Source organism: Brevundimonas sp. Leaf280 (genome assembly GCF_001422455.1).
In the GTDB taxonomy this organism is placed as follows: Bacteria; Pseudomonadota; Alphaproteobacteria; order Caulobacterales; family Caulobacteraceae; genus Brevundimonas.
In genome coordinates, this window is sequence record NZ_LMNC01000007.1 from 57,198 (window position 1) to 112,443 (window position 55,246).

The 55,246-nt window shown below is 66.7% G+C and carries 57 protein-coding genes and 1 pseudogene; 29 read left to right on the forward strand and 29 right to left on the reverse strand.

What is annotated here, in order from left to right:
• Positions 1-261 precede the first annotated feature (261 nt).
• From mmsB to ASF31_RS12660, 4 genes are read right to left on the reverse strand one after another with little or no spacing between them, the layout of a single operon-like run.
• Positions 262-1,164: a 3-hydroxyisobutyrate dehydrogenase gene (gene mmsB, locus ASF31_RS12645; protein WP_055754974.1), complete on the reverse strand. Its 903-nt coding sequence runs from the start codon at positions 1,162-1,164 to the stop codon at positions 262-264.
• 28 nt (positions 1,165-1,192) lie between these two features.
• Complete coding sequence (locus ASF31_RS12650) at positions 1,193-2,242, reverse strand: enoyl-CoA hydratase/isomerase family protein (protein WP_055754975.1); 1,050 nt, start codon at positions 2,240-2,242, stop codon at positions 1,193-1,195.
• Positions 2,239-3,375, reverse strand: a complete 1,137-nt coding sequence (locus tag ASF31_RS12655; protein WP_055754976.1) for an isobutyryl-CoA dehydrogenase — start codon at positions 3,373-3,375, stop codon at positions 2,239-2,241. The genes ASF31_RS12650 and ASF31_RS12655 overlap by 4 nt, the downstream gene beginning before the upstream one ends.
• A 7-nt stretch (positions 3,376-3,382) precedes the next feature.
• The gene (locus ASF31_RS12660) at positions 3,383-4,885 is read right to left on the reverse strand and encodes a CoA-acylating methylmalonate-semialdehyde dehydrogenase (RefSeq protein WP_055754977.1); all 1,503 of its coding nucleotides are present in this window, start codon (positions 4,883-4,885) and stop codon (positions 3,383-3,385) included.
• Positions 4,886-5,002: 117 nt separating this feature from the next.
• On the opposite strand from ASF31_RS12660, the gene ASF31_RS12665 reads away from it, so the two are divergent.
• Both ASF31_RS12665 and ASF31_RS12670 read left to right on the forward strand, forming a co-directional pair.
• The gene (locus ASF31_RS12665) at positions 5,003-5,878 is read left to right on the forward strand and encodes a LysR family transcriptional regulator (protein WP_055754978.1); all 876 of its coding nucleotides are present in this window, start codon (positions 5,003-5,005) and stop codon (positions 5,876-5,878) included.
• A 110-nt stretch (positions 5,879-5,988) separates the two neighbouring features.
• Positions 5,989-6,330, forward strand: coding sequence for a TonB family protein (locus ASF31_RS12670; RefSeq protein ID WP_055754979.1), 342 nt, complete (start codon positions 5,989-5,991; stop codon positions 6,328-6,330).
• Positions 6,331-6,452: 122 nt separating this feature from the next.
• On the opposite strand, the gene ASF31_RS12675 is transcribed toward ASF31_RS12670, so the two are convergent.
• From ASF31_RS12675 to thiE, 5 genes are all read right to left on the reverse strand, one after another.
• A complete protein-coding gene (locus ASF31_RS12675) occupies positions 6,453-7,757 on the reverse strand; it encodes a sorbosone dehydrogenase family protein (protein WP_055754980.1) in 1,305 nt (434 codons plus the stop codon).
• Positions 7,754-8,179: a DUF2231 domain-containing protein gene (locus tag ASF31_RS12680; protein WP_055754981.1), complete on the reverse strand. Its 426-nt coding sequence runs from the start codon at positions 8,177-8,179 to the stop codon at positions 7,754-7,756. Before ASF31_RS12680 ends, ASF31_RS12675 begins: the two co-directional genes overlap by 4 nt.
• A 243-nt stretch (positions 8,180-8,422) precedes the next feature.
• The gene (locus ASF31_RS12685) at positions 8,423-8,962 is read right to left on the reverse strand and encodes a hypothetical protein (protein WP_156356049.1); all 540 of its coding nucleotides are present in this window, start codon (positions 8,960-8,962) and stop codon (positions 8,423-8,425) included.
• A 286-nt stretch (positions 8,963-9,248) separates the two neighbouring features.
• Entirely contained in the window at positions 9,249-10,940 is a 1,692-nt protein-coding gene (locus tag ASF31_RS12690; RefSeq protein ID WP_055754983.1) for a HAMP domain-containing sensor histidine kinase, read from the reverse strand.
• 62 nt (positions 10,941-11,002) lie between these two features.
• Positions 11,003-11,656, reverse strand: a complete 654-nt coding sequence (gene thiE / locus ASF31_RS12695; protein ID WP_055755039.1) for a thiamine phosphate synthase — start codon at positions 11,654-11,656, stop codon at positions 11,003-11,005.
• A gap of 130 nt (positions 11,657-11,786) precedes the next feature.
• Between thiE and ASF31_RS12700 the strand changes: the two genes are divergently transcribed.
• From ASF31_RS12700 to ASF31_RS12725, 6 genes are all read left to right on the forward strand, one after another.
• A complete protein-coding gene (locus ASF31_RS12700) occupies positions 11,787-11,972 on the forward strand; it encodes a bacterioferritin-associated ferredoxin (RefSeq protein WP_017504559.1) in 186 nt (61 codons plus the stop codon).
• Between the two features lie 141 nt (positions 11,973-12,113).
• A complete protein-coding gene (gene bfr / locus ASF31_RS12705; RefSeq protein ID WP_026108332.1) occupies positions 12,114-12,614 on the forward strand; it encodes a bacterioferritin in 501 nt (166 codons plus the stop codon).
• 69 nt (positions 12,615-12,683) lie between these two features.
• A complete protein-coding gene (locus ASF31_RS12710; protein ID WP_055754984.1) occupies positions 12,684-13,244 on the forward strand; it encodes a tryptophan-rich sensory protein in 561 nt (186 codons plus the stop codon).
• 103 nt (positions 13,245-13,347) lie between these two features.
• Complete coding sequence (gene efp, locus ASF31_RS12715; protein ID WP_055754985.1) at positions 13,348-13,914, forward strand: elongation factor P; 567 nt, start codon at positions 13,348-13,350, stop codon at positions 13,912-13,914.
• Positions 13,915-14,015: 101 nt separating this feature from the next.
• Positions 14,016-14,822, forward strand: a complete 807-nt coding sequence (locus ASF31_RS12720) for an inositol monophosphatase family protein (RefSeq protein WP_017504555.1) — start codon at positions 14,016-14,018, stop codon at positions 14,820-14,822.
• Positions 14,823-15,016: 194 nt separating this feature from the next.
• Positions 15,017-16,060, forward strand: a complete 1,044-nt coding sequence (locus ASF31_RS12725; protein WP_055754986.1) for a glycerophosphodiester phosphodiesterase — start codon at positions 15,017-15,019, stop codon at positions 16,058-16,060.
• On the opposite strand, the gene ASF31_RS12730 is transcribed toward ASF31_RS12725, so the two are convergent.
• Positions 16,057-17,925 carry an ABC transporter transmembrane domain-containing protein gene (locus ASF31_RS12730; protein ID WP_055754987.1) on the reverse strand — a complete coding sequence of 623 codons (1,869 nt, stop codon included), beginning with the start codon at positions 17,923-17,925 and terminating at the stop codon, positions 16,057-16,059. The two genes, ASF31_RS12725 and ASF31_RS12730, sit on opposite strands and share 4 nt — an antisense overlap.
• Before the next feature lie 152 nt (positions 17,926-18,077).
• On the opposite strand from ASF31_RS12730, the gene rpmE reads away from it, so the two are divergent.
• Both rpmE and ASF31_RS12740 read left to right on the forward strand, forming a co-directional pair.
• Positions 18,078-18,302 (forward strand): 50S ribosomal protein L31, encoded by a 225-nt coding sequence (rpmE, locus tag ASF31_RS12735; protein WP_017506001.1) that lies wholly within the window; start codon positions 18,078-18,080, stop codon positions 18,300-18,302.
• Between the two features lie 159 nt (positions 18,303-18,461).
• Positions 18,462-20,024 (forward strand): murein L,D-transpeptidase, encoded by a 1,563-nt coding sequence (locus ASF31_RS12740; RefSeq protein WP_055754988.1) that lies wholly within the window; start codon positions 18,462-18,464, stop codon positions 20,022-20,024.
• 9 nt (positions 20,025-20,033) lie between these two features.
• Here ASF31_RS12740 and ASF31_RS12745 read toward each other — a convergent pair whose 3' ends face one another.
• Entirely contained in the window at positions 20,034-20,534 is a 501-nt protein-coding gene (locus ASF31_RS12745; protein WP_055754989.1) for a DUF1465 family protein, read from the reverse strand.
• 109 nt (positions 20,535-20,643) lie between these two features.
• A complete protein-coding gene (locus tag ASF31_RS12750; protein WP_055754990.1) occupies positions 20,644-20,847 on the reverse strand; it encodes a DUF1192 domain-containing protein in 204 nt (67 codons plus the stop codon).
• Positions 20,848-20,935: 88 nt separating this feature from the next.
• On the opposite strand from ASF31_RS12750, the gene ASF31_RS12755 reads away from it, so the two are divergent.
• On the forward strand, positions 20,936-21,907 hold the full coding sequence (locus ASF31_RS12755; RefSeq protein ID WP_055754991.1) for an NAD(P)H-quinone oxidoreductase: 972 nt from the start codon (positions 20,936-20,938) through the stop codon (positions 21,905-21,907).
• Here the strand turns inward: ASF31_RS12755 and ASF31_RS12760 are convergent.
• Positions 21,904-22,731, reverse strand: coding sequence for a beta/gamma crystallin-related protein (locus ASF31_RS12760; RefSeq protein ID WP_055754992.1), 828 nt, complete (start codon positions 22,729-22,731; stop codon positions 21,904-21,906). The two genes, ASF31_RS12755 and ASF31_RS12760, sit on opposite strands and share 4 nt — an antisense overlap.
• 220 nt (positions 22,732-22,951) lie before the next feature.
• On the opposite strand from ASF31_RS12760, the gene ASF31_RS12765 reads away from it, so the two are divergent.
• Complete coding sequence (locus ASF31_RS12765) at positions 22,952-23,617, forward strand: DUF1013 domain-containing protein (RefSeq protein ID WP_039245300.1); 666 nt, start codon at positions 22,952-22,954, stop codon at positions 23,615-23,617.
• 72 nt (positions 23,618-23,689) lie between these two features.
• On the opposite strand, the gene ASF31_RS12770 is transcribed toward ASF31_RS12765, so the two are convergent.
• A complete protein-coding gene (locus ASF31_RS12770) occupies positions 23,690-23,863 on the reverse strand; it encodes a YdcH family protein (RefSeq protein WP_017505994.1) in 174 nt (57 codons plus the stop codon).
• 116 nt (positions 23,864-23,979) lie between these two features.
• Between ASF31_RS12770 and ASF31_RS12775 the strand changes: the two genes are divergently transcribed.
• From ASF31_RS12775 to ASF31_RS12805, 7 genes are all read left to right on the forward strand, one after another.
• Positions 23,980-24,582, forward strand: coding sequence for a UbiX family flavin prenyltransferase (locus ASF31_RS12775; protein WP_055754993.1), 603 nt, complete (start codon positions 23,980-23,982; stop codon positions 24,580-24,582).
• Positions 24,579-25,043, forward strand: a complete 465-nt coding sequence (locus tag ASF31_RS12780) for a TIGR02444 family protein (RefSeq protein ID WP_055754994.1) — start codon at positions 24,579-24,581, stop codon at positions 25,041-25,043. Before ASF31_RS12775 ends, ASF31_RS12780 begins: the two co-directional genes overlap by 4 nt.
• 50 nt (positions 25,044-25,093) lie before the next feature.
• Complete coding sequence (locus ASF31_RS12785) at positions 25,094-25,318, forward strand: YdcH family protein (protein ID WP_055754995.1); 225 nt, start codon at positions 25,094-25,096, stop codon at positions 25,316-25,318.
• 168 nt (positions 25,319-25,486) lie between these two features.
• The gene (locus tag ASF31_RS12790) at positions 25,487-26,128 is read left to right on the forward strand and encodes a M23 family metallopeptidase (protein ID WP_045810279.1); all 642 of its coding nucleotides are present in this window, start codon (positions 25,487-25,489) and stop codon (positions 26,126-26,128) included.
• Between the two features lie 67 nt (positions 26,129-26,195).
• A complete protein-coding gene (locus ASF31_RS12795; protein ID WP_200918640.1) occupies positions 26,196-28,082 on the forward strand; it encodes a CocE/NonD family hydrolase in 1,887 nt (628 codons plus the stop codon).
• A gap of 74 nt (positions 28,083-28,156) precedes the next feature.
• Positions 28,157-29,104, forward strand: coding sequence for an ABC transporter ATP-binding protein (locus ASF31_RS12800; protein ID WP_055754997.1), 948 nt, complete (start codon positions 28,157-28,159; stop codon positions 29,102-29,104).
• On the forward strand, positions 29,101-30,459 hold the full coding sequence (locus tag ASF31_RS12805; protein WP_055754998.1) for an ABC transporter permease: 1,359 nt from the start codon (positions 29,101-29,103) through the stop codon (positions 30,457-30,459). The genes ASF31_RS12800 and ASF31_RS12805 overlap by 4 nt, the downstream gene beginning before the upstream one ends.
• 166 nt (positions 30,460-30,625) lie before the next feature.
• On the opposite strand, the gene rpsU is transcribed toward ASF31_RS12805, so the two are convergent.
• Positions 30,626-30,868, reverse strand: coding sequence for a 30S ribosomal protein S21 (gene rpsU, locus ASF31_RS12810; protein WP_026108547.1), 243 nt, complete (start codon positions 30,866-30,868; stop codon positions 30,626-30,628).
• Between the two features lie 188 nt (positions 30,869-31,056).
• Here rpsU and ASF31_RS12815 point away from each other — a divergent pair, with 188 nt between their 5' ends.
• Positions 31,057-31,704, forward strand: coding sequence for a COQ9 family protein (locus tag ASF31_RS12815; protein ID WP_055755040.1), 648 nt, complete (start codon positions 31,057-31,059; stop codon positions 31,702-31,704).
• Here the strand turns inward: ASF31_RS12815 and ASF31_RS12820 are convergent.
• The 4 genes from ASF31_RS12820 to purE are packed head-to-tail and all read right to left on the reverse strand — an operon-like array spanning position 31,701 to position 33,793.
• Entirely contained in the window at positions 31,701-31,949 is a 249-nt protein-coding gene (locus tag ASF31_RS12820; protein WP_055754999.1) for a hypothetical protein, read from the reverse strand. The two genes, ASF31_RS12815 and ASF31_RS12820, sit on opposite strands and share 4 nt — an antisense overlap.
• Before the next feature lie 2 nt (positions 31,950-31,951).
• Positions 31,952-32,176 carry a hypothetical protein gene (locus tag ASF31_RS12825; RefSeq protein ID WP_055755000.1) on the reverse strand — a complete coding sequence of 75 codons (225 nt, stop codon included), beginning with the start codon at positions 32,174-32,176 and terminating at the stop codon, positions 31,952-31,954.
• A 42-nt stretch (positions 32,177-32,218) separates the two neighbouring features.
• The gene (locus ASF31_RS12830; RefSeq protein ID WP_055755001.1) at positions 32,219-33,301 is read right to left on the reverse strand and encodes a 5-(carboxyamino)imidazole ribonucleotide synthase; all 1,083 of its coding nucleotides are present in this window, start codon (positions 33,299-33,301) and stop codon (positions 32,219-32,221) included.
• Positions 33,302-33,793 carry a 5-(carboxyamino)imidazole ribonucleotide mutase gene (purE, locus tag ASF31_RS12835; RefSeq protein ID WP_055755002.1) on the reverse strand — a complete coding sequence of 164 codons (492 nt, stop codon included), beginning with the start codon at positions 33,791-33,793 and terminating at the stop codon, positions 33,302-33,304.
• A gap of 183 nt (positions 33,794-33,976) precedes the next feature.
• On the opposite strand from purE, the gene ASF31_RS12840 reads away from it, so the two are divergent.
• Positions 33,977-34,540 (forward strand): GGDEF domain-containing protein, encoded by a 564-nt coding sequence (locus ASF31_RS12840; protein ID WP_055755003.1) that lies wholly within the window; start codon positions 33,977-33,979, stop codon positions 34,538-34,540.
• Positions 34,541-34,562: 22 nt separating this feature from the next.
• Here ASF31_RS12840 and ASF31_RS12845 read toward each other — a convergent pair whose 3' ends face one another.
• The 4 genes and pseudogenes from ASF31_RS12845 to ASF31_RS12855 all read right to left on the reverse strand — a co-directional run bounded on the left by ASF31_RS12845 (position 34,563) and on the right by ASF31_RS12855 (position 39,063).
• Positions 34,563-36,365 (reverse strand): autotransporter domain-containing esterase, encoded by a 1,803-nt coding sequence (locus tag ASF31_RS12845; protein WP_055755004.1) that lies wholly within the window; start codon positions 36,363-36,365, stop codon positions 34,563-34,565.
• A gap of 114 nt (positions 36,366-36,479) precedes the next feature.
• Complete coding sequence (gene serA / locus ASF31_RS14865; protein WP_369814643.1) at positions 36,480-37,724, reverse strand: phosphoglycerate dehydrogenase; 1,245 nt, start codon at positions 37,722-37,724, stop codon at positions 36,480-36,482.
• 120 nt (positions 37,725-37,844) lie between these two features.
• Positions 37,845-38,372, reverse strand: a pseudogene (locus ASF31_RS14960) (HAD family hydrolase); the annotation flags it as partial.
• Between the two features lie 121 nt (positions 38,373-38,493).
• Positions 38,494-39,063, reverse strand: coding sequence for a hypothetical protein (locus ASF31_RS12855; protein WP_235551335.1), 570 nt, complete (start codon positions 39,061-39,063; stop codon positions 38,494-38,496).
• A gap of 157 nt (positions 39,064-39,220) precedes the next feature.
• On the opposite strand from ASF31_RS12855, the gene ASF31_RS12860 reads away from it, so the two are divergent.
• Positions 39,221-40,144: an Hsp33 family molecular chaperone gene (locus ASF31_RS12860; protein WP_055755007.1), complete on the forward strand. Its 924-nt coding sequence runs from the start codon at positions 39,221-39,223 to the stop codon at positions 40,142-40,144.
• 37 nt (positions 40,145-40,181) lie between these two features.
• On the opposite strand, the gene phoB is transcribed toward ASF31_RS12860, so the two are convergent.
• From phoB to ASF31_RS12890, 6 genes are all read right to left on the reverse strand, one after another.
• The gene (gene phoB / locus ASF31_RS12865) at positions 40,182-40,874 is read right to left on the reverse strand and encodes a phosphate regulon transcriptional regulator PhoB (protein ID WP_017505977.1); all 693 of its coding nucleotides are present in this window, start codon (positions 40,872-40,874) and stop codon (positions 40,182-40,184) included.
• A gap of 20 nt (positions 40,875-40,894) precedes the next feature.
• Positions 40,895-41,620 carry a phosphate signaling complex protein PhoU gene (gene phoU / locus ASF31_RS12870; protein WP_017505976.1) on the reverse strand — a complete coding sequence of 242 codons (726 nt, stop codon included), beginning with the start codon at positions 41,618-41,620 and terminating at the stop codon, positions 40,895-40,897.
• A 4-nt stretch (positions 41,621-41,624) separates the two neighbouring features.
• Positions 41,625-42,572, reverse strand: coding sequence for a phosphate ABC transporter ATP-binding protein PstB (pstB, locus tag ASF31_RS12875; protein WP_055755008.1), 948 nt, complete (start codon positions 42,570-42,572; stop codon positions 41,625-41,627).
• Between the two features lie 4 nt (positions 42,573-42,576).
• The gene (gene pstA / locus ASF31_RS12880) at positions 42,577-43,881 is read right to left on the reverse strand and encodes a phosphate ABC transporter permease PstA (protein ID WP_055755009.1); all 1,305 of its coding nucleotides are present in this window, start codon (positions 43,879-43,881) and stop codon (positions 42,577-42,579) included.
• Positions 43,874-45,304 (reverse strand): phosphate ABC transporter permease subunit PstC, encoded by a 1,431-nt coding sequence (pstC, locus tag ASF31_RS12885; protein WP_055755010.1) that lies wholly within the window; start codon positions 45,302-45,304, stop codon positions 43,874-43,876. Before pstC ends, pstA begins: the two co-directional genes overlap by 8 nt.
• Positions 45,305-45,444: 140 nt before the next feature.
• Positions 45,445-46,842, reverse strand: coding sequence for an ATP-binding protein (locus ASF31_RS12890; RefSeq protein WP_055755011.1), 1,398 nt, complete (start codon positions 46,840-46,842; stop codon positions 45,445-45,447).
• A 144-nt stretch (positions 46,843-46,986) separates the two neighbouring features.
• Between ASF31_RS12890 and ASF31_RS12895 the strand changes: the two genes are divergently transcribed.
• The 7 genes from ASF31_RS12895 to ASF31_RS12925 all read left to right on the forward strand — a co-directional run bounded on the left by ASF31_RS12895 (position 46,987) and on the right by ASF31_RS12925 (position 55,182).
• Positions 46,987-49,275: an ATP-binding protein gene (locus ASF31_RS12895; RefSeq protein ID WP_082465144.1), complete on the forward strand. Its 2,289-nt coding sequence runs from the start codon at positions 46,987-46,989 to the stop codon at positions 49,273-49,275.
• Between the two features lie 134 nt (positions 49,276-49,409).
• Positions 49,410-50,042, forward strand: a complete 633-nt coding sequence (locus ASF31_RS12900) for a 50S ribosomal protein L25/general stress protein Ctc (protein WP_055755012.1) — start codon at positions 49,410-49,412, stop codon at positions 50,040-50,042.
• Between the two features lie 86 nt (positions 50,043-50,128).
• On the forward strand, positions 50,129-50,737 hold the full coding sequence (gene pth / locus ASF31_RS12905; protein ID WP_055755013.1) for an aminoacyl-tRNA hydrolase: 609 nt from the start codon (positions 50,129-50,131) through the stop codon (positions 50,735-50,737).
• Between the two features lie 49 nt (positions 50,738-50,786).
• Positions 50,787-51,173 carry a hypothetical protein gene (locus ASF31_RS12910; RefSeq protein WP_055755014.1) on the forward strand — a complete coding sequence of 129 codons (387 nt, stop codon included), beginning with the start codon at positions 50,787-50,789 and terminating at the stop codon, positions 51,171-51,173.
• Positions 51,174-51,240: 67 nt separating this feature from the next.
• The gene (locus tag ASF31_RS12915) at positions 51,241-53,322 is read left to right on the forward strand and encodes a TonB-dependent receptor domain-containing protein (RefSeq protein ID WP_055755015.1); all 2,082 of its coding nucleotides are present in this window, start codon (positions 51,241-51,243) and stop codon (positions 53,320-53,322) included.
• Positions 53,322-54,677: a PepSY domain-containing protein gene (locus ASF31_RS12920; protein ID WP_055755016.1), complete on the forward strand. Its 1,356-nt coding sequence runs from the start codon at positions 53,322-53,324 to the stop codon at positions 54,675-54,677. The genes ASF31_RS12915 and ASF31_RS12920 overlap by 1 nt, the downstream gene beginning before the upstream one ends.
• Positions 54,678-54,690: 13 nt before the next feature.
• Positions 54,691-55,182, forward strand: coding sequence for a copper chaperone PCu(A)C (locus ASF31_RS12925; protein ID WP_055755017.1), 492 nt, complete (start codon positions 54,691-54,693; stop codon positions 55,180-55,182).
• The last annotated feature ends 64 nt before the right edge of the window (positions 55,183-55,246 follow it).

Consider the following 55,246-nt stretch of genomic DNA (forward strand, 5'->3'; position numbering starts at 1 on the left):
GTGCGCCGCAAGCGCCGTTCAGCCACATTTCAGGCGATTTTCGATCTCTGCTGGAGCCGCCTCAGCGGTCAAGGAAAGCTAAGTTGCTGCTTTGACTTCAATCTTCGCAGGCTCATTCCGGCGAACGGAATAAGGCGAACACGGCAGGCGCGCGCCTTGGTCGCACCAGCCGTAGCGATCTGCGTCGCGGCCACCGCCTCACACGAAAAGGCCCGCGCCGCCGAAGCTGCACGGGCCGCAATCACAATGCGAAAGACGAATCTATGCCGGGTTAAGCTCATCCAGCTTGCCGCGCAGCATCTGCAGCATGGCGGAGAAATCGCGGCCGCCGTGCCCAATACCGTCGAACAGGGCGTAGAGCGCCTCGGCCTGTGCGCCCAACGGCGTCGAGGCGCCGGATTTCGCCGCTGCGTCCTGAGCCAGCTTCAGGTCCTTCAACATCATGGCCGTGGCGAACCCGCCCTGATAGTCGCGGTTCGACGGCGCGGTCGGCACCGGACCTGGCCAGGGATAGTAACTGGTCACGCTCCAGCACTGACCCGAAGACTTGGACGCGATCTCGAAGAACCTGTCGGGATCCAGACCCAGCTTTTCCGCCAAGGCGATGGCTTCGCAGGTGCCCAGCATGGAGATGCCGAGCAGCATGTTGTTGCAGATCTTGGCCGCCTGCCCCGCCCCATGATCGCCGGCGCGGATGGTGATGCGGCTCATGGGTTCCAGCGCCGCCTCGACGCGGGCGAAGTCGCCCTCGTCACAGCCAACCATGAAGGCCAGCGTGCCCGCATCCGCCGCTGCGGTGCCGCCTGACACGGGCGCGTCGGCAAAGGCGTAGCCGGCCGCCTTGGCTAGACCGGCGACCTTTCGCGCGGTTTCGACGTCGATGGTCGAACAGTCTAGCAGCAGGGCGGTCGACGGAGCCGCGCCGATGATCTGTTCGGAATAGACCTTGAGCACGTGCGGCCCGGCGGGCAGCATGGTGATTACGACCTCGGCGTCCTTGACCGCCTCGGCGACCGATCCGGCCGGGACGCAACCCGCCGCACCTGCCCGTTCCAGCGCCTGCGCCGACAGGTCGAAGGCGGCGACCGCATGGCCCGCTTTGGCCTGGTTCGCGGCCATGCCGCCGCCCATATTACCCAGGCCGATGAAGGCGATCTTGGTCATGGTGTCTCTCCCTTTGTCGGCGCCGTGATCAGGCCAGCGGCGTCCATTTTTCATTGTCCGGCAGCGGCGCGAACAACGCATCCAGCGTCTCGTCGGTAACGCCCGACAGGTCCGCCGGGGACCATTTCGGCGCATTGTCCTTGTCCACGATCACGGCCCGCACGCCTTCCTGGAAATCGTGGGTGCGCACCACGCGGCCGCCCAAGGCGTATTCCATCGCCATATTGTCGGCGAAGCTGTTCAGCGTTGCGCCCGTGCGGATCTGACGCAGCGAGACTTTCAGCGACTGTGGCGATTTGGTCTTCAGGGTTTCCAGCTGCTTCAGCGCCCAGTCCGTGCCGTCCGCCTCAAGCGCCTGGAAAATCTCCTCAACCGTGTCGAAGGCGAACAGCCGGTCGATGAGCTCGCGGTGCTGCATCAGCGACGACGGGCCGGGATCGCTAGCCCAAGCATCGGCCTCCGCCTTTGGATCATGAGGATGGTAGCCAATCGATTCAATCAAATCGATCAGATCGCTGGTCGCTACAAAATGTGTATGGATGCCCAGGGCCACTGTATCGGCCGCCTTCAGCCGCGCGCCTGTCAGCGCCAGCCAGACGCCGGTCTGTCCCGGCAGGCGCGGCAGGAACCAGCCGCCGCCAACGTCGGGGAACAAGCCGATTCCGGTCTCGGGCATGGCGTAGGTGGTGCGCTCGGTCGCCACACGAATGTCGGCCGGCTCGGAAATGCCTACCCCGCCGCCCATGACGATGCCGTCCACAATGGCGATGATCGGCTTGGGATAGTCGAACATCAGGTGGTTCAACCGGTACTCGGCCAGGAAGAAGGCCTTGGCCTCCGACGCATCGCCCGCTCCGCTTTCGGCGATCATGCGAATGTCGCCGCCCGCGCAAAAACCCCGCCCGCCGGCGTGGTCGATAAGTATGGCGGAGACGGAGGAATTCGAGCGCCAAGCCAGCAGCGCCTCCGTCATCGTCTCGCACATCGCCCGGTTCAGCGCATGGATCGCCTTTGGCCGGTTGAGCGTGATGCGACCGATGCCATTTTCGATGCGGGTGACGACCTCGGCCTCGCTCACTTGGTCATCTCCCGCGCAATGATCACCCGCATGATCTCATTGGTGCCTTCCAGAATGCGGTGGACCCGCAGGTCGCGCACGATCCGTTCCAGCGGATAGTCCTTCAGATAGCCATAGCCGCCGTGCAGTTGCAGGGCCTCGTCAGCGATCTGGAAACAGGCGTCGGTGGCCAGACGCTTGGCCATAGCGCACCATTTGGTCTTTTCCGGATGGTCGGTGTCGATGGCCCAGGCGCCACGCAGCACCATCAGACGCGCCGCCTCCAGGTCCGTGGCCATGTCCGCCAGCCGGAACTGCAGCGCCTGGAACTCGCCGATCGGACGGCCGAACTGTTTGCGGGTGGCGACGTACTCCTGCGCCGTCTCCAGCGCCAGCCGCGCCCCGCCCAGCGAACAGGCGGCGATGTTCAGCCGACCGCCGTCCAGACCGGCCATGGCGTAGCGAAAACCCGCTCCCTCCTCGCCCAGCAGGTTGGCGACCGGCACGCGACAGTCGTCGAACTGGACGATGGCGGTCGGCTGGGCGTTCCAGCCCATTTTCTTTTCCTGCGCGCCGAACGACAGGCCGGGCGTGCCGGCCTCGACCACGATCGCGCTAACGCCCTTTGCCCCCTCGCCGCCCGTGCGGACCATGACGACATAGACGTCAGACGTGCCTGCGCCGGAGATGAAGGCCTTGGACCCGTTCAGCACATAGTGGTTGCCGTCGCGCACGGCCGTGGTCCGCAGCGCCGCCGCATCCGACCCCGAGCCCGGCTCGGTCAGGCAATAAGAGGCGATCTTCTCCATCCCCACCAGCGACGGCACGAACCGGCCGCGCAGGTCGTCCGACCCGAAGCGATCGATCATCCACGTCGCCATATTGTGGATCGAGATGAAGGCCGCCGTCGCCACGTCGCCGCGCGACAGCTCCTCGAAGATCACCGCTGCTTCGACCCGGCCCAGGGCCATGCCGCCGTGCTCCTCAGCCGTATAGATGCCGCAGAAGCCCATTTCGGCCGCCTGTTTCATCACTTCGACGGGGAAATGCTTGTCCTCGTCCCAGCGCGCGGAATGGGGCGCCAGTTCGGCCTCGGCGAAGGCGCGGGCGGCGTCCTGAATGGCGCGCTGATCGTCGTTGAGAGCGAAATCCATGACGGCCTCAGCGCATCGTCGGAATGACGAACGAGCTGTCCGAATGCTCCAGCGCCGAGTCCGGCCAGCGGGCCGTCACGGTCTTGGTCTTGGTCCAGAAGCGGACGCCCTCCATGCCGTGCTGGTTGATGTCGCCAAAGGCCGAACGCTTCCAACCGCCGAAGGTATGATAGGCGACCGGCACCGGGATCGGCACATTGATCCCGACCATGCCGACATTGACCCGGGCGGCGAAGTCGCGCGCCGCGCGGCCGTTCTGAGTGAAGATGGCGACGCCGTTGCCGTACTGGTGGTTCGACGGCAGGGCCAGCGCCTCCTCGAACGTCTCGGCCCGCACGATCTGCAGCACCGGACCGAAGATTTCCTCCTGATAGGACGACATCTCCGGCTTCACATGGTCGAACAGCGACGGGCCGATGAAATAGCCCTTCTCGTGACCTTGCAGGCTGAAGTCGCGGCCATCGACGACCAGTTCAGCGCCTTCCTGCACGCCCTTCTCGATCCAGCCCGCGACACGCTCGCGATGCTGAGCCGTGACGACGGGGCCATAGTGGGCGCCCGCGTCGGTCGAGACGCCGACCCGCATCGACGGGATTTCCGCGACCATCCGCTCGCGCAGTTCGTCGGCCGTCTTCTTGCCGACCGGCACCACGACGGGCAGCGCCATGCAGCGTTCGCCCGCCGAGCCATAGGCCGCGCCGGACAGATCCTTGATCACCTGATCCATGTCGGCGTCGGGCAGGACGATGCCGTGGTTCTTGGCGCCACCCATGGCCTGGACCCGCTTATGGTTGGCGGCGCCCGTCTGATAGACATAGTGGGCGATGTCGGACGAACCGACGAAGCTGACAGCGTGAACCAGCGGATGGGTCAGGATGGCGTCGACCGCCGTCTTGTCGCCGTGCACCACGTTCAGCACGCCATTCGGCGCCCCCGCTTCCAGCATCAGTTCGGCCAGACGCACCGGCACTGACGGATCACGCTCGGACGGCTTCAGCACGAAGGTGTTGCCCACCGCGATGGCCACGCCGAACATCCACATCGGGATCATGGCCGGGAAGTTGAACGGGGTGATGCCCGCCACCACGCCCAGCGGCTGACGCATCGAATAGACGTCGATGCCGGGGCCGGCGCCTTGGGTGTATTCGCCCTTCAGCGCGTGCGGGATGCCGCAGGCGAACTCGATCACTTCCAGGCCGCGTTGAATGTCGCCCTTGGAGTCGGCGATGACCTTGCCGTGCTCGCTGGACAGCAGTTCGGCCAGTTCGTCCATCCGCGCCTCGACCAGGCGTTTGAAGTCGAACATGACGCGGGCGCGGCGTTGGGGATTGGTCGAAGCCCAACCGTCAAAGGCGTTCTGCGCCGCCTGGACCGCACGATCGACCTCGCCCGTCGTCGCCAGTTGCACGCGGGCCTGCACATCCCCGGTGTTGGGATTGAACACGTCGCTGAAGTGTCCGGACGCGCCGTCGAAAGCCGCACCGTCGATGAAGTGGCGAATGTCGCGCATGGCCTGGGTGTCCCTGTTGGTTCTTTTGTTGCGGCTATGGCTATCACCCCTGTGCGCGGGTCGATAATGCAAAGTTGCAGGCAACATTCTGCGTTTTTGCAAGATGACTAGACGGCCATGTACGACTGGGACGATCTGCGCATCTTCATCGCTGCGGCGCGCGCAGGCTCTCTGGGCGGCGCGGCGCAGCGGTTGGGCGTCGACGCCGCCACGGTCGGGCGTCGGGTCGCCCGACTGGAAAGCGCGCTGAAATCCACCCTGGTCGTCCGCTCGACCACCGGGCTTCAGCTGACCGCCGCCGGCGCCCAACTGCTCGATATCGGTCTGGAGGCCGAAAGCGCGATGGAGGCCGCCGGCCGCGTGACCCAACCGGATGCGCCTGCCGGCGTCGTGCGCGTCAGCGCGTCCGAGGGTTTTGGCGTCACCCTGATGGCCCCCGCCCTGCCCGCGCTGCGTCTGGCCCATCCGGGTCTAAGGATCGAACTGGCGGCCACCTCCGGCTTCCTGTCGCCGACGCGCCGAGAGGTCGACATGGCGATCACCTTGGCCACGCCACATGCCGCACGCCTGATCGTCGAGCCGCTGACGCCGTATCAGCTGGCCCTCTACGCCTCGCCCGATCACCTTCACCGCAACGGCGTTCCGAAGACCGTCGAAGACCTGAGCCGCTTCGACATCGTCGGCTATATCGACGATCTGATCTATGCACCGGAGTTGCGCTATCTTGACGAGGTCCAGCCAGGCCTCGCGCCCCACGTCGCCTCGTCTTCGATCCGGGCGCAGCGGGAGATCATCGCCGCCGGGGGCGGCGTCGGCGTCCTGCCCTGTTTCCTGGCCGAGGGACTGGTGCGCGTCCTGCCGTCGATCCTGATCGAGCGCCGCTTCTGGCTGGCCACCCACCGCGATGTCCACGACACCGCGCGTCTGCGCACCGTGCGTTCTTGGCTGAAGACCCTGTGCCAAGAACAACAGTCCAGCTTGATGCCATTCTGACTTCAGCAGAGAAATCGAAGTGTGGTGCGCCGCACACACCAGCGCGTTTTTGAAACTTCGGGGAACGGAGGTCTCGTTCAAATCTTAATAGAAGACGAACGAGGCCTGCCATGACACTGACCTTCAGCCTGACATTGATGACGGCCCTGCTGGGCGCCCCGACTGGACCGCTGCTCAAGGACGCGGCCCTTTACAATGCGCCTCAACCCGCCATCGAACGGACCGTCGCGCCGAAGGCAGAGAGCACCGACCGTTTCAGCGTGCGCCTGCGTTGCACCGCCCTGGCGTCGGGCCACGTCACCGATTGCGTCGTGCTGGAAGAAAGCCGTCCGGGCATGGGCTTTGGCGAAGCCGCCTTGGCCTTGATGAACGGCGCCGAAGTCACGCCGTTCATGGATCGCGGCCGCCCGGTCGACGCCCCCTTCGAACGCACCATCGACTTCACGCCGTAGGTCACAGTTCACCCCATATGGAAGGTCCCCGGTTGCTTGCAGCCGGGGATTTTTCTTATTCGGCTATGTGTCGAGGACAATAGCGACTTCCCTCGCCCTTGCCGGGCGAGGGAAAAGCCGGCCTATTGCGCAGGCGCGATGCGCCACACCGTGTTCGACAGGTCGTCGGCGACGAACAGCACACGCTTGTTCCCATCGAACGCGACGCCGACAGGACGCCCGCGCGCCTTGCCGTCTTTCAGGAAGCCTGTGGCGAAGTCCACGGGCTGACCCGCAGGACGACCGGCGTTGAAGGGCACCCAGACGACCTTGTATCCGGACGGGTCCTGACGGTTCCAACTGCCGTGCATGCCGATGAAGGCGCCGTTGGTGAACGGCCCGCCAAAGCCGCCATTCCGGGCGAAGTCCAAGCCCAGGGCGGCGACGTGCGATCCCAGGGCGTAGTCCGGCCGGATGGCCTTGGCGACCATCTCGGGATTCTGCGGCATCACGCGCGGATCGCGGTTCTGGCCCCAATAGCTGTAGGGCCAGCCGTAGAAGGCCCCGTCACGTACCTGGGTCAGATAGTCCGGGACCAGTTGCGGCCCCAGTTCGTCGCGCTCATTGACCACGGACCACAAGAGATTGGTCGTCGGCTCAATGGCCAGAGCCGTTGGATTGCGAATGCCGGTCGCGATGGTGCGCCGCGCGCCGGTCGCCCGGTCGATTTCCCACACCGTAGCGCGCTCTTCCTCGACCGCCATGCCGCGCTCGCCGATATTGGAATTCGAGCCGGTGCCGACATACAGCTTTGACCCGTCCGCGCTGGCGGTCAGGGACTTGGTCCAGTGGTGGTTGATGCGCGAGGGCAGGTCCGTCACCCGCTCGGCGGGCGTGGCGATGCCGGTCTGGCCCGGCTGGAAGGCGAAGCGAACCAGCGCCCCCTGTTCGGCGACATAGAGATAGCCGTCGACATAGGCCAGGCCGTAGGGCGCATCGAGGTTGTCCGCCAGAACCGTCCGCAGTTCGGGCGTGCCGTCGTTGTTCGCGTCGCGCACCAAGGTGATGCGGTTGCCGCCTTTGATCTTGGTGTTGCCCTGCTTCTTGATGACGCCGGCGATCACATCCTTGGGCCGCATGGGGGGTGCGTGGCCGCCCCTTCCCTCGGCGATCAGGACGTCGCCGTTGGGCAGGACCAGCATCTGACGCGGGATTTTGAGATCCGTGGCGAAGGCGCTGATCGTAAAGCCTTGCGGTACCGTCGGCGTCTCGCCGTTCCAGCCTGCCGGTGGGCTGATCTTCATCGGCGGCACCAGCGTCTCGTTGACCTTAGGCAAGTCGGGCGTCGCGCCGGTCTGATTCAGTTTCGGATCGCTGGCGTTGCCGCACGATGCGACCGTCAGGGCCATGGCCAGGGCGGCGCTGGCGGCGAGCAGATTCTTGTTCATCGGACGCTCTCCCGCGCGGCATAGGCGGTCCAGCCGGCGACCAGGACCAGGATTGTGCAGAGGATCGACAGGATCAGACCGAAGGCTCCGACGGAGCTCCAGGCGTCCTGGCTGTGTTTAAAGGCGTTCACCAGCCCCAGAACCCAAGCCAGCGCGAGCGCGACCAGATGCACCGTCGCCTGCCGAGACCGTCCATGGCGCAGACCGACGACGAAATCGAAGATCGAAAACAGGCCAGCGACACCGCCGAACACCAGCGCTCCGGTGATCAGCCAGGCCGAGAAGTTCGTCCACTGGACCTCGGCCGTCTTCAGATAGGCGATGTCGGTGAACAGGGCGAAGGTGAACAGCGCGATCGGAAACGCCAGCAATAGCCAATGCAACGGTCGAACGACCGCATCCTTCAGTCCATGGGTGCTCATGCCAGCCCTCTCCGTAAAGTCTGGCTTGGCTAACCGTCTGAACGGGAAATGGTTCACATCGGCTTGGCGTATCGGCGATGACTAAAGATCGATGCCAGAAAACGAGCGATGGACTGGGCTGCCTGCGCCGAGGAAAGCAGCCCTAATATTTGCCGCCCGCCAGCGGACGGCGATGCTGCGAAACAGCGATAGCCGCCGCCAGATGGTCGGGTAGTGGCGACCCGTTTCAGCGGGCCAAGGCGGCTAGCGAACGTCGATGGACTGGCCGATGCTTTCGGCCAGATCCCGGTCCGCGCCCTCGACGCTGGCGATCCAGACGTGGATTTCCTTGGGGTCCACGGCGCGCTGGAACAGGTGCTCCATCGCCAGACGGCGGCTGCCTTCGGTCACGACGACCGAGGCGCGGCCGCCGGCGCGGACCGTCTCGCCGTCATAGATCGGAAACTGCGACGACGGACCGGCGTAGATCATCAGCAGGGTCTGGTCGCCGCGCTGGACGCGATAGATGTCGGCGTTCGCGCCGGCGCGCGCCGGGGTGATGGTCAGGCCGGTAGGCAGCTGGATGCTGAACGGCAGAGCGGCGATGGCGGCGGCGTTCAAGGCCGCCGGGGCGGGTGCGGCGGCCGGCGGGGTTGCGGCAGGCGCGGTCGTTGTCGGTTGGGGCGCGGTCGCTTGAGGCGCCGTTGTGGTCGGGGCTTGCGTTTGCGGACGTGTCGCGATCGCCGGGCGCGTCGTGGCCGCCGGGCTTTGGCCGATGGGCGGCTGGGTCTGACTCGTGCGCATCGTGGGTGACGCGGCGGGCGCCGGACGCGGCGATGCCGCGGGGGTTTGGCCGATTGGAGGCAAGGCCTGGCTCGTCGCCCGGGCCGGGGCCTGGGTGGGAGCTGCCGTGGAGGCGGAGGGCGGGGTCGCGGAAGGCGGGGCGCTGTTCAAGTCCCGCGTCAGGTTGGAACCGGCGCGCTGCGGCGGAGGCGTCGTCGCCTGTCCGGAAATCACGAGGGCGGCGGCAAGGGCGATCATGGGCATGGCCGGACCATCGCGCGGCCGGAGCGCGACCGCAAGCGCGACCTCACGCCTTCGGCAGCGCGACCCAGAAGGTGGCGCCCTCGCCCGGCGCCGAGATCACGCCGATCGAGCCGCCCTGCAACTCGACCAATCGCTTGGCCAAGGCCAGGCCGACGCCGTGCCCCTCGACCGTCGAACGCTCAAGCCCCAGGCGGTTGAAGGGTTCGAACAACTGCGCCTGCTTCTGTGGCGACAGGCCGGGGCCGAAATCGCTGACCTCAATGCGGACGCAGTCGTCCTGACGAAGCGCACGCAGGACGACACGGCCGCCGGAACCGCCGTATTTCAGCGCATTGCTGGTCAGGTTGGTGATGATCTGGGCCAGACGCTGAGAGTCCGCAACCGCGATCAAGCCATCACCCTCGCACACCACCTCGACGGCGACCCTGTCGGCGTCGGGCCACAGCAGACAGGTGCGGCGCACGTCTTCCAGCAGCCCCGGAATGTCGGTCGGCCGCAGATCGACCCGGACGGCGCCGGATTCGGCGCGCGCCACATCCAGCAGATCGTGGGCCAGGGTTTCGACCTGACGCGCGGTCTTGACCAGCATGTCGGACATCTCGGCCTGCTGGGCCGAGACTGGCCCCAGATGGCCCTGCCGCCACAGGTCGCCAATGCCGATGATGCCGGCGACGGGGCTCTTGATCTCATGGGCGACGTTGGCGAGCAGGCGAGACTTGGCCTCCGAGGCCTTCTCGGCGCGTTCTCGACCAACGCGCGCGCGCTCCGCCAGAAGATCGCGCTCTTCCAGCAACGAGGCCACCAGCAGGACGGGCATATAGCCGATCAGCACCAGCATCTGGGCCATCAGAACCTGATGGGTCAGGTCGCCCTGAGCATAGGGGCCGTTTCCGATCATGGCGCTGCCGACCAGCAGCACGCTCATGACGACGAGGGTGAAGGCGGCGCCCGCGACGCCGAGCCGTACCGCGATGGCCAGCAGAAGCGGCAGCAGGACGAAGCCCATCGGCACGTCGCCCGTGAAGGCGACAAAGTAAAAGACGGGAACAAGGCCGATCAGAACGACGGCCTCGATCAGCTTCTTGGGTTTCAGCAGTCGCGCGAACATCGCAGGCGTCAGCGACATTCCTAGCGAACCCAATACAGCGATGCCCAAGGCGTGACCCAGCCACCAGGTCTGGAACCCCTGCCAAACGATGTCGCCCTGGCCCATCAGCGACAGGATCAGGGTGCTGCACAGGGCGGCGGGGATCGGCGCCAGGACAGCCGCGAAGAACAGGAAGCTGACCGCGCCGTTCAGGCTGGAAAGGTTGAGCGTGGGCGAGAACCGGCGCGCCAGCAGGACAGCCCCGACGATCTCGATCATGTTGGCGATCGTGAAGGCCAGCGCCAGCGGCGGCTTATTGCCGGCGATGATCTCGCCAATCAGGATGCTGACGGTCAGGACGCCGGCGAAGGTGAGGTCGCTGGCGCGGCCCCTGCTCGTGCGCAGCCAGACGGCGACGGCGACGCCGCTGGCGCCCCACAGGCCCGCCACCAGTCCGGCCGAACGGGCATAGGCGATCGCCAGCGCGACCAGGATGGCGACGACGACGCCCGTCAACACCGGGATAAGGGGATTGGGGCCATCCGGGCCGTCGGCGCCGACGGGGCCGGGCCGATGGCCAGCCGCCATCACGCCCTTGACGGGCGCGCTGTGGGGGGCGTCGATGTTGAGCGCGCGGCTCAGGATCATGGACAGGTTCCGACCAATCAGAGGTCGGAATAGGACGACACGGTTCCTAATATCCCCTGAAGTCAGGCCTGCAATTTTTCATTGAAACGCCTGACGGCCTCGGCTGCGCCGTCGGGATGGTTCCAGACCCCGCCGCTGACCGCCACGAAGTCGGCGCCGGCTTGGGCAAGCTCTGCGGCGTTATCGACCGTGATCCCGCCTATGGCGACGCAGGGTGTCTCGACCGTCTCTTGCCACACCGTGAGAATGTCTAGGGGCGGGCGATGCACCGTTTCCTTTGTATCGGTGGGATAGAAGGCGCCGAAGGCGACGTAGTCGGCGCCGCCCTCTGCGGCGTCCCAGGCCAGATCGCGGTCGTCGTGGCAGGTGACGCCGATCATGGCGTCTGGCCCCATGATACGCCGCGCCTCGGCCAGCGAGCCGTCTTCCTGACCGATGTGAACGCCATCGCAGCGGGTGGCCCGCGCCAGATCGGGCCGGTCGTTCAGCAGGACCGCGACATCATGACGCCGCGCAATGGGAGCCAAGACCTCGACCGCAGTACGAAGGGCGGCGTCGTCGGCGGGCTTCAGCCGGATCTGCAAGGCCGCGACATCGCCGGCGGCCAGGGCCTGATCGAGGGTTTGCGCAAAGGCGTTCAGATCGGCGATCACCGGCGGCGTGATCAGATACAGCCGGCAGGGCGGACGCTCGGGGACGATGGGTGTTCGGGCCATGTCCGTCATTGCCTGCCCCCGCGACGATCCGTCAACGGCCCACCGGCAGCTGAGCCATGCGAACGACTTGCAATCGCCTTAAGGACTGCTATAGCGAACCATTCTCAGTCAGTGAAACGTGTAGCGCCTCGTGTACGTCTGCAACTGTAACGGTCTTCGCCAGCGTGATGTCGCCCAGGCCATCGAGGCCGGCGCCTGCCGTCCGCGTGACATCTTCGCGCGCAACCAATGCCAGGCCCAGTGCGCCAAATGTGTCTGCGAGATGCGTCAGATGATTCAGGAAAGCCGCGAAGCGTTCGCACTCGCAGCCGAATAGTTTGCTTCGCCTGCGGCCGACAGTCACTCGCACTCTCAATGCAGTGATAAAAACTCGCAAATAAACAAAGCCCGTTTTACTGTGTTATGGCTGCGCTCGACAGACGGCGATAGCGCCGTGGCGAGACCAAGGACCATGGCCATGAAGGGCGACCCCGCAATCCTGCGCACGCTGAACGCAGTGCTGACCAACGAGCTGACGGCCGTAAATCAGTATTTCCTGCACGCCCGCATGTTCGAAAGCTGGGGCCTCGCGCACCTGGGCAACGTCATCTACGAAGAATCGATCGGCGAGATGAAGCACGCCGACATGTTGATCAAACGCATCCTCTTCCTGGATGGCCTGCCCAATCTGCAAGACCTGCACAAGCTGAAGGTCGGCGAAGATCCGATCGAATGCCTGGGCGCCGACCTGCAACTGGAACTGGACAGCCGAGCCACGACCGCCGCCGCCGTGACCCAGTGCGAGGAAACCCGCGATTACGTCAGCCGTGACCTGCTGATGAAGATCCTGGCCGACACCGAAGAGCACATCGACTTTCTGGAAAACCAGCACAAGCTGATCGAGCTGATGGGCGCCCAGAACTATTTGCAATCGGCGATGAAAGAGATCGTCACCGACGGCGCGGCGACCGGCAACTAAGCTCTGCCTTCTGACGGAACTCCAATCCGCTCCGGCCATTAGCCTGTCAGGGCCAAGCTGGAGCGGACCATGACCGATATCGACGACGCCATCGACGACGTGCGCGACGCCGCCATGGACTTGCTGAACAGCGAGGGCCGCAGCGCCGGCCATGTGGTCGCCGGGATCGCCCTGACCGTAGGCTTCGCCCTGTTGGCCCACACCATCGCCTCGGGCGCGTTGAAGCCCCGTCGCAACCTGAAACAGGTGCGCGACAAGGACCTGCCGATCACCGAAAAGCCCAAGGGAGCCTTCAGCCTGATCCTGCCGGCGGTGTTTTCGGCGACGACTCTGTCTGCCGTGCGCGTCTGGAACGCGCCTCCGCAAAAGGAACGGACCCGCGCCATGGGCCTATGGGTCGCGGCCCAGACGGTGAACGCCGTCTGGCTGGGCCTGCGTCCGTCGTCGATGGCGCGTCAGGTGGTCGCCGCCATGTCGTCGGCGGGTCTGGCCGCCGCCTTCGCCCACGAAGCGCGCAAGCTGGACGAAGGAGCCGGCAAGATGGCGGCGCCGCTAGGATCAGGCGTGCGGTTCGGAAACTTCCTGCACCGCAAGGCCGACGACGCGTCGGGCGGACGCACCCTGCATTAGGTTGCGTCGCCTTGCCCTTTATCGGGGCTTCCTCTAGGGATCGCGCCCTATTCGCCTCGCCCCGAACGGTGCGAGGGCGCAACTCCATTTCCGATGTGACCCCATGAAGATCAACGGCAACACCATCAAGCCCGGCATGGTCCTGCAGCACAATGGCGGCCTGTGGGTCGTCACCAAGGCCAGCCACGTCAAGCCCGGCAAGGGCGGCGCCTTCGCCAACGTCGAGGCCAAGAACCTGGAGACCGGCAACAAGCTGAACGAACGCTTCCGTTCGGAAGACAAGGTCGAGCGCGTGACGCTGGAACAGAAGGACTTCTCCTATCTGTTCGACAACGGCGACAGCCTGGTCTTCATGGACGACACCACCTACGAGCAGATCGAACTGCAAAAGGACTGGGTCGGCGAAGAGCGCATCCCCTATCTGCAAGAAGGCATGAAGGTCGTCATCGAGATGCACGAAGAGCGTCCGATCGGCCTGGAGCTGCCCGATCAGGTCGTGCTGGAAGTCGCCGAGACCGAGCCGACCGTGAAGGGCCAGACCGCCTCGTCGTCCTACAAGCCCGCGCTGGCGTCGAACGGCGTGCGCATCATGATCCCGCCCTATATGTCGGCCGGCGAGCGTATCGTCGTCGACACGACCAGCGGCGAATACGTCCGCCGCGCGGACTAACAGACCACGCTAAAGCGGCCCCTCGCGGGGCCGTTCCTTTCTGAACTTCTCCGACTGTCCGGCTGCGGCTTTGAAGGACTTTCGGACCAGGAGATTCCCCGATGGCCCTCGCCTCCGCCCTGCTCCAAGTCATGACCGATGCGGTGCGCAAGACCGCCCGCCCGATGCTGCGCGACTTCGGCGAAGTCTCCCAGCTTCAGGTGTCGAGGAAGGGCCCCGGCGATTTCGTCACGGCCGCCGACCTGAAGGCCGAAGACACGCTCTACGAACTGCTGATGAAGGCCCGCCCCGGCTATGGCTTCCTGGGCGAGGAACGCGGCATGATCGAGGGGACGGACAAGTCCCACACCTGGATCGTCGATCCGATCGACGGCACCACCAACTTCATGCACGCCATGCCCCACTTCGCCATCACGGTGGGGCTGGAGCGCCGCGCGCCGGACGGGTCGAGCGAGATCGTCGCCGGCGTGACCTACAACCCCGTCATGAACGAGCTGTTCTGGGCCGAAAAAGGCAAGGGCTGCTATCTGAACGACCAGCGCATCCGCGTCGCCGGCCGTCGTGACCTGTCCGAAAGCCTGATCGCCACCGGCCTGCCCTTCATCGGCAAGTCGGGCCACGCCCAGTCGATCAAGGACCTGCACGCCGTGGGCCAACGGGTCGCCGGCATACGCCGCCTGGGTTCGGCCGCGCTGGACTTCGCCTGGGTCGCCGCAGGCCGCTACGACGCCTATTATGAGCGCAATCTGAAGCCCTGGGACGTGGCGGCGGGCATCCTGTTCGTCACCGAGGCCGGCGGCCGGGTCACGACGATCGAGAACGACGGCGATCCCAAGACGGGCAAGTCGATCCTGGCGTCGAACACCGAACTGCATCCGCACCTGCGCAAGGTTCTGCAGGGCTCCTGAGGCTCGCTTCTGTCTCTTCCCCGCTTGCGGGGAAGTGGCGCGGCGCTTCTTCAGCGCCGTGACGAAGGGGCTCTTGCCTGATCGCCAGCGGCCGGTGGGGCGTCAAGAACCCCTCCACCGCTTCGCGGTCCCCTCCCCACATGTGGGGAGGAGACGGTCATCGGCCTGTCGCGCCCCTGCCCTATCCAAGACGGATGATCCGTTTCATCCTGTGCGGCCTCGTCCTTCTGACCGGAACGCCCGCCCTGTCACAGCTTGGCGCCCAGCCCCTGATCATCGCCCATCGCGGCGCCTCCGGCGAACGGCCCGAGCACACGCGCGCGGCCTATGAGTTGGCGATCGAACAGGGCGCGGACGTGATCGAGCCGGATCTGGTGCTGACCAGGGATGGCGTCTTCATCGATCGGCATGAGAACGAGATCGGCGGCACGACGGACGTGCGCGACCGGCCCGAGTTCGCAGGCCGTCGGACGACCAAGACCATCGACGGGGTCGAGACCACCGGCTGGTTCACCGAAGACTTCACCCTGGCCGAGTTGAAGACCCTGAGCGCCAGGGAGCGGTTACCCGCGTTTCGACCGGGCAGCGCCGCCTATGACGGTCAAGAGCCGATCCTGACCTTTGATGAAGTCGTCGCCATCGCGCGCGAGGCCTCGGCGCGGACCGGGCGGACAATCGCCGTGGCGCCGGAGCTGAAACATCCGACCTATTTCGCCGAAATCAGCCTGCCGATGGAGGACGGTTTCGTCGCTGAACTGGAGCGGCTGGGCCTGACGGGCGCCGACGCCCCGATCATCATCCAGTGTTTCGAGGTCGGGCCGCTGGAGCGGTTGGCGACGCGGATCGATGCGCCGCTGGCTCAACTCGTGGCGGCCAAGGGCGGACCGGCGGACCGAGCGGACGTGACCTATGCGCAGATGATCACGCCCGAGGGGCTGAAAGCGATCGCCGCCTACGCCGAATGGGTCGCGCCGGAGATGACATTGGTCCTGCCGCGCGACGCCGAAGGCCGCACGACCGCGCCGAGCACCCTGGTCGCCGACGCCCACGCGGCGGGCCTCAAGGTCGTGGTCTGGACCCTGCGGGCCGAGAACGCCTTCCTGCCGGTCGAGCGACGCAGAGGCGACGACCCGGCCGGGCACGGCGACATGGCCGGCTATGCCGCAGCCTTCGCCGCAACTGGGGTCGATGCGCTATTCAGCGACTTCCCGGATCTGGCGCGGACCACGGCGCCCTAGTTGCGGAACTGAAGCTCGGCGAGGCGGGCGTAGAGGCCGCCCTGGGCGACGAGTTGCTCATGGGTGCCCTCTTCGACCACGCGGCCGTCGTCCATGACGACGATGCGGTCGGCGCGAAGGACGGTGGCGAGGCGGTGGGCGATGACCAGGGTGGTGCGCTCCTCCATCGCCTGATCGAGGGCGACCTGAACCAGGCGTTCGCTTTCGGCATCGAGGGCGCTGGTGGCCTCGTCCAGCAGTAGGATGGGGGCGTCGCGGACCAGGGCGCGGGCGATGGCCAAGCGCTGGCGCTGGCCGCCCGACAGGCTCTTGCCGCGCTCACCGAGCGGGGTGTCGAAGCCCTCAGGCAAAGCGTCGATGAAGCCAAGCGCCTGAGCCTTTTCAGCGACGGCGCGGGCCTCTTCCAGGGTTGTGTTCTCGCGGCCGAAGCGGATGTTTTCCAAGGCCGAGCCCGAGAACAGCGGCGTCTCCTGCGACACCCAGGCGAAGCGATCGCGCACGGCGACGGGATCGGCCTGGCGCACATCGACGCCGTCGACCGAGACCATGCCGGTCTGCGGATCGTAGAAGCGCAGCAGCAGGCGGAAGACCGTGGACTTGCCGGCGCCGGACGGGCCGACCAAAGCGACCGTCTCACCGGGGCGTACGGTCAGGCTGAAGCCCTTCAAGGCCGGAAGGTCGGGGCGGCCGGGATAGGCGAAGCCCACGGCCGACATCGACACCTCGCCGCGCGGGGGCGTCGGCAGGGCGGTGGCCTGGGGCGGCGGGGCGATGCCGGCGACGGCGCGCATCAGCTCCTCGATCCGCTCCATGGCGCCGGCGGCCTTTTGCACGTCGCCCCAGCTTTCGCCGAGCGCGCCAACGGCGCCCGCCGCGAAGACGGACAGCAGAACGAACTGAAGCAGGGCGCCGGGCGTCATGGCGCCCTTCACCACGTCCTGGGCGCCCAGCCACAGCACAAGGGTCACGCCGCCGAACATGACAACGATGATCAGGGCGGTCATCCAGGCGCGGGCCTGCATCCGCGTCAAGGAAGCGTTGAAGGCGTCCTCGACCGCCGCGCCGAAGCGGGTGATGGCGCTCTGTTCGCGGCCGAAGGCCTGGACCGTCTCAATGGCGTCCACGCTTTCGCCGGCGAAGCCGACGGCGTTGGCGAAGCGGTCCTGGGACGCGACAGTCAGTTTGCGCACCTTGCGGCCAAAGATGAAGATCGGCCCCAAGAGGAAGGGCACGATCAGCAAAACGAAGCCGGTCAGCTTGGGGCTGACGAAGAACAACAGGGCGACGCCGCCGATCAGGGTCAGGAAGTTTCTGAGGGCGTAGGAGATCGAGGTCGTCATCAACGTCTCGACCAGGGCGATGTCCGTGGTCAGGCGCGACAGCACCTCGCCGGTGCGCATATGGGCGTAGAAGGACGGGTCCAGCGTCAGGATGCGGCCGAACAAGCCCTTTCGCACATCGGCGATGACGCGCTCGCCCGTGCGGGTGACGAAATAGTAGCGGGCGGCGGTCGCCAGCCCCAGGAACAGGGCGTTGGCCCCCAGCAGCAGGAACCAGATGTTCAGATTGGCGCCGCCCGCCTCGAACCCATGGTCGATGGCCCCGCGCGCCAAGGCGGTCAGGCCCAGCGAGGCGGCGGTGGACAGCAGCAGCCAGAACACCGCCATCAGGGCATGACCCTTGTGGCGCATGGCAAAGGGAATCAGTCGCGCCAGCGGGCGGATGTCGCGGCGCTTGGCGCGCTTGGCGCCCGCTTCGGACATCTGGTCGGCCAGAAGGGCGCCGGCGCTGGGCCTCCCCTCCAGCGACGCCATGCCCGAGGCGCGGTTGGCGGAAGGGGCGGAGGCGGCGGCTTGATCGGTCATTTCGCCCGCCTCTTGCCCCGGAACGCCCCCCGGTGTAAACGCCGCCCCTCATTCCCGCCGGGCCTTTCCCTAAAAAAGGATTGGTGGCGGGTTTCTCATTTCACGCGCACGGACGGTCGGCATCGTCACCGCGCAGAGACCGGACGACGACCATGAAGGCGGATACCCATCCCGACTACCACTTCATCACCGTGGTGATGACCGACGGCAGCACTTACCAGACCCGTTCGACCTACGGGAAGGAAGGCGACAAGCTGGCCCTCGACATCGATCCGTCGACGCACCCGGCCTGGACGGGCGGCAACGCCCAGCTGATGGACCGCGGCGGTCGCGTCTCGCGCTTCAACAACAAGTTCGCCGGCTTCATCAAGAAGTAAGCGCGTCCTGGCTGCGACATCTCGCAGCAATCGGAACACCAAGAGCGTCGGTCGCAAGGCCGGCGCTTTTTGTTTGGTCGGAACACCGATAATGTGGGGGCGTTCGGGTACCAGGGGCGTCGGCCACGCTGGCCGAAGCGATCGAAGAAGCGGAAGACTATGAATAGACGGCAACTGGGTCTGGGCGTCGCGACGGCGGCCATGACCCTTGGCTCGGCGGCGCGCGCGCAGCAGGTCTTCGTGCAGCGCGGACCGGAGGCGACCGCCTTCTACAACAGCTTCAACGACCAGATTTCTCGTCTGCCCGAGACTCAGCAGGCGGATGTGCGCGCCTTCTATGAAATGAACGGCTGGCGGCCGGTGTGGAACGCCGACCGGGTGCGGGCCTTGAACACCGTCGCGGCCGGCGCCAATCGCCATGGTCTGGCGGGCTCTGACTATTTCGACTTCGTGGGACTGGCGGCCGATCCGGCGAGCGCGGACCTGCGGACCACGGCGGCGGCGCTGGCCTATGCCCGCGTCCTGGCCGAGGGCAAGGTGCGGCCGGAGACGGTTGAAGATCTTTGGGAAATGCAGAAGAACCGTGTGGACCTGCCGCGCGGTCTCAGCGATGCCCTAAGCCGCAACGTGCTGGGCCAATGGTACGACGGCCTGGCGCCCACCGACATCGGCTATCAGAACCTGTCGGCCGGCTATGTCCGCTATCGCCGTCTGGCGGCGCAGGGCGGCTGGCCCCGCTTCACCCAGGGCGCAACCATCGAGCCGGGCAACAGCGATCGCCGCATCCCCGCCCTGATCGACCGCCTGACGGCCGAAGGCGACCTGTCGGCCGCCGACGGCGCGCGGCTGAAGTCGCAGGGCCTGGTTTACAACGCCGAACTGCAACGTGCGGTGCAAAGCTTCCAGAACCGCCATGGCCTTGGCGCAGACGGGCGGATCGGCGCAGGCACCCAGCGCTCGCTGGGCGCCTCGGCCGAAGATCGTGCGCGTCAGATCGCGCTGAACCTGGAGCGCCGTCGCTGGCTGAAGCGCGAGGTCGCGCCCGAGCGGATCGAGGTCAACACCGCCGCCGCCATCATGGTCTATTGGAAGGACGGCAAGCCGGTTCACTCCAACCGCGTCGTCGTCGGCTCGGCCGAGAACCAGACGCCCAGCCTGGAGAAGCCGTTCGCCTCGGTCGTGGCCAATCCGCCCTGGTACGTGCCGGCCGGCATCGCGCGCCGCGAAATCCTGCCCAAGGGGCCGGGGTATCTGGCCGCCAACGACATGTATGTGAAGGACGGCACGGTCATCCAGCGCGCCGGTCCGCGCTCGGCGCTGGGCTATGTGAAGTTCGAGCTGCGCGACAGCTACGCCATCTTCCTGCACGACACGCCGTCGAAGGCCGCCTTCAACCTGTCCACGCGTCAGCGCAGCCACGGCTGCGTGCGGGTGCAGAATGCGGTGGAGTTCGCGCGCCTGCTGCTGTCGCCCGATCCGACCAAGCTGGCCCAGTTCGACACGGCCCAGGACACGCGCGAGACGACGCGCGTGACCACCGGCCGGGAAATCTCGGTGCGTCTGCTGTACTGGACCGCCTTCGTGGACGGTCAGGGTCGGGTGGCGTTCCGCGAGGACGTCTATGGCCGCGACGACAAGCTGGCGCAGGCGCTGGGCATCGGCGTCAACCTGCCCAAGCCCATCGACGATGGCCGGGCGGACGCCAACGACGTCGGGCCGTAAAGGGGGCGATCAGCCCCTGAAGGCCGCCTCGAGCATGCCCATCTGGCTGAGAACCGGGTTCTCCGGGGCCTGATCCTGATCGTCGGCGTACATACGGCGATCCAGATACAGGGTGCGGTCGAACAGCTTTTCCGATCGCACGAGGTATTCGATCAGGGCGATCGGCAACTCGGCGTGGCTGGGCTCGGCGTCGATGCGGCGCTCGTTCAGGCGATAGCGCGGTTCGCAGGCGGTTTCCGGCGACATGTCGTCTTCGCGCACGGCGCGCTGGACCAGGAGCCAGGAGGCGATCTGCATCAGGCGGGTGGTCAGCTTCATGCTCTCGGCCGCATAGGCCAGGGCGGCGGCGCGCGACAGCATCTTGGAATCGCGACGGCCCTCGCCGTCCAAATAGGCGGCGGTTTCTTCGACCAGTTCCATGCCTTCGCGGAAGGTGCGATCGAACAGCTCGGACCGGGCGAAATCGCGAACGGTGCGGCTGCGGTCAGCGGGGGACGGAGCGGAGGTCATTTGAGCATTGATCATCAGAGAAGGTCGGGTCCGTCCTGCAATCGGCCCCTGGCGGCGCCGTTCGCACGAAAGATGCAACGCTCATGCCATGCCAGCGGATCATTCGCGATCACGAACCGAAGTTGAACAGGGCGTCAGCGGCGTTTTTCTTGGAGCGTTTCGTCTCGATCGCGGCGCGCGAGCGCGCGATCTCGGCCTCAAGCGCGGCGATCCGCTCCTGCAAATCCTCGACGGCGTAAACATCCAGATCTTCGCGTGACAGAGCCCGCAGCGGTTCACCGCGTTGCGGGCGGGGTTCAAGATCTTCGAACATCGTCGCCTTCCTTTCGCGCTGTCATGGCCAAGGCGGTCCACGGTCCCTATCTGAACGCCCGGATACGGACGAATGCAAGGCGAGTGCGATGCGCGTGATCGAAATCGAAGGCGGTTCCGGACCGGTCGAGGCCCTGAAGATCGCCGAACGGCCCGATCCCGTGGCGGGGCCGGGTCAGGTGCTGATCCGGGTGCGGGCGGCGGGTGTGAACCGGCCGGACCTGCTGCAACGTACCGGCGCCTACCCCCCTCCTCCAGGCGCATCGGACGTTCTGGGGCTTGAGATCGCCGGCGAGATCGACGCCGTCGGAGAGGGTGTGACGCGCTGGACGGTCGGCGACCGGGTCTGCGCCCTGCTGGGCGGCGGCGGCTATGCGGAGTTGGCCGTGGTCGATGCGCGTCATGTCCTGCCGATCCCCGAGGGTCTGGATTACGTGCAGGCGGCCGTGCTGCCGGAAACCGTCTTCACCGTCTTCGCCAATGTGTTCGAGGGCGGCGCGTTGAAGGCCGGCGAGACGTTGCTGATCCACGGGGCGACCAGCGGCATCGGCGTCACGGCCATCCAGATGGCCAAGGCGGCCGGCGCCCGAGTGATCGCGACCTCACGCGGGGCGGACAAGGCCGCAGCCGCCAAGGCGCTGGGCGCGGACATCAGCCTGGACGCCAAGAGCGATGATCTGGAGGCGCAGATCCGCGAGGCGGGCGGCGCGGACGTGGTTCTGGACATGGTGGGGCGCGACTACGCCGCCCTGAACCTGAACAGTCTGAATGCGGGCGGGCGTTGGGTGGTCATCGCCTCCCTGACCGGCCCCAGGGTCGAGATGGATCTGCAGCGGATCATGCTGAAGCGATTGACCCTGACGGGATCGACCTTACGCAGCCGCCCGGCGGACGAAAAGGCGCGTCTGACCGCGGCTGTCGAGGCGACCGCCTGGCCGTGGGTCGCCTCCGGCAAGGTGAAGCCGCCGGTTCAGGCGGTGTTCGCGTTGGAGCAGGCGGCCGATGCGCACGCCGAACTGGAAGCCGGCGGGCACATCGGCAAGATCGTGCTGAGCGTCTAGTAGCGCCCGCCACGCACGGGGCGCAGCGACGAGATGTTGTCGTTGAAGCCGCCGTTCAGGAAGCGGACATCGCCTTCGACGATGCGGCAGCGTCCCCGGAACTCGGCGTCGGTGCAGACTTCCCAGCGGCCTTCGACGCGCATCGAACTGATGCGGTCATTGAATGGGGTGCGGCCCAGGTTGCGGTCCTCGCTGGTGAACTCACGCGAGGCGCCCCGGAAGTTGGCGTCGTCATAGACGGTGATCGAGGACCGACCCCAGCCGCCGCCATTGCCGCCGCCCCATCCCCCTTCGCCTTCCCACTGACCTCGCACCGGGCCACAGACCAACAGACCATTTTCGTTCGCGATGTCGAAGCGGCCGCAGCGACTGTAGTCCAACGAGCTGGCGCGACGATCCCGACCGCCGCCCTCGCAACGGGCGAACAGGCGACCGCCGCGCACCGAGGCGTCCGTGCAGCTTTGGCGATAACTGCCTTGGGGCGCGCGGCCGGCGCCAGCGCCCCAGTCTGGACCGCCGTTGCCGGGCCCCCAGCCGTCGCCGGGACGGCCGGGCTGGCTGTCTTCATAGTCGCCACGGAACCGCCCGCAGACCAGCAGGCCGTTGTCATTGTTGATCTCCTCGCCGCCGCAGCGGTTCAGCTCGATCGACGTGCCGCGCATCCGACCGCGCGTATCGCGGCAATCGGCATAGAGACGACCGCGATTCACATAGGCTTCCGAACACGACTGGGTATAGCCGCCGCGCGGGGCGACGCGTTGCTGCGCATAGTCCTGGCCCGAAGCCATCGCTGCGGCCAGAGCCGCGCCAAGCAGAATGGACATGGTGGTTCTCCTCTCCCGAAGCTGAAAAGCTTCATTACCGCGAAGGTTGCGTCAGGGCGGATGAACCGTTGCTGTATGGGATTGTCGCTCAGCGTTTTCTTTTGTGTCGAATAGGCCTATATCGGCATCATACGCGCCCGGTCGAAAGGCCGGGCGCCGTCGTATCCAACGCCAGCCGAAGCCTCATTCGGCGGCTCAACAACACCGGGACGAACGCCCCATGAGCGACATTCTGATGCCCAAGGCCACTGCGGTCTGGCTGGTCGACAACACCTCTCTCAGCTTCGAGCAGATCGCCGACTTCTGCGGCCTGCACCCGCTGGAAGTTCGCGGCATCGCCGACGGCGACGTGGCGCGCGACATCCGTGGCGTGGATCCCGTCACCGGCGGCCAGCTGACGCGCGAAGAACTGGACAAGGCCCAGGGCGACGAAAACTATCGCATGAAGGCCATCGTCAGCCGCCACGCTGAACTGCTGAAGTCGGCTAAGCCGGCCCCGAAATACACGCCCGTGTCGCGTCGGCAGGACCGCCCCGACGCGATCGCCTGGTTCGTGCGCAACCACCCCGAGGTGACGGACGCCCAGATCGCCAAGATGCTTGGCACGACCAAGTCCACCATCGAGAGCGTGCGCAACCGCACCCACTGGAACAGCGCCAACATCAAGCCGGTCGATCCGGTGACCCTTGGCCTGGTCGGCCAGCTGGCGCTGGACGAGATCGTCAAGAAGGCCGCCGACAAGAAGGCCAAGGACGACCTGAAGAACGGCGGCGGCACGATCCAGCCCGTCGAACAGGTCGAGGCCGAGCCCGAGTTCGTGCCGGAAGCCCGCCAACGTCCCGGCGCCGAGCCGACGGCGGAATCGGTGTTCGGCACCAAGGACTGATCCGCCTTCGCGCAATGAAAACGGCCCCGGAGAGCGATCTCCGGGGCCGTCGTCGTTTTCGGGAGGTCGGCGCTAGGTCGCGCGCGCCTCCAGACTGGTGATTTCTTCCTTCAGCCGAAGCTTCTTCTGCTTCAGCGCCCTGACCTGCAACGGATCCGTGGACGGGCGGGTAAGCTCCTTCTGGATGGTCTCATCCAGGGTGCGATGACGATTACCCAGTTCGCGAATACGAGCCTCGATGGTCATGGCTTGCGCCTCCTTTGGTTAGGGACCAGTAGAGTGAGCGCCCGGTTTGGCGCGCTGTGTAATCACTTTCCAGTGACAGCCCGTCGCCCCGGACCCCAAGGAGGCTGACCCCCAAAATGGACGATGATGTGAACGGAGCCATACGGAACCCGCCTGCCAGACTGGTGGTCGGAATTTCAGGGGCTTCCGGCGCCGTCTATGGCGCCCGCGTGCTGGATGCGCTGAACGATCTGGGCGTCGAAAGCCATCTGGTCGTGACCAAGGCCGCCCTGCTCACATTGTCGCAGGAGACCGATCTGTCGCCCGACGAACTGACGGCCAAGGCGTCGGTGGTTCACAAGCTGGGCGACGTGGGGGCGACGATCGCCTCCGGCTCTTTCCGCACCCTGGGCATGATCGTGGCCCCCTGCTCGATCAAGACGATGAGCGAGATCGCGACGGGCGTGACCTCGACCCTGCTGACGCGCGCAGCGGACGTGACGCTGAAGGAGCGGCGACCGCTGGTGCTGATGGTGCGCGAGACGCCGTTCCACCTGGGCCACCTTCGCACCATGACCGCCCTGGCCGAAATGGGCGCGACCATCGCCCCGCCCCTGCCCGCGCTTTACGCCCGGCCGAGCTCGATCATGGAGATGGTCGATCAGTCGGTGGGGCGGACGCTGGACCTGTTCGGCCTGGATTGGGGCGCGGTGCGGCGCTGGGAAGGCCTGAAGTCATGAGGCTGTGGGACTGGGCGGTCGCCGCCTATGGCGCGCCGGGGGTCGGCGAGGCATGTCTGGCGCTGCAGGACAGCCACGACCAGAACGTGCCCGTGCTCCTGTGGTCCGCCTGGGTCGCGGCGACAGGCCGAAAGCCCGACGAAGAGACGATCGAGGCGGCCTGCGACACGGCCCGCGCCTGGGACAGCGTCGTGGTCGCCCGGCTGCGTTCGGTGCGGCGGATACTGAAAGCGCCGGTGCCCGATATCGACGACGGCCCGCGCGAGAGCGTGCGCAACCGCATCAAGGCGCTGGAGCTGGAGGCGGAACGGCATTTGCTGGACGCGCTGGAGGCGCTGGCCCCCGAACCCAGCGGACCGGCCCGCCCGATCATCGACAGCCTGGCAGCCACCGCCCGGATGTGGGCGGACGTCACCCCGCGCCCGGCCCTGATCCGTCTCGCAGACGCCCTTCCGGCCTGAGATCAGCGTGGCTATAAGCGGCCTGAGACGAGCGGCGTGGAGATGACACGATGAATGACGACACGCCTGCGATCACCGAGGAAATGGTCGAGCTTCACGCGCGGGTGAAGCATCTGCGCCAGGAACACGCCGACCTTGACGCCTCGATCGAAGCTCTGGGTCAGGCCGCCATTCCCGATCAGCTGATGATCGCCCGGCTGAAGCGCAAGAAGCTGGCGCTGAAGGACGAGATCGTGAAGCTGGAAGACCGCATCCTGCCCGACATCATCGCCTGATCTGGCCGGGCGAGCGGCAGGTTCCGCCCTGCGACCATCCGCCGCCCTGCCCTAGCCCCAAAGTCGCCAAAGCCAGCGGGCATAAGCCGTCCTCCCACGGAACGCCGTGCGCTGTCGGGGCGCCGCTTCCTTCATTCCAGAGCGTAGAGACGCTGGAGAGGCCGCCGAATGCGACGCCTGCTGTCCAACGCGCCGATGGCGCGGTGCAAGACCCTGTTGATCCACTCCGGCCAGACGGCCGCCTTCGCCGCCGTGGCCGTCTTCGCCGCCGCCGCCGCGCCAAATGCCGCGCGCGAGGCCGCCTTGCCGCCGCCGACCCAGATCGCCGCGCCGGTGTCGCCGCCCTTGAAGGCCGAGGTCGAGAAGGCGGGTCCTATAACGCGCCAGATCGCCTTCACCGCCCCGGTGCGCGGCTATGCGATCAACTCGCCATTCGGCCTGCGCAAACTGGCCATCGAAGCCAAGGCGCGCGCGCACAAGGGCGTCGACATCGCCGCGCCGAAAGGCACGACCGTCTTCACCGCCGCCGAGGGCGAGGTCATCCGCACGGGCTATGACCCTGAGGGCTATGGCAACTTCATCGAGGTGCGCCACCCCAACGGCATGAGCACCCTGTACGGCCACCTCAGCCGGATCGATGTCGCGAACGGCGATGCGGTCGCGCCCGGTCAGCGCATCGGTCTGGTCGGCTCCACCGGCTATTCCACCGGCCCGCATCTGCATTTCGAGGTCCGTCGCGGCGGCGCGCAGGTCAATCCGACCAAGGTGGTTGATCGCCATTTCGAAGTGACGGTGAAGGCCAAGGCCTGACGCGCATTGCGTTGCGACGGGCGTAGCAAACATCCTAGTGTCCCCTCTCGTTCTGGGAGGGATGGATATGAACAGGATCGTCGCCGCCGTCGTCGCGGGCCTTTTGGCCGCCACGCCCATCGCCGCCTCGGCGCAGGACTATGGGCGCTACAGCGACGCCGCCGCACAGACCGAGCTGTCGCGCCTGGCGGATGTGCAGATGGCGGTCATGGTGCCAATGCGCGACGGCGTGGGGCTGGCCACCAATTTCTATCGCCCCAAGAACGCGTCCGGCCCCTTGCCGACCGTGTTCGTCCGCACGCCCTATAACGAGCTGGCCTACAACGCCCGCACCACGCGCTCGGCCCTGAGTTGGGTCAGCAAGGGCTATGCCTTCGTCATCCAGAACGAGCGGGGACGGTATTTCTCGGGTGGCGACTATCAGATCCTGGGCTATCCACAGACCGACGGCTATGACGCTCTGACGTGGATTGCGGCCCAGCCCTGGTCGAATGGAAAGGTCGGCACCCTGGGCTGTTCGTCCTCCGCCGAATGGCAGCTGGCCCTGGCGGCCCAAAACCACCCCGCCCACGCCGCCATGGTGCCCCAGGCCTCGGGCGCCGGCATCGGCAAGGTCGGCCGGTTCCAGGAACAGGGCAACTGGTACACCGGGGGCGTGCCGCGCAACCTGTTCTTTGTGTGGTTGTACGGTGTGGACAATCCGCAGCGCGCCCAGATCCCGATGGACATCGACCAGGAAACCCGCGCTCGGATCGTCCGCTACAACGATCTGGACGCCAAGAAGCCGGATGTGAACTGGCCCAGCCAGATCCGGCATCTGCCGGTCAATGACATGCTGAAGGACCTGGGGGAGCCGGCCGGCACGTTCGAGGAGCTGATCGCGCGCACCCCGTCCGATCCGGCCTGGCGTCAGGGCGGCCTGTATCACGACGACATGGGCTGGGGCGTGCCGTCCCTGTGGTTCAACAGCTGGTATGACGTCTCCATCGGGCCGAACATGGAGCTGTTCAACCACGCCCGGTCCACGACCCAGGATCGCGAGGCGGCCGAGAACCAGTACGTCGTGGTCGGCCCCAACAATCACTGCGCTTTTGGCGGCTTGGGGCCGAACTACAAGTCGGGCGACCGCCCGCTGGGCGACGCCACCTTCGACAGCGACGCCCTGGTGCACGCCTGGTTCGATCGCTGGCTGAAAGGCGAACGGCGCGCCTTCCCCGAGAGCACGCCGCACGTGCAGTATTTCAACATGGGCGAAAACGCCTGGCGCACGGCCGCGCAGTGGCCGCCGGCCGGGGTCAAGACGGTGCGGATGTATCTGCGCTCGGGCGGCGGGGCCAACAGCTTGAATGGCGACGGCCTGCTGAGCCTTCAGGCGCCGCCCGCCGGCGAGCCGGCCGACCGCTATCGCTATGATCCGATGAACCCGGTCCAGACCATCGGCGGCGGCGATTGCTGCAACGGCGGGCTGGTCACGGCCGGAGCCTTCGATCAGCGACCGATCGAAGCGCGCAACGACGTGCTGGTCTATACGTCGGAGGCGCTGACCGAGCCAATGCAGGTCACCGGCTTCATCGACGCGGTGCTGAAGGTGTCGTCCTCTGCACCCGACACCGATTTCGCGGTCAAGCTGGTGGACGTGGCGCCGGACGGCACAGCCTATATTCTGGGCGACACCATCATGCGGGCGCGTTATCGCAACGGCTATGACCGCCCCGCGCCCCTGACGCCGGGCCAAGTGTCGACCGTGCAGCCCACGCCGCTGACCATCAGCAACACCTTCCAGCCCGGTCACCGTATCCGGGTCGAAGTCACCAGCTCCAACTTCCCCAAGTTCGTGCGCAACCTGAACACGGGCGGACTGAACGAGACCGAGAGCCAGGGTGTGGTCGCCGACAACGCCGTCCATCACGCGGGCGACGACGCGTCCTACATCGATCTGCCTGTGGTCAAATAGGCGCCCCTGCGCCGAAGTCGCTGGCGTCCCCTGTCGTCGGATTCTAGGCTGACGACAGGGATTTGGGAGGCGACATGGCGGCGTTGACGCTGGATGGGGTAAACAAGCGATACGGCGATTTCCACGCCGTGCGCGATCTGAGTTTTCAGGTCGAGAAGGGGGCGATCTGCGGCTTTCTGGGGCCGAACGGGGCGGGCAAGACCTCGACCCTGCGGATGATCCTGGGGTTGCAGCCAGCGACCTCGGGGCGGATCGAGATCCTGGGCGCCGACGACGGGCGCAAGGTGCGCGACCGGATCGGTTTCCTGCCCGAGGAGCGCGGTCTCTATAAGAAGATGACGCCGGTCGAGGCCATCGCCTTCTTCGGCGCGCTGAAAGGCCTGCCGGTCGCGGAGGGCCGCAAGCGCGCCAAGACCCTGCTGGAGCAGCAGGGACTGGGCGAGGCGCAGAAAAAGAAGATGAAGGAGCTGTCCAAGGGGATGGCGCAGAAGGTGCAGCTGATCGCCTCGGTCGTGCATCAGCCCGAGTTCGTCATCCTGGACGAGCCCTTCTCCGGTCTGGACCCGATGAACCAGCAGGGCCTGGAGGCGATGATTCGCGGGCTGGCCGCGAACGGCGCCACGGTGCTGTTCTCCACCCATGTGATGCAGCATGCCGAGCGGCTGTGCGACAAGGTCGTGCTGCTGGCGCGTGGCAAGAAGGCGTTCGAGGGGACGGTGGATCAGGCCAAGGCCACCTCGCCGCGCTTCCTGGATCTGGACGGCGCGATCAGCGCGGACGCCGCTGCCGCCCTACCCGGCGTGGCGGGCGTCGAGACCCTGTCCGACGAGGACGGCGTGCGTCGTCTGAAGATCGCCTTGGCGCCCGGCGCCGGGGGTCAGGATACGTTGAAGACGGCCTTCCTGAACGGCCTGGACGTGCGCGGCTTCGCGCTGAAGGAGCCGACGCTGCACGACGCCTTCATCGGCCTGACCGGTGACCATCCCGACCAACCCGTCGCATCCGTGGAGGCTGTCCAATGAACCGCACCCTGCTGATCGCGCGACGCGAATATGTCGCCTACGCCAAGACCGTCGGCTTCTGGCTGTCGCTTTTGGCCTTCCCGCTGTTCGCCGTGCTGGGCGGCGGCATTCCAGCGCTGATCAAGGCCTCCGAGCCGATCAAGTCGGTGGCGGTGATCGAGGAAGGCCCCAATGCGACGGGTCTGGCCGCCGCCGTGCGCGCCTCTCTGCAAGCGGATGTGGATCGTCAGAACGAGCGCCTGCGCGAAGCCGCCGAAAAGGGACAGGCGGGCGCCGGGCGCGCCGTCGCCTCCATCACCGGCCCCAAGATCCGTCTGGTTGACGCGCCGCCCGCCATCGCCGACGCCGTCGGCCCGGCGCGTGACGAGGCGATCCGCAAGGCGTTGGACAAGCAGACCTCGAAGGCCAAGCGCCTCGACGCCGTGGTCTTCTTGAGCCGCATGGATGGGAAGCCCGCCGCCCAGGTCTGGACCGCGCGCGCCACCGACAACGACGTCTCCGGCTTCGTCCGCAATGCGCTCCGGGATGCGCGGCGCACCGAGCTTTTGACCGCCGCCGGGGTCGCCCCCGCCGTGGCGCAGGAGGTTCAGACCTTCCGGCCCGAGGTGAAGTCCTTCTCGCCCAGCGCGGCTAGCGGGGGAGAGGTGTCGATGCGTGACCGAATCCCGTCCTTCATCGGCCTGGGCGTCGGCTTCCTCTTGTGGTCGCTGGTCATCACCGGCGCCTCCATCCTGCTGAACAGCGTGATGGAGGAGAAGTCGAACAAGATCCTGGAGGTGCTGCTGTCCTCGGCCTCGGCGACCGAAATCCTGACGGGCAAGGTGCTGGGCGTGGCGCTGCTGACCCTGACGGTCATGGGGGTCTGGGGCGGGATCGGGGCCTTCACCCTGATTTCGGCCTCGCCCGAGACAGCGGCGACGGTCGGACAGGTGCTTCTGCACGACGGCCTGATCTTCTATTTCATCGCCTATATGGTCGGCGGCTACCTGATGTATGCGGTGCTGTTTGCGGCCATCGGCGCCTTCTGCGAGACGCCGCGCGACGCCCAGACCCTGATGGGGCCGATCATGATGATCCTGGTCGTGCCGATCCTGGTGATGCAGATGGCCCTGACCAGCCCGGATGCGCCGGTGGTCAAGGTTCTGTCCTGGATCCCCTTCTTCACCCCTTTCCTGATGAGCGCCCGCGCGCCCAGCGACCCGCCGCTGGTGGAGGTGATTCTGACGCTGATCGGCATGTTCGCGACCGCCGCCTTCATGGTGTGGATCGCCGGGCGGGCCTTCCGCGCTGGCGCGCTGTCGGACGTAAAGCTGAGCTGGAAGAGCTTCGGCCGGGCGATTACCGGACGGGCGTAGGCGGCACGGTTGTCTCCTCCCTGTCGCGTTGCGATGGGGAGGTGGCGCGGCGCTTCTTCTGTGGGACTTCGAGAGTCCTCCACCACGCTCCGCAGAAACGAAACGCAAAGAAAAAGGCCGCTTCCCAGAGGAAGCGGCCTTTAATCTTTCGGCTTTCGCCGGGGTCTTAACGACCGCCGGGAACGCGCGGCTTCGGCGCGGGCAGCAGGCCCTCGCGCTGCATGCGCTTGCGCGCCAGCTTGCGGGCGCGACGGATGGCTTCGGCCTTTTGACGGGCGCGCTTTTCCGAGGGCTTCTCGAAGTGCACGTGGCGCTTCATTTCACGGAAGCTGCCCTCGCGCTGCATCTTCTTCTTCAGGGCTTTGAGCGCTTGGTCGACGTTGTTGTCGCGAACGAAAATCTGAACCAGGTTAAACTCTCCTTTGGCCGCCCGCCGCGTCCTGTGAGGGAGACGGGCGAACAAAATAAAATCGTCTTCCGACAGCCGGGCTCTCGGATGAAGGCGCGCTGATACACGAGCCGCCTCCTTCTGTCCAGATCGTCGCGACCATTCTTCAAGGCTCGAAACGCCATGACGACCGGCGTATGATCGCCCTTATGACCGAGACGACAGACTGGGCCGACCGGACCGAACAGACCGTGCTGGACGCCGCCATCGCCCGCGCGCCCGCGCTGGGTTGGAATGCGCGTCTGGTGCGCGAAGCCTGCGAGGCGTGCGGCCTGTCACGGGGCGACGAGGAACTGCTGCTGCCCAACGGCGCGCGCGATCTGGCGGCCCTGCTGTCGCGCCGCCATGATGCGCGAGCGCTGGCGGCTCTGGATGAGATCGACGCCAAGTCGCTGAAGATTCGCGAGCGAATCGCTCGCGCCGTGTCCGAGCGGATGGAGGCGGGCGCCGCCGATCTGGAGGCCACGCGTCGCTGCGCCGCCTTCCTGGCCCTGCCCGTCAATGCCGATCTGGGGCTGAAGCTGGCCTGGGAGAGTGCGGATCATCTGTGGCGCTGGGCCGGGGACGAGGCGACCGACTGGAATCACTATTCAAAGCGGACGATCCTGTCGGGCATCCTGATTCCCGCCCTGACGATGCGCTGGTTCGACGGACGCGAAGCGGCGGAGGCCTTCGTCGCCCGCCGGATCGAAAACGTCATGGCCTTCGAGAAGTGGAAGGCGGGCAAGGACTTCGACGCGCCGTTCCGAAAGGTCAGCGATGCGCTGAGCCGCATACGGTATGGGGCGAAAGCCTAGACCTTGGCGGAACGAAGCTCGGCGCGATTGTCACGCAGCGCCTGATCGCGACCGGATTGGTGTCCAAGTTGGTAGACCCCGACGCCCAGGATCAGAACCGCGACGCCAAGTATCGCGCCTGCCAGCACGCGTGAGCGACCCCCGTTTGAGGCCCTTGGGTCTGCGGGCGTGCTGTAGGCAGCCGCCGACGCACTGATCAGGGCCAATGCCATCGCCATGAGAAACAGAACGATCGGGGTGTTCATGTTCAGACGCTCTTGGTGATTTCAGATCGATTATCATGCTCGGCGGCGTCTTTTCCCAAGCGCCCACCAAGATCCACACCGGCGACAATTAAGGCCAGAGCGGCCGCGGCCAAAGACGCGCCGAGCGCGCCGAAACGCGGCGATCGACGGAGACTGAGTGCGCTGATCACTCCAGCAGCGGAGGTGACCAGCAGGAGCAGGAGTGACACGGTGAGCGACAGCGACATGGATCAACCATGACGCAAGTTGCGTTCAGCGCAACTCAAATATCAGCTGGCACCCAGCACCCGGTTCACATGCGCCATCTTGCGGCCGGGGCGCGCCTCGGCCTTGCCGTAGAGGTGCAGGCGTTCGTCGGACTTGGCCGACAGCTTGCGCCAGTCCTCGACTTCGTCGCCCAGCAGATTGGTCATTTCGATGCGGGCGTGGGCCGTCGTGGGGCCGAGCGGCCAGCCGGCGACGGCGCGGATATGCTGTTCGAACTGGTCGCAAACGCAGCCGTCCTGGGTCCAGTGGCCGGTGTTGTGAACGCGCGGGGCGATCTCGTTGACCAGAAGCACGTCGTCTCCGAGGTCGAACAGTTCGACGCCCAGAACGCCGACGTAGTCCAGCCCGTCCAGGATCGCCTCGGCGATGGCGCGGGCGCGAACCTGCGTCTTCTCGTCCACGGCGGCGGGGGCCAGGGTGGTGCGCAGAACGCCGCCTTCGTGCCGGTTCTCACCCAGCGGATAGACCGCCATATGACCGTCCCAGTCGCGGGCGGCGATGACCGACAGTTCGCGCACGAAGGTCGCCTTGGCCTCCAGAATCGCGGGGCGACCGCCCAGGCTTTCCAGGGCGGCGGGCGCGTCCTCGATGGCGTGGATCCAGACCTGGCCCTTGCCGTCATAGCCTTCGCGGCGGGTCTTCAGCAGGGCGGGCAGGCCCAGTTCGGTCAGGCCGACGACCAGGTCGTCCAGCGTGTCGATGACGGCGAAGGCGACCGTCGGGGCGCCCACGGCGTTCAGGAAGGCCTTTTCGTCCACCCGGTCCTGCGACACGCGCAGCGCGGTCGGCCCCGGCGCGACCAGGGCGCCGGCCTCGGCCAGACGCTCGATGGATTCGGCCGGCACGTTCTCGAACTCGAAGGTGACGACATCGGCGGCGCGGCCCAGCGCCGACAGGGCCTTGGGGTCGTCATAGGCGGCGACGATCTGGCGCGCCGAAACCCGGCCGGCCGGGCTGTCGGCCTCGGGGTCCAGGATCACGACGTCGAAGCCCAGGCGCGATGCGGCCTGGCTCAGCATCCGGCCCAGCTGGCCTCCGCCGATGATGCCGAGGGTCGAACCGGGGGGAAGCGGAAGATCAGGCACTCAGTCCTCGACGGTTTCTGCGACGGATTCGGTCTGGGCGGCGCGGAAGGCGGCCAGGCGTCCGGCCAACCCCTCGTCCGACAGGGCCAGTATCTGGGCGGCCAGGATGCCGGCGTTGGCGGCCCCCGCCTCGCCGATGGCCAGGGTGGCGACCGGAACGCCGGCCGGCATCTGAACGATCGACAGCAGGCTATCCATGCCCTTCAGCGCCTTGGACTGGACCGGCACGCCCAGCACCGGCAATTCGGTCATGGAGGCGGCCATGCCCGGCAGATGGGCGGCGCCCCCTGCCCCGGCGATGATGACCTTGTATCCGGCGGCCTTGGCGCCCGTGGCGAAATCGACCAGACGCTGGGGCGTGCGGTGGGCGCTGACGACCTTGGCGTCCCAGGCGACGCCCAGTTGATCCAGGCGATCGGCGGCCAGCTTCATGGTCGGCCAGTCGGACCGGCTGCCCATGATGATCGCCACCGGGGTTTCGGAAGTCGCCATGTCTGCAAGGCCCCTCGCGGAAAGGCGCCGGTTACAGCACGCGGGTGACGCCCGCAACCGCAACACCGTGATTTCAGCCGTGTCGGCCCGTAATGTCGGCCTTCAATGTCGGCGGATCACGCTCTACCATCGTTCGACCGCGCGACGCAGACTGAGTCGCGCCTTCGGAGCCAACCCTGCGCCGTGACCGACGTGGCCGAACACGACCTGACCGCCGAGATCGCGCGCCTGCGCGTCGAGCTGGAAGCGTGGAAGACGCGCGCCGCGGCCGCAGAGGCCGCCGCCGACCACGATGTGCTGACCCCCGCCCTGAACCGGCGCGGCTTCATCACGGCGATGCAGCGGACCATGGCCTATTGCCAGCGGCACGGGGTGCCGGCGGTGCTGCTGTATCTGGACATGGACGGCTTCAAGAGCGTCAACGACAGCCTGGGCCATGCGGCCGGCGATGCGGCCCTGGTCGCGGTGGCGGAGCTGTTCCTGGCCAATCTGCGCGAGTCGGACGCAGTCGGCCGGCTGGGCGGAGACGAGTTCGCCCTGCTGATGTTGCACGCGGGCTATGAAGAGGGCCGGGCCAAGGCGCGTCAGCTGGCCGACGCGCTGAAGACCGAAGGCTTCGTCTGGGACGGCCAGAAGACCGAACTGGGCGGCTCGTTCGGGGTGCGCGCCTGGGACGGCCATACCGACGCCGAGGTCTGGCTGACCGAGGCCGACGCCGCAATGTGGGTGAGGAAGAAGGGGCGCTGAGGCCCCTTCCCGCCCCTGCCGCTTAAAGCGGCAGTTTCAGCTGAATGCCGCCCATGTGGCTGTCGGCGTGGTCGCCGAAGCGGCCGCGATAGCCGACCGTCACCTTGACCGGGCCGACCGACCCCTCGACGCCGGCGGAGGCCAGGAACTGACCGCCGAACGGATCGTCGATCTCGCGCGACAGCACCTGGGCCGGGTTGTTGTAGAGACCGACGCGCACCGGATCGGAGCTGTCGTCCAGGGCGTCGCGGTAGCCCCCTTCGGCGAACAGGCCGAACCCACCCATTTCCGCTTCGGCGCGCAGGGCGACCTCGCCGGTCAGGGCCTTCACGGTGCGATCGCCGTACTGATACTGGGCGCCGACGCCCTGTTCGTAATAGCCGTCCACGTCGCTGGACACGTAGGCGAGGGCCGCACGGGGCGACAGGGCGACGCCGCCCATGTCGAACCACATGCCGCCCTGCAGACGCGCGCCGCTGCTGAGGGCGCGGGTTTCGGCGGTGTGGACGATCGGCGCCAGGCTGGTGGTGCGTTCGATGTCGTCGATGTTGTCGCGCGCCACGCCGACGGCGGCGTTGACGAAGACATCGCCCGAGCGCCAGCCGCCATAGACGTCCAGGCCGAAGCTTTCGACGTTGAACTGCAGCGCCTGGCTTTCGACGTCGGTGTTGCGCGCCGTGCCGGCCAGACCGAAGCGCCAGTTGGCCGAGGGGCCGGCCTCAAGCGCGATACGGGCGCCCCAGCCGTCGCTGGACGAGCTGGTGACCGAGCCGCGCGCGTCGGTGTCGACGCTGTCGATCAGGGCCGAAGTTGTGACGGACACGCCGGCCTCCCACGGCTGGCGACCCGACAGGGCCTCGCCGGCGGCGTCCAAAGCATCCTCGCGGTGACGATAGGCCGTCTCGCCCTGCAAGGTCGATTGAGCGCCGATGTCGCCATAGTAGAGGTAGTCGGTCGCCAGTTGGGCGATGATCCGATGGCCCGCTGCGGTCGGGTGGACGCCGTCGAAGTAGAAGTAGCTGTCCGGGTTCGTGCAGACCGTCACGCCGTTGAAGCAGGGCTGGGTGATGTTGGTGATGCCGAACAGGCCCGGATTGCCGGCCAGGGTGTCACCGATCTTGAACAGGTCCATCATGATGATGTTGCTGCCTGGGCGGGCGGCGGCCGTGGCGGTCAGATTGGTCTGAAGCGCCGTGTTGAAGGTGGTGACGGCGAAGTCGGCCAGAGGCGCGGCGGTCGTGCCGCGGAACTGAGGCGTCAGGCTGAGCTTGGGCAGGTTGGTGACCAGGATGGTCCCGGCCCCCGCGCCCGCCACGGTGTTGACCAGGCTGTTGATGTTGGCGGCGGCCGTGGTTGCGACCGGAGTGATGGCGGCGACCGGGCTGGCGGAAGCGCCGGCGGCGGGCAGACCCTGGAAGATGTCGTTGGCGCCGCCCAGGACGCTGACCAGATCAGTCGAGCTGAAGCGGCCGCCCGCGGCGGTGTAGCGCGACAGCTGGTTCAGCATGCCGAACGGCACGCCCGCCGAGGCGTCGGTGCGCGAGCCGCCAAAGGCGTAGTTGATGCTGCCCGTGACCGAACCGTTGAAGTTGGCGGCGTTGAAGCCCAGCAGTTCGACGAAGGTCGGCCCGTTCGAGAAACGGCGCGCATAGGGCGGCGACGGAGGCTGGGTCCCGCCCGAGATCAGAAACAGGTTGCCGTTGTCGCTGAGGCTGTCGCCGAAGACGACGAGACGGTTGTAGGTCTGGGCCGAGGCCGAGCCGGCAAAGGCGCAGGCGGCGAGCGCCAGAGCGGCGACGGCGCCGCCGGTGATGAAGCGTGACATGAAATTCCTCCCGCAGCCGTCGTTGCGCGGCCGTTCGACGTGAGGATGCGCCAGTTCGCGCAGAGCGCAAGATGCCGCGAGGTCAGCTTTGAGAAGATATTTGCGAGCGACGTATCACTGCAACGTGCGGAACTTCAGCGTGCCCGGCACCGTCTTGAGTTCGCGCAGCGCCTCTGGATCGTAGTCGCGATCCACGTCGGTGATGACATAGCCCGTGCGCTCGTCCGTTTTCAGGTGCTGGCCTAGTATGTTCAGGCCCGCCGAGGCCAGGGCGCGGTTCAGTTCGGCCAGCACGCCCGGCTGGTTCCTGTGGATGTGCAGGATGCGGTGCGCACCCGAAACGTCGGAGAGCTGGACGTTGGGCAGGTTGACGCTGAAGGTCGTGTCGCCCCGATTCAAATAGCCCAGCAGGCGCTCGGCCGCGAACTCGGCGATGGCCTCCTGCGCCTCTTCGGTCGAGCCGCCGATATGCGGCGTCAGGATCATATTGGGCAGGCCCTGAAGCGGGCTCTCGAAGGGGTCGGCGTTGGTGCGCGGCTCTTCGGGGAAGACATCAACGGCGGCGCCGGCGACCCGGCCAGAGCCGATCGCCTGGGACAGGGCGCCGACATCGACCACATGGCCGCGCGCCAGGTTCAGGAACAACGCGCCTTCCTTCATCCGGCCGAACTGGGCCGCGCCGAAGATGTTGGCGTTCTCTTTGCGGCCATCGACATGCAGGGTGACTACGTCGCTTTCGGCCAGAAGCGCGTCCAGCGAGCGCATGCGGCGCGCATTGCCCAGGGCCAGGCGCTCGGACAGGTCATAGAACAGCACCCGCATACCCAGGTTTTCGGCCAGGACCGACAGCTGGCTGCCGATCGCGCCGTAGCCGACGATGCCCAGGGTCTTGCCGCGCAGTTCCTTTGAGCCGGTGGCGGACTTGTTCCACTTGCCGACGTGCATGGCCGAGGACTTGTCCGCCACGTCGCGCATCAGGACGATCATCAGGCCGATGGCCAGCTCGACCACCGAGCGGGTGTTCGAATAGGGGGCGTTGAACACCGCCACCCCGTGATCCGAGGCCGCGTCCAGGTCGATCTGGTTGGTGCCGATGCAGAAGGCCGCGACGGCCATCAGGCGGTCGGCCTGTTCCAGCACGCGGCGGCTGACCGTGGTCTTGGAACGGATGCCCAGGACATGGACGCCCTTGATGGCCGCGATCAGATCGTCCTCGTCCAGCGCGCCCTTCTGGGTTTCGACCGAATAGCCCGCCTCTTCCAGCCGCTCGACGGCGGCGGGGTGGATGTTTTCCAAGAGCAACATCTTCATTCGGCTGCGCGGGAAGGACCAGCGGCCGACAAGGCCTTCGGCATGCAGCACCTCGTCGAGCGACGCGGCCTCAGCGTCGGCGACCTGGACCACCGGCGCGCGGCGCACGACCTCGGTGAAGGCGTAGAAAGCGTCGGCGGCGCCCGCGATCTTGACCTCGGCGTCGTTCCAGCCGTCGCCTACCATGACGACGCGACCCGACAGGTTCAGGCCGTGAATGGCGGTCGGCTTGCCATTGGCGTGCGACAAAGGGTTGGCGTCGTCCACGCCGATCACGCGGTCGTCCGCGTCATAGACCAGATCGTTGCACAGCACGCGATCGGGAGAGACGCCGAGTTCTTCGGCGACGGGCGCAATCACCTCGCGGAAGCCGCCGGAGAGGATGACGACCTTGCCCTTGTTCTGCTGGAAGAAATTCAGATTGCGCCGCACCGAGGCCGTCAGGTGGTCCGACGCGCTCTGGGCCAGGGCGGCGACATGGGCGCGGGTCAGCGGCAACAGCGCCAGACGGCGGCGCAAAGCCTCGCCGAATTCGATCTCTCCAGCCATGGCCTGATCTGTCAAGGCGGCGATCTGGGCGCGCGTATCGGATGCGCCCAGCGCGTCCGCCAGGGCGATGTCGGCCAAGGCCTCAAGGGTCTCGAAATCGACCAGGGTCGAATCGAAGTCGAAGATCAGGGTGGGGCGCGCGCTCATGGGCGGCGTCTTAGCGGCCTTCGCGCCTGCGGCAAAGCCGAGCGATGCTGCTCACTGTGGGCAGATGCGCTAAAAGTTTGCCGCCCGCCGCGATTTTCACCGGGCGGGCGACACGAAAATGTCAGAAGCGGGCGATGCGACGCACGTGGCTGTCGGGACGACGGCTTTCGAGAACCGCTGCGCCGACGGCTGCGGCGATGGTCGCCACCGCCAGAAGGGCGCCGCCTTCGCGGGCGTGGTCACGCGCATATTGACCGGCGTCGTCAGCATAGCGGCGCGCCGTCTTGCCATGCTTCTTCAGCGCCTTCTTGCCATCCTTGCGGGCCGAACGGAACCAGTCGTCGGCGCGATCGCGCACGTCATAGGCGGTGTCTGCGGCGCGGTGGCGGGCGTCGCGCGAAAGCGCGCCGGCGCGTTCACCGACATCCTCGGCCCGGTGGCGGAAGGCGTCGACGGCGTCGTGGAAACGGTCGCGCAGTTCGGACGTATCGACCCAGCCGCGCGGGTCGATACGCGACTTGATGCGCTGGTAACGGGTGGGGCCGCTGCGTTGCGTCAGATAGACAACGGCGACAGCGCCGAGCGCGACTGCGAGGAGGCTGCCGGCGGTGATGCCGGGGTGTTTGCGAATCTCTTCGATCGGATCGATGTCGCGGATCATCGGCGGAACCTCTTCAGTTATTGGCGTCATGAACGGAGCGACGGCTCCGCTTGAGCCAAAAGAGCGATCCGCGCCGAAATCGGTTCCGTCGCCCTCCCCCAGACCGGGCGGATTAGCCCCCTTATCAAGCCGCCTGCGGGCGCCTACATAGCCGCGATCCCGAAATGACGCCCCAAAGGACCTCGCCGTGACCGATCACGCGCCCAACATTCCCGTTTCCGACGATCTGGCCGCCGCCTTCCAGATCGAAGGCTGGCCCGTGCGCGGTCGCCTGGTTCGCCTGGGCGCGACCATCGACAAGATCCTGGCCGCCCACGCCTATCCCGAGCCGGTCGCCGCCCTGTTGGGCGAGGCCTGCGCACTGGCCGCCCTGATCGGTTCCAGCCTGAAGTTCGAGGGTCGCCTGCTAGTCCAGGCCCAGGGCGACGGCCCCGTGCGCTACGTCGTCGCCGACTACGGCACCGACGGCTCACTGCGCGGCTATTGCCGCTACGACGAGGCCGAGGTGGCCGAGGCGTCGCAGGGCTTCGCCCGTCCCGGCGCCCGATCGCTGCTGGGCCAGGGCGTCTTCATCATGACGCTGGATCGGGGCCCCGACTTCGAGCGCACCCAGGGGATCACGCCGATCGAGGGCGAGAGCCTGTCGCTGGCGGCCGAACACTATTTCCAGCAGTCGGAACAGGTGCCGACCAAGGTGCGCCTGGCCGTCGGCCAGGTTCAGACCGAGGCCGGATCGCAGTGGCGCGCCGGCGGGGCGATGATCCAGATCATCGCCGGCGACGAGGCGCGCGGTTCAACCGAAGAGGTCTGGGACCGCACGCGGGCCCTGTTCGGCACGCTGGGCGATGACGAACTGGTCGATCCGACGATCTCGCCCGAGACGCTGCTGTTCCGCCTGTTCCACGAAGACGGCGTGCGGCTGGAGGGCGCGCGAGAACTGACGGCCGTTTGCCGTTGCTCGCGCGAACGGATCGCCTCGGTCCTGGCCTCGTTCGATCCCGCCGAACGCGCCGACATGTTGGAGGACGACGGCAAGATCCGCGTCACCTGCGAATACTGCGCCACGGTCTATGCGCTGGACCCCGACGAGGTCGTCGCAGAGCAGATTTGAATTGCAAAGGGCGGCTCCGAGAGCCGCCCTTCTTCTTTTAGCCTTCCAGATCCAGCGAATAGCCAGCCGAGCGGACCGTGCGGATAGGATTGGCGCTTTCGTCGGCGATGGCGAGGGCCTTGCGCAGGCGCCCGACGTGGACGTCGACGGTGCGGGCCTCGACATAGACGTCCGAGCCCCAGACCGCGTCCAGCAGCTGCTCGCGGCTGAACACCCGTCCGGGATGCTGCATGAAGTGATCCAGCAAACGGAACTCGGTCGGGCCCAGATGTACCTCCTTGCCGTTGCGCTTCACCCGGTGCGAGACGCGATCGACAACGATGTCGCCGTGGTTCAGGCGGTCGTCGGCCAGACCCGGACGGATGCGGCGCAGGACGGCGCGGATGCGGGCGATCAGCTCGACCATCGAAAAGGGCTTGGTCAGATAGTCGTCGGCGCCGGTGTCCAGACCGCGAACCCGGTCGCTCTCCTCGCCGCGCGCTGTCAGCATGATGATCGGCAGGTTGCGGGTCTCGGCCTTGCCGCGAATGCGACGGCAGACCTCGATGCCCGACAGCTTGGGCAGCATCCAGTCCAGCAGCACCAGATCGGGCAGACGCTCGTCGATCTGGAGCATGCCCTCCTCGCCGTCGGCGGCGACGGCGACGTCGTAGCCTTCCTTTTCGAGATTGTACTGAAGAAGGGTCGCCAGCGCGTCCTCGTCTTCCATCACAAGGATATAGGGCTGCACGTCGGGTCTCCGGTCTCGGGTCAGTGCGTCGAAAGGTTTGGCGTCGGATCGGAATCCTCAGCCGTGGGCTGGGCGCGCGGGCGTTCGCCCACGATGTCCTCGCCCGTGATCTCGTAATGGACGGTCTCGGCGATATTGGTCGCGTGGTCGCCGATCCGCTCCAGGTTCTTGGCCATGAAGAGCAGATGGGTGCAGGCGCCGATCGTGCGCGGATCGCCCATCATGTAGGTCAGCAGTTCGCGGAACAGGGCGTTGTAGTGCTCGTCGACCTCGTCGTCGGTCTGCCAGACGGCGACGGCGCGATCGAGCTCAGAGGCCGTATAGGCGTCCAGCACATCGCGCAGGCGGGTCGAGACCAGCCGTCCCATTCGCTCGATCGAACGGGTCAGGGGCTGCATCGGCTGGGCTTCGGCCAGGATCAGCGCGCGCTTGGCGATGTTCTTGGCGAGGTCGCCTGTGCGCTCCAGATCGGTGGCGATCTTCATGGCGCCCAAGGTGCGGCGCAGGTCGCTGGCGACCGGCTGACGCAAGGCGATCAGGCGGATCGCCTTCTTCTCGATATCGCGGTGCAGGGCGTCCAGCTTCAGATCGCGTTCGACCACGGCGCGGGCCAGGGCGATGTCGCGCCGGGCGACGGAGTCGATGGCGTCCGCGACCTGGGCCTCGGCCAGGCCGCCCATGCGAGCGATCTCGGCCGTGATCTGGTTCAGTTCGTCGCCATAGGCTTTGACGGTGTGCTGGTTCATCGGATTAGCCGAAGCGTCCCGTGATGTAGTCGAGCGTGCGCCGTTCGCGCGGATTCTGGAAGATGTCTTCCGTATCCCCGGTCTCGACCAGACGACCCATGTGGAAGAAGGCGGTGCGTTGCGACACGCGCGCGGCCTGGGCCATCGAGTGGGTGACAATGACGATGCAGAACCGCTCGCGCAGTTCGTCGATCAGCTCCTCGATCCGCGCCGTGGCGATGGGGTCCAGCGCCGAACAGGGCTCGTCCATCAGGATGACTTCGGGGTTTACGGCGATGGCGCGGGCGATGACCAGACGCTGCTGCTGGCCGCCTGACAGACCCATGGCCGACGATTGCAGGCGGTCAGCGACCTCTTCCCACAGGCCAGCGCGCTTCAGCGCCTTTTCAACGACCTCGTCCATCTCGGCCTTGGACGACACCAGGCCGTGGATTTTGGGTCCGTAGGCGACGTTTTCGTAGATCGATTTCGGGAAGGGATTCGGACGCTGGAACACCATACCGACGCGGGCGCGCAGCAGCACCGGGTCGATGGAACGGTCGTTGATGTCCTCGCCGTCCATGGCGATGCGGCCCGTGACCTTGGCCCCGGCGATAGTGTCGTTCATGCGGTTCATGGTCCGCAGGAAGGTGGACTTGCCGCAGCCCGACGGGCCGATCAGGGCCGTGACGGTCTTGTCAGGGATGTCCAACGAGACGTCGTAGAGCGCCTGTTTGCCCTCATAGAAGACCGAGACGTCGCGCGCGGCGATCTTGATCGGACCGACGGGCGGGCTATCGACCACGGCGGGGCCAGACCGGGGCGTGGCGTCCTCGACGCGCGGTTCGGCGGCTGCGCCCTTGGACAGGACGATTTCGGGCAGGACCTGACCGCCCATGCGCGGCGCTTCGGTCGGATCGACCGAGCCGGCGCCGGCCTGGTCCTCGGCGGAGCGGAAAATACGGAATTTCATTCTCTTACCACCGACGCTCGAAGCGCCGCCTCAGGATAATGGCCGCCGCGTTCATGATGATCATGAAGACCAGCAGGACGATGATCGCCGCAGCGGTGCGTTCGTGGAAGGCCCGCTCCGAGGCGTTCTCCCAGATGTAGATCAGCGAGGGCAGCGCGCCGACCGGCTGGTCGATGGCGTGCGGCACGCCCGGCACGAAGCTGACCATGCCGATCAGCAGTAGCGGCGCGGTCTCGCCCAGGGCGTGGGCCATCGAGATGATGGCGCCGGTCATGACGCCGGGCATGGCCAGCGGCAGGACGTGGCTGAACACCGTCTGGGTCTTGGATGCGCCCATGGCCAGGGCGGCCTCGCGGATCGACGGGGGCACGGCCTTCAGCGCCGAACGGGTGGCGATGACCAGGGTCGGCAGGGCCATCAGCGCCAGGACCAGGCCGCCGACGATGGGGCTGGCGCGCGGCAGATGCATCCAGTTGATGAACAGGGCCAGACCCAACAGGCCGTAAACGATCGACGGCACGGCCGCGAGGTTGTTGATGTTGACCTCGATGATGTCGGTCAGCTTATTCTTCGGCGCGAACTCTTCCAGCCAGATGGCCGCGCCGACGCCCAGCGGAATGGCGATCAGGGCCGTGACCATCAGCATCAGGGCCGAACCGACCACGGCGCCCAGGACGCCCGCCAGTTCCGGCTGCGTCGAATCGCCGTTGTTGAACAGAGCCGTGTTGAAGTGCGAGCCGATCACGCCTTCGGTCTGCATCCGGTCCAGCCAGGCGATCTGCTGGTCGGTCAGGCGGCGCTGATCTTCGGGCGTCTCCCTGGAGATTTCGCCCTTCAGATACAGATCGGCGTCATCGGACAGCGGCACGGCTAGGGGTACGGTCTCGCCGATGACTTCGCTGCGCTTGGCGACCAGATCGGCGGCGACGAACTTCAGCTCCGACGAGAACAACCGCTTCATCTGCGCGGCCTTCGTCCCGGCCGCGTCGTCCTGAATGCCCATGCGGGCCAGCTGCTGCTCGGCGGCCAGTTGCTCGAAATTGGAGCCCTGCGGATAGGCGCGGTCCACGCGCGCCGGGTCCATGAAGACCGGCACGGTGACGGTGTGGGTGTAGAAGGCGGTGTGGCCCTGCTCGACGATGCGGACCAGCAGCACGGCCAGGAACAGCATGGCGGCCGCGATGGCCAGGCGGCCATACCATTTGAAACGCGTTTCCTTGGCATGGCGACGCTTCAGACCGGCCCGCAGGCGGTCTAGACGTCCCTTGGCGGCCGCGCCGTCGATCTGATCGGGGGTCGCGTCAGTCATATTGTTCCCGATAGGTCTGCACGATCCGGTGGGCGATGATGTTCAGCATCAGGGTGACCAGAAACAGGGTCAGGCCCAGGCCGAAGGCGGACAGGGTCTTGGCGCTGTTGAACTCCTGGTCGCCGGTCAACAGGGTCACGATCTGCACGGTGACCGTGGTGACGGTGTCCAGCGGATTGAAGGTCAGGTTGGCGGCCAGGCCCGCGGCCATGGTCACGATCATGGTCTCGCCGATGGCGCGCGACACCGCCAGCAGCAAGGCGCCGGCGATGCCCGGCAGCGCGGCGGGCAGCAGAACCCGTTTCACCGTCTCGGACTTGGTCGCGCCCATGGCGAACGAGCCGTCACGCAGCGACTGGGGCACGGCGTTCAGGATGTCGTCGGACAAGGACGACACGAACGGGATCAGCATGATGCCCATCACCGCGCCGGCCGTCAGGGCCATCTGGTTCTGAACCAGGGCCAGGTATTGGCCCAGCCCGTCCAGCGGTCCGCCGATCAGGAAGAGGCCGATCTCGTTGAAGAAGACCCTCAGCAACGGCCCGACGGTCAGGGCGGCGAAGAAGCCGTAAACGACGGTCGGCACGCCGGCGAGAATCTCCAGCAGCGGCTTGATCACCGCGCGGGTCGTGCGGCCGGCGTATTCCGACAGATAGATAGCCGATAGCAGGCCGATGGGCGCAGCGACGCACATGGCGATGACCATGATCAGCAGGGTGCCGGCGAACAGCGGCACGGCCCCGAAGGCGCCCGACGACCCGACCTGATCGGCGCGGATGGCGATCTGCGGGCTCCATTGGGTGCCGAACAGGAAGTCGAGAACCGGCACCTTCTGGAAGAAGCGGAAGCTGTCGAAGGCCAGGGAGGCGATGATGCCGAGGGTCGTCAGGACGGCGATGGCCGAGCAGACGAACAGGGCGCCGTAGATCCAGCCCTCGACCCGGTTGCGGGCGCGCGTCTGAGGCTTGATCTGCGTCAGGGCGAACAGGCCGCCCAGGATGGCGGCCAGAATGGCGGCGACGCCGCCGCCCCACGACAGGGTGCGTTCGATGCGAACCATGCGGCGCGCCTCGACCGGCAGCTGTTCGGCCAGCGGGCGTTCCCAGATCTGCAGCGCGGCCTCTCCGCGACCCACGCGGTGGGCGTCGGCGAAGAAGGCGTCGCGGCGGAACGGCTCCAGCGCCGCGACCGCATCAGGCGTGCCGACGGCGGTCAGCTGACGCTGAAGCGGGGCGGCGAAGACCGAGGCCAGGATCAGAACCAGAAGAGCCGGTGCGGCGACCCAGATCAGGGCATAGGCGCCGTGCTGGCCGGGGCGGGAATGGGGCTTTGCGCCGATCGCACGACGACGCGCCAACGTGCGTCCGCCCAAGAAGGCGGCCGCACTCAAGGCGACGAGGATCAGCAGATAAATCCAGATCATTCAGAAGTCCGAAGCGCCGTGCGCGAATCGACGACGGTCCTGAACATCGGGACCAACGCGGCGCGACTACTGCCTGCGAATGGTCAGCGGATTACGACGGGTCGATGACAGTTGGGTGACAGCGACCGTCCGTCGCGCCCTCAGCGTCGCTCGACCGGCTGGGGGAACCAGGCGGTGAAGGCCGCGCCCATGCCGGGCGCGCTTTCGACCACCAGACCGCCTTGGTGACGGTTGATGATGTGTTTGACGATCGCCAGACCCAGCCCCGTCCCCTGCCGCTCGCCGCTCTTTTGACCCTCGACCCGATAGAAGCGCTCGGTCAGGCGGGGCAGGTGTTCGCGCGCCATGCCGGGCCCATGATCGCGCACCGTGACGGCGGCATAGGAGACGCCCGCCGTGCGATCGGGCGTGACCAGCGGCAGTCGTGTCGCACCAGGCATGCGCGAGGCCCAGGCCTCGTCGAACGACAGGTCCGAACGCACCGAAATTTCGACCGTGCCGTTGCGTAACGAATATTTGACGGCGTTGTCGAGCAGGTTCTGCACCACCTGCAATATCTCGTCCCGATCGCCGCTGATCGACGCCCTCGCCTCCCCCTGATCCAACGCGATGGCGATCTCCTTTTCGCGCGTCAGAACGCTGATGGCGTCGACCACGTCGGAGGCGGCGCGGTCCAGATCGACGCGGCCGGACGGCGGAATATGCTCGTTCAGTTCGATCCGGCTGAGCGACAGCAGATCCGCGACCAGCCGCCCCATCCGGTCCGCCTGGGCCGACATAATGTCCAGGAAGCGGTCCCGCGCGACCACATCCTCACGTGCGTGGCCTTTCAACGTCTCGATGAAACCGCTGAGCGAGGCCAAGGGCGTGCGCAGTTCGTGGCTGGCGTTGGCCAGGAAGTCCACGCGCATCATCTCGATGCGGCGCGAGTCCGTTTCGTCGCGCAGGATCAGCAGGGCCAGTTCCGACCCGGCCTTCCCGGACGTTTCGAGTGAGAGCGGACGGGTCCAGGCGCGCCAGCGTCGGTCGCGCTGACCGCCCGTCGCATAATCCGTTGTGCGCGCCGTCCCGCCGAACAGGGCCTCGTCCACAGCCTCTAGCACGCCCGGTTCGCGGATCACTTGGACCAACAAGGCGCCCTGACGCTGGATGCGAAGAAGTTCGCGTGCGGCCGCGTTCGCCATGACGATGCGTCGCCCGGCGATGTCATCCGGCTCGCCGCCGCTGACCACCAGCACCGGATCGTCCAGCGCCTCGAACACCCGGTCGAGAAGATCGCCCGTCACCATGTCGATGGCGGGCTCGGTCGCAGTGCCTTGATTGGCCGCCGGCTCAGCCCTGCTCGCCTCGCTCATGTTCAACAGCCAGGCCGAGGCCGCCACGATCACCGCCCCGCCGACCAGCCAGTTCGCGAGTTCGGGATGCAGGATCGCCAGCACGAGCAGGGTCACGATGGCGATGCCAATGCTGGCGCCGACCGTCCACAGCCGCGAGGTGGATACCGGAGCGACAGGCGATGGCGAGACTTCGTAAGGCATGGGTCCGGGCGACCTCGAACTGAAGAACGATTCCGATCCTTGCACGGATTCTGTGACGGCGTGCCGACAGCCTGAGGCGCCCATAAGCTTCGCCGCACGGTTTCTTTAGGATTGTCGCCTATCGTACACCCAAGGGGAGGCCTCGTGGACCGCATCATCCATTGCATTGCGCACGATCACGACTGGCGGATTACGGTGTTCGCTGCGTTGATCTGCATGGCCGGTCTGGGCGTCTCCACCCACGTCATGCAGCAGATGGGCCGACGCGACCCCAATCGACGCCGCCGCTCGGTCCTGCTGGCCGTCATGATCGGGGCCTTGTCGATCTGGGCGACCCATTTCGTGGCCATGCAGGGGTTCGTGGCTGGCGTGCCGGTGCGTTACAATCCTTTCCTGACGGTCGCCTCCCTGGGGATCGCACTGGCCATGATCGGCCTGACGATTGGCTCGACGTTGATGGGCAAGGGCCGCATGTGGCGCGTGCTTGCCGCGGTGATCGCCGTCGCCGGCGTCGGAGCCATGCATTACCTCGGTATGGCCGCTATCAAGGCGCCCGCGCACATCAGCTGGGATCCCGGCCTAGTCGCCCTGTCCATCATCGCGGCCCTGGCGATCGGCGGTGCGACGGCCTTCTTCTATCGTCGAGGCGGCCTGCTGCGCCTGCTGGCGACGACGACGGGACTCTCCGCGACCGTCATCGTTCTTCATTTCATCGGCATGGCGGCCATCACGGTGACGCCGGACCCAACCGTCGCCGCCGACCAGGGGCTGTCCAGCGAGGCGATGCGATTGCTGCTGGCCGCCATTCTGCTGATGATCTGCACGGCCGCCGGCGTGCTCGGCATGATGGCCTATATTTCGCGCGCCACCGCGCTGCGCCGTATCCGCGAGGCGGTGGACGCCATGCCTGACGGCCTGGGCTTCTATGATTCCAAGGATCGGCTGGTGCTTTGGAATGCCCGCTATGCCGAGGTGAACCCCGAGCTCGAGCCGCATCTGGTCGTCGGCCTGACCTTCCGAGAGGCCTTGCGCATCGGCATCGACGAAGGTCGCTATCAGGAGGCGGCGGGTCGCGAAGAGGAATGGCTGAACGAGCGCATGCAGGCGCGTCGTCAGCTGTCCTCGAACAGCGAGCAGCAGGTCGCCGGCGGGCGTTGGCTGCGTATTCAGGATCGCCGCACATCCGAGGGCGGAACCGTCACGGTCTGCAACGACATCACCGATCTGAAGCGCGACGCCGAGGCCCTGTCCGAAGCGCGTGACGCGGCCGAGGCCGCCAATGTCGCCAAGAGCCAGTTTCTGGCCAACATGAGCCATGAGATCCGCACGCCGTTGAATGGTGTGATCGGCCTGTCCCAGGCCCTGGCCAAGACCGATCTGACGGCTGAACAGCGTGAGATGCTGGATCTGATGCAGGCGTCGGGAAAGACGCTGCAGACCCTGCTGAGCGACATCCTGGATCTGGCTCGCGTCGAATCGGGCAAGCTGGAGCTGACCGAAGACGCCTTCGAACTGGCGACGGTCGTGCGCGAGGCGGCTCAGCTCTACGCCGAGAACGCGCGTGAGAAGCATCTCGACTTCCACGTCGATATCGATCTGGAGGACGACGTCTGGATCCTGGGCGATGCGGTGCGCCTGAAGCAGGTGCTGACCAATCTGATCTCGAACGCCGTCAAGTTCACCAGCAAGGGATTCGTCGGCCTGATCGTGCAGCGTGGCGCGGACCGCGAGGGCTCGCCCGTGCTGCGCTTCACCGTCGAGGACAGCGGCATCGGCTTCGACGCCGCGACGCGGGCGCGCCTGTTCAGCCGGTTCGAACAGGCCGACGGCGGCATCACCCGCAAGTTCGGCGGCTCGGGTCTTGGCCTGTCCATCTGTCGTCAGCTGGCCGAGATGATGGGCGGCGACCTGGGCTGCGAGAGCGAACCCGGCGGCGGCGCGGCCTTCATCCTGACTTTGCCGCTGAGACAGACCCAGGCCCCGTCGCGCAAAGAACCAGCGCCGGCCCAACCCGCCGTCGTGGAGCAGGCGCGGACGATCCGCGTGCTGGTCGCCGACGACCATCCGACCAACCGCCGTGTCATCGAACTGATTCTGGCGCAGACGCCCACGCAGATCGTGATCGCCGAGAACGGCGCCCAAGCGCTGGAAAGTTTCCGGGCCGACACCTTCGACCTGGTGCTGATGGACATGCAGATGCCTATCATGGACGGGCTGACGGCGACTCAGGAGATTCGCCTGCACGAGGCGACGATGGGCCTAGATCGCACGCCGATCGTCATGCTGACCGCCAACGCCATGCCAGAGCACGTCGCCGCCGGACGCGCGGCCGGGGCCGACCACCACCTGGCCAAGCCGTTCAACGCCGCCGAACTGCTGGGCATCGTCGCGGCGCCGACGTCGCTGCTGAAGGATCGCGCGCGGGCGGCGTGAAGCGGAACCTTTGACGGTTGCGCCTTGGACCTGATGCGTGTAATAGCCCGCGCTCTTGAATTCGAGGGTTCATCACCCCCGCCGCGAGAGCCCCGGGTTGGCGCGGCGTTTCCGTTGTTGTTGAGGCGAGCCACATGGCCGAGATCATTCTGAACGTGGACGTCCGCGATGGCGTCGGCACCGGCGGCGCTCGCGCTGCGCGTCGCGCCGGTTTCGTGCCGGGCGTCCTTTACGGCGGCGAGCAAGCCCCCGTCGCCATTTCGGTGAACGAGAAGGACTTCCGCAAGTCGCTCTACACCGGCAAGCTGCTGGGCCATCTGGTGACCCTGAAGTACGGCGACGAGACCCAGCCGGTCATCGCCAAGGACGTGCAGTTCGACCCCGTTTCGGACCGCCCCCTGCACTTCGACCTGATGCGCGTCGATGAGAAGGCTCCGGTCAAGATCGAAGTGCCGGTGCACTTCCTGAACGCCGATGAAGCGCCCTACTCGCGTCAGGGCGGCTCGCTGGAGATCGTCCGTCACGCCGTCGAGATCCTGGTCCGCGCCGACCAGATCCCGGAAGAGCTGGTTGTCGATCTGGCCAAGGCCGAAATCGGCGACACCATCCGCATCTCGGACATCAAGCTGCCCAAGGGCGCGGAAGCCACCATCACCGACCGCGACTTCGTGATCGCCACGGTCAAGATCTCGTCGGCCGCCCTGTCAGAAGCTGCTGACGAAGCCGCCGAGGCCGAGGCCGCCCCGGCCGAGAAGACCGAAGACTGATCCTTCGTCGCTTCGACAAGATCACGCCCCGCCCGGTTCGCCGTGCGGGGCTTTTCTTTGCCTGACGCAAACGGCAAGAGGACGCCATGATCATCATCGCGGGGCTCGGCAATCCGGGCGGGAAATACGAAAAGAACCGGCACAACATCGGCTTCATGGCCGCCGACGAGATCGCGCGCCGGTGGCAGTTCGGTCCCGAGCGCGCAAAGTTCCAGTCGATCGTCAGCGAGGGTCTGGTCGACGGGACCAAGGTCCTTCTGATGAAGCCCCAGACCTATATGAATGAAAGCGGTCGGGCGGTCGGCGAGGCGGCGCGATTCTACAAGATCAAGCCGAGCGAAATCATCGTCTTCCACGACGAGATCGACCTGGCCCCCGGGCGGTTCCGCATGAAGACCGGCGGCGGCGCGGCCGGCCAGAACGGCATCCGCTCCCTGATCAGTCATCTGGGCGCCGACTTCCGACGTGCGCGCATGGGCATCGGCCATCCCGGCGAAAAGGAACTGGTCATGCCCCATGTTCTGGGCGACTTCCACAAGGCGGAACAGCCTTGGTTGGACGCCATGCTTCAGGCCTGCGCCGACGCCCTGCCGTTCGCGATCGCCGGCGACGACGAACGCTATCAGGGCGAGGTCATGCGCCTAGCCCCCGCGCCCAAGTTCAGCCCCCGCCAGGCCGCGCGCGGCGAGCTTTAGGACAAACCGCCGCCTATCGCGCCGTCGCAAAACGCCGTAGAGGCCAGACGTGACCCGCGCCCAGGCCGACAATTGGTCGATCTCGCAATCGCTCGCCTTCCTGGCGGCGGTGTTCGCGCTCGTGCTCGGAACCCTGCTGCCGTTCGCGGCTCTCGCGGCGGTCCAGCCGGGTCATCCGCTGGTCATCTGTTCGGCGGAAGGCCCCCAGACGATCCAGTCCGGCGGCATGGACGGCCCGGTCAACAAGCACGTCGGGGCCAAATGCGCCGCCTGCGTCATGCCGTTGGCCGCCGCCCTGCCCTGCCCGCCTGCGCCCCAGCCGGCGCCGGTGGTCCGCACTGTCGAGCGCGTCGTCTATATCGCCGCCAGCGTCAGCCCGCCGCCGCCGGCGCGCGCGCCGCCGCGTCCGCCGTCCACCGCCCCACCCCAAGCCTGAACCAGACCCAAGCCCGCGCCGGCCCCAGCGCCCGCGCGCCGTCTCGTTCTGATTTCAGGTTCAATCCATGTCCTTCAAGACTACCGCAGCGCCCTGCGCGCTGCTGCTCGCCGCCCTCTCCAACGCCGGTTGGACGAGCCCCGTCCTGGCCCAGCAGACGCCCGAACCGGCTTTGCTGGACAGCGTCATCGTCACCGGCCGCCGCAACGCCGAGGATCCGCCCATCGTCGCAGACGCGCGACAGCGGCTGTCACGCACGCCGGGCGCCGTTGCTGTCATTTCAGCCGAATCCTATGCCGACCGGTATGCGACCAATCTCGCCGACGTGCTGCGCGATGCGCCTGGCGTCTATGCCCAAAAGAAGTGGGGCGGCGACATTCGCCTGTCGATTCGCGGATCGGGCATAGGCAATGCCGTCCACAACCGAGGCGTTCTGCTGGCTCAGGACGGCGTGCCGTTCAACGAGGCCGATGGGTTCGGTGACTTCCAGCTTATCGACCCGCTGATCGCCCGCTACACCGAGGTCTACAAGGGCGGGAATGCGCTGCGGTTCGGCGGAGCCCTGCTGGGCGGAGCGGTCAATCTGGTTACGCCGACGGGGCGCATGGCCTCGTCCAACCTGAACCTGCGCCTGGACGGCGGCTCTTACGGAACCGTGCGCGCCCATGCCGAGGTCGCGGGCGTTCGCGGCGACTGGGACGGTTTCGCCGCCGTCACGGGTCAGAGCGTCGATGGCTGGCGCCAACAGAGCGAAGGCAAGGCGCTGAACCTGTCGGGCAACATCGGGCGCAGCTTTGGGCAGGATCGCGAAGTTCGCCTGTTGGCCTCGTGGGGCGACATCCATCAGGAAATTCCGGGCAGCGTCAGTCTGTCCGACGCCCTGACAAATCCCGAGGCGGCCAATCCTGCCAATATCGCCCTCAACTATCAGCGCAATATGCGCTCGCTTCGCACCACTTTGCAGACCCGCTGGAGGCTGGACGACGCAACGGTGTTCGAGGGCGCTCTCTATGGAACCTGGAAGGATCTGGACCATCCTATCTTCCAGGTCATCGACCAACAGAGCCGCAACTACGGCGCCTTCGGCCGGTTCGATTGGCAGGGCCGGATCGGCGGGCTGCGCGCCGACGCCTTCTATGGCGCCTGGTATCGACAGGGTGATCTGGACGCCAAACAGTGGGTCAATGTCGGCGGACAGCAGAACGGTTTACGCGCCCGCAGCTTCCAGAACGGCAAGGGGCTGGATGTCTTCGGCGAGGGGCGGCTGTTCGTGACCGATCGCCTGGCGCTGGTGGCCGGTGGAACCTGGGGGCGCGCCGAGCGGGACTATCAGAGCTATCTCGTCCCCAACGTCGTCGGCACGATCGATCTGACCACCGACAAGATCTTCGACTGGTTCGCGCCTCGCGCCGGCCTGTTGTGGGAGAGCGAGGACGGCGCCCAGGTCTTCGCCAACGTCACCCGCTCGATCGAGCCGCCCAACTTCTCGGCCTTGTCGCCAACCGCCGGCGGCTATCAGCCCCTCGTTCCGCAAGAGGCCGTGACCTGGGAAGTCGGCACGCGGGGTCGGCGGGGACCGCTGACGTGGGACGTGACCGCCTATCGCGCCGATCTGAAACACGAACTGCTGAACTTTGCTGTAAATGCCGCCCTTGGCATACCGGCCGCGAACTTCAACGCGGGACCGACCATCCACCAGGGGATCGAGGCAGGGCTGGATTGGCGGATCGCGCCGGAGTGGCGGCTGCGCCAGACCTACGCCTTCTCCGACTTCTATTTCGACGGGGACAAGGTCTATGGCGACAGCCATCTGCCGGTCGTGCCGCCGCATCTGTATCGCGCAGAGCTTCGCTACGACGATCCGGCTGGCTGGTTCATCGCGCCCAGCGTGGAATGGTCGATCAAAAACGCCTGGGTCGACTACGCCAACACTCTGAAGTCGCCGTCCTACGCCGTCGCGAACCTGAATATGGGCTGGACCGTCAATCGCCGACTGACGGTGTTCGCCGATGTACGCAACCTGTTCGACGAAGCCTATGTGTCGAATTTCGGCGCGGTCACGGACGCCCGGGTGGCTACCGTGTCCAAGGCCGTCTTCTTCCCCGGCGACGGACGTTCGGCCTATGTCGGCGTCAGGATGAGCTACTGATGGCGCGCAATCTCGACAAGACGACGCCGGACGATCTGTCCGGCGCCTATCGCTCGGTCTGGCGCTGGCACTTCTATGCCGGCGTCTTCGTCATGCCGGTGCTGATGCTGCTGGCCCTGACGGGGGGACTCTATCTGTTTAAGGACGAAATCGACGGCTTTCTGTATCGCGACATGATCCGTGTGCCGGCCGTTAAGACCCAAGCGGCGCCGGATGCGTGGGTGGCTTCGGCCGCCCAAGCCGCAGGCGGGGGGCGCGTCGCCAATCTGGTCATGCCCGCGCGTGACGATCAGGCGATCCGGATCAGGGTCGATCGGCCCGATGGGGTGCAGAAGACGGTCTTCGTCGATCCGCACACCGGCCGGGCTACCGGCGTCATTCCGGCCGGCGGGTTCATGGAGCTGGTCAAGAAGACGCACAGCTTGACCCTGCTGGGGCGGCCGTTCAACATCATGGTCGAGATCGTCGCCGGCTGGACGATCATCCTGTTCGCCACAGGGCTTTATCTGTGGTGGCCGCGCGCGCGGGGCGTCGCGACCTTTGCACCGCAGACGACAGACAGCCGCCGACGACCGTTCTGGCGCGACTTGCATGGGCTAACGGGCTTCTATGTCGGCGGAGTGGTGCTGTTTCTGGCCGTGACCGGCATGCCGTGGTCCGCGGTTTGGGGCGACAAGGTCATGGGCGCGGTCAAGGAGACGGGGCTGGGGCGGCCGCCCGCACCCGTCGCCGGCGCCTGGCAGAAGGCGCAGCACCACGATGCGCCGGTCGGGGCCGGCTGGACCATGGAGGGCATGGTGATGACCCACGACCACGCCGGCCATGGCGGCCTGGCGCAGGTTCTGCGGGTCGCGGATCAGGCCAGCCTGGCGCGCCCCTACACGGTGAACATCCCCAAGGCCGATGACACCGCCTATACGCTGACGACCCAGGCGACACGGGTTCAGGACAGCCGGTCGCTCTACGTCGATGCGGCCTCCGGGCGGCTGCTGGGCGACATTGGCTATGACCAGTTCGGCGTCGGCGCCAAGGCCATCGAGTTCGGCATCTATACGCACCAGGGCACGCAGTTCGGACAGGCGAACCGCATCGTCATGCTGCTGGGCTGCATCGGCGTGTGGCTGTTGGCGATCAGCGGCCTGGTCATGTGGTGGAAGCGCCGCCCGCCCAATCTGTCGCGCCGACGCCTGGGCGCCCCGCCCGCCCCGCCGGGACCGCGAGCGCGCGCCGCTGTGCTCGGCATCGTCCTGCCCCTCGCCATCCTCTATCCCCTGACGGGACTGAGCCTGATCGCGGCCGTATTGCTCGACCGAGCCCTGCGTCCGATGATCCGGCGCCGTCCCGCCGCCTCGTGAAAGACCCGACGCCATGAAGACCAAACTCGCCCTTGCCGCCGCCGCCCTGTCGCTGGCGGCCTGCAATCCGTCCGAGCCGGCCAAGGCGCCCGCCGCTCAGACGCCGACCGCGACCGACGCCGTGACCGCAACCGACGCCTGGTGCCGCCCGTCGCCGAATGGGGCCAAGGCCGGCGGCTGCTACGTCACCCTGACCGCCGCGAGCGACGACCGGCTGATGGGCGGATCGACGCCGCGCGCCGCATCGCTTCAGGTCCACGAGATGAAGACCGAGAACGGCATGATGAAGATGGCCGAGCTGACGGCGGGCCTGCCCCTGCCCGCCGGTCAGGCCGTGGCCTTGGCGCCGGGCGGCAACCATCTGATGCTGATCGGGCTGACCGCGCCTATGGTTGCCGGCGAGACTGTGCCGCTGACTTTCCAGTTCGCGTCGGCGCCGGCGATCACGGTTCAGGCGCAGGTTCGCCAACCGGCCATGGAAGGCATGGATCACGCCGCCCACTGACCTCAGTTGAAGCGCGAGCCTGACAAACGGCTCTGAACCCGCTAAAGGCTCGCGCCTCACGAGG

What these genes read in the sequence shown, in the direction of transcription:
- mmsB (WP_055754974.1), bottom strand. Translation starts at nt 1,164, where the DNA reads ATGACCAAGATCGCCTTCATCGGCCTGGGTAATATGGGCGGCGGCATG.
- ASF31_RS12655 (WP_055754976.1), bottom strand. Translation starts at nt 3,375, where the DNA reads ATGGATTTCGCTCTCAACGACGATCAGCGCGCCATTCAGGACGCCGCC.
- ASF31_RS12660 (WP_055754977.1), bottom strand. Translation starts at nt 4,885, where the DNA reads ATGCGCGACATTCGCCACTTCATCGACGGTGCGGCTTTCGACGGCGCG.
- ASF31_RS12665 (WP_055754978.1), top strand. Translation starts at nt 5,003, where the DNA reads ATGTACGACTGGGACGATCTGCGCATCTTCATCGCTGCGGCGCGCGCA.
- ASF31_RS12670 (WP_055754979.1), top strand. Translation starts at nt 5,989, where the DNA reads ATGACACTGACCTTCAGCCTGACATTGATGACGGCCCTGCTGGGCGCC.
- ASF31_RS12675 (WP_055754980.1), bottom strand. Translation starts at nt 7,757, where the DNA reads ATGAACAAGAATCTGCTCGCCGCCAGCGCCGCCCTGGCCATGGCCCTG.
- ASF31_RS12680 (WP_055754981.1), bottom strand. Translation starts at nt 8,179, where the DNA reads ATGAGCACCCATGGACTGAAGGATGCGGTCGTTCGACCGTTGCATTGG.
- ASF31_RS12685 (WP_156356049.1), bottom strand. Translation starts at nt 8,962, where the DNA reads ATGCGCACGAGTCAGACCCAGCCGCCCATCGGCCAAAGCCCGGCGGCC.
- ASF31_RS12690 (WP_055754983.1), bottom strand. Translation starts at nt 10,940, where the DNA reads ATGATCCTGAGCCGCGCGCTCAACATCGACGCCCCCCACAGCGCGCCC.
- thiE (WP_055755039.1), bottom strand. Translation starts at nt 11,656, where the DNA reads ATGGCCCGAACACCCATCGTCCCCGAGCGTCCGCCCTGCCGGCTGTAT.
- bfr (WP_026108332.1), top strand. Translation starts at nt 12,114, where the DNA reads ATGAAGGGCGACCCCGCAATCCTGCGCACGCTGAACGCAGTGCTGACC.
- ASF31_RS12710 (WP_055754984.1), top strand. Translation starts at nt 12,684, where the DNA reads ATGACCGATATCGACGACGCCATCGACGACGTGCGCGACGCCGCCATG.
- efp (WP_055754985.1), top strand. Translation starts at nt 13,348, where the DNA reads ATGAAGATCAACGGCAACACCATCAAGCCCGGCATGGTCCTGCAGCAC.
- ASF31_RS12720 (WP_017504555.1), top strand. Translation starts at nt 14,016, where the DNA reads ATGGCCCTCGCCTCCGCCCTGCTCCAAGTCATGACCGATGCGGTGCGC.
- ASF31_RS12725 (WP_055754986.1), top strand. Translation starts at nt 15,017, where the DNA reads ATGATCCGTTTCATCCTGTGCGGCCTCGTCCTTCTGACCGGAACGCCC.
- ASF31_RS12730 (WP_055754987.1), bottom strand. Translation starts at nt 17,925, where the DNA reads ATGACCGATCAAGCCGCCGCCTCCGCCCCTTCCGCCAACCGCGCCTCG.
- rpmE (WP_017506001.1), top strand. Translation starts at nt 18,078, where the DNA reads ATGAAGGCGGATACCCATCCCGACTACCACTTCATCACCGTGGTGATG.
- ASF31_RS12740 (WP_055754988.1), top strand. Translation starts at nt 18,462, where the DNA reads ATGAATAGACGGCAACTGGGTCTGGGCGTCGCGACGGCGGCCATGACC.
- ASF31_RS12745 (WP_055754989.1), bottom strand. Translation starts at nt 20,534, where the DNA reads ATGACCTCCGCTCCGTCCCCCGCTGACCGCAGCCGCACCGTTCGCGAT.
- ASF31_RS12750 (WP_055754990.1), bottom strand. Translation starts at nt 20,847, where the DNA reads ATGTTCGAAGATCTTGAACCCCGCCCGCAACGCGGTGAACCGCTGCGG.
- ASF31_RS12755 (WP_055754991.1), top strand. Translation starts at nt 20,936, where the DNA reads ATGCGCGTGATCGAAATCGAAGGCGGTTCCGGACCGGTCGAGGCCCTG.
- ASF31_RS12760 (WP_055754992.1), bottom strand. Translation starts at nt 22,731, where the DNA reads ATGTCCATTCTGCTTGGCGCGGCTCTGGCCGCAGCGATGGCTTCGGGC.
- ASF31_RS12765 (WP_039245300.1), top strand. Translation starts at nt 22,952, where the DNA reads ATGAGCGACATTCTGATGCCCAAGGCCACTGCGGTCTGGCTGGTCGAC.
- ASF31_RS12770 (WP_017505994.1), bottom strand. Translation starts at nt 23,863, where the DNA reads ATGACCATCGAGGCTCGTATTCGCGAACTGGGTAATCGTCATCGCACC.
- ASF31_RS12775 (WP_055754993.1), top strand. Translation starts at nt 23,980, where the DNA reads ATGGACGATGATGTGAACGGAGCCATACGGAACCCGCCTGCCAGACTG.
- ASF31_RS12780 (WP_055754994.1), top strand. Translation starts at nt 24,579, where the DNA reads ATGAGGCTGTGGGACTGGGCGGTCGCCGCCTATGGCGCGCCGGGGGTC.
- ASF31_RS12785 (WP_055754995.1), top strand. Translation starts at nt 25,094, where the DNA reads ATGAATGACGACACGCCTGCGATCACCGAGGAAATGGTCGAGCTTCAC.
- ASF31_RS12790 (WP_045810279.1), top strand. Translation starts at nt 25,487, where the DNA reads ATGCGACGCCTGCTGTCCAACGCGCCGATGGCGCGGTGCAAGACCCTG.
- ASF31_RS12795 (WP_200918640.1), top strand. Translation starts at nt 26,196, where the DNA reads ATGAACAGGATCGTCGCCGCCGTCGTCGCGGGCCTTTTGGCCGCCACG.
- ASF31_RS12800 (WP_055754997.1), top strand. Translation starts at nt 28,157, where the DNA reads ATGGCGGCGTTGACGCTGGATGGGGTAAACAAGCGATACGGCGATTTC.
- ASF31_RS12805 (WP_055754998.1), top strand. Translation starts at nt 29,101, where the DNA reads ATGAACCGCACCCTGCTGATCGCGCGACGCGAATATGTCGCCTACGCC.
- ASF31_RS12815 (WP_055755040.1), top strand. Translation starts at nt 31,057, where the DNA reads ATGACCGAGACGACAGACTGGGCCGACCGGACCGAACAGACCGTGCTG.
- ASF31_RS12820 (WP_055754999.1), bottom strand. Translation starts at nt 31,949, where the DNA reads ATGAACACCCCGATCGTTCTGTTTCTCATGGCGATGGCATTGGCCCTG.
- ASF31_RS12825 (WP_055755000.1), bottom strand. Translation starts at nt 32,176, where the DNA reads ATGTCGCTGTCGCTCACCGTGTCACTCCTGCTCCTGCTGGTCACCTCC.
- purE (WP_055755002.1), bottom strand. Translation starts at nt 33,793, where the DNA reads ATGGCGACTTCCGAAACCCCGGTGGCGATCATCATGGGCAGCCGGTCC.
- ASF31_RS12845 (WP_055755004.1), bottom strand. Translation starts at nt 36,365, where the DNA reads ATGTCACGCTTCATCACCGGCGGCGCCGTCGCCGCTCTGGCGCTCGCC.
- ASF31_RS12855 (WP_235551335.1), bottom strand. Translation starts at nt 39,063, where the DNA reads ATGACGCCAATAACTGAAGAGGTTCCGCCGATGATCCGCGACATCGAT.
- phoU (WP_017505976.1), bottom strand. Translation starts at nt 41,620, where the DNA reads ATGAACCAGCACACCGTCAAAGCCTATGGCGACGAACTGAACCAGATC.
- pstB (WP_055755008.1), bottom strand. Translation starts at nt 42,572, where the DNA reads ATGAAATTCCGTATTTTCCGCTCCGCCGAGGACCAGGCCGGCGCCGGC.
- pstA (WP_055755009.1), bottom strand. Translation starts at nt 43,881, where the DNA reads ATGACTGACGCGACCCCCGATCAGATCGACGGCGCGGCCGCCAAGGGA.
- pstC (WP_055755010.1), bottom strand. Translation starts at nt 45,304, where the DNA reads ATGATCTGGATTTATCTGCTGATCCTCGTCGCCTTGAGTGCGGCCGCC.
- ASF31_RS12890 (WP_055755011.1), bottom strand. Translation starts at nt 46,842, where the DNA reads ATGCCTTACGAAGTCTCGCCATCGCCTGTCGCTCCGGTATCCACCTCG.
- ASF31_RS12900 (WP_055755012.1), top strand. Translation starts at nt 49,410, where the DNA reads ATGGCCGAGATCATTCTGAACGTGGACGTCCGCGATGGCGTCGGCACC.
- pth (WP_055755013.1), top strand. Translation starts at nt 50,129, where the DNA reads ATGATCATCATCGCGGGGCTCGGCAATCCGGGCGGGAAATACGAAAAG.
- ASF31_RS12915 (WP_055755015.1), top strand. Translation starts at nt 51,241, where the DNA reads ATGTCCTTCAAGACTACCGCAGCGCCCTGCGCGCTGCTGCTCGCCGCC.
- ASF31_RS12920 (WP_055755016.1), top strand. Translation starts at nt 53,322, where the DNA reads ATGGCGCGCAATCTCGACAAGACGACGCCGGACGATCTGTCCGGCGCC.
- ASF31_RS12925 (WP_055755017.1), top strand. Translation starts at nt 54,691, where the DNA reads ATGAAGACCAAACTCGCCCTTGCCGCCGCCGCCCTGTCGCTGGCGGCC.